Below are 57,671 nucleotides of genomic sequence, written 5' to 3'. Positions count from 1 at the left end.
GACAGAGGCTGCCCGATTCGACCTGGGCGTGCAGCATAAAGCGCGCCGCACGGGCAACGAAAGCCGTCTCCGGGGCGTTATCCAGCCAGGGAAGGTTATGCACGCGATTGGCCGTCAACCCCTGCATCAGCAGATGCCAGGCCGGGTGGAAGCGCACATCATCCAGCCGTTCGCCGCAGGGATCGTAACGCAGCAGTTCGGGCGGAGAGCTGTTGGCTAGCCGGCCCAGTTCCAGTGATTCGGCACTGCCCAACTGCTGCCCGACCGACGCCAGAAGATCGCCATCCCAACCCGCACCTTCACGAAGCACGGCATCACGCAGAGGGGAGTCAGAAAGAAACAGGTTGCTGTTCGCCAGAGGGAGAGGTTGATTAAAAACGGTATGCGTTTTCCAGTTCATCGCGGCATCCTTATCATTAGCACTCATTCAGTATGAGAGACAGACAGGAACTGGGGGGATAAAGAAGGGAAATTCGGGGCGCAGGTCACGCCCCGGAGAGATTACTTACTGCTGCGCTGACGCACCGCTTCGAACAGGCAGACGCCGGTTGCCACAGAAACGTTCAGCGACGACACGCTGCCAGACATCGGAATGCTGATCAGCTCATCGCAGTGCTCGCGGGTCAGGCGACGCATGCCCTCACCTTCTGCACCCATCACCAGCGCCATCGGGCCGGTCATTTTGCTCTGGTACAGATTGTGATCGGCTTCACCGGCGGTACCGACAATCCACACGTTAGCATCCTGCAGAACGCGCATGGTGCGGGCCAGGTTCGTCACGGTGATCAGCGGAACATGCTCTGCCGCGCCGCTTGCCACTTTTTTGACGGTGGCATTCAGCTGGGCAGAACGATCGCGCGGAACAATCACCGCGTGAACGCCCGCCGCATCGGCGCTGCGCAGGCAGGCACCGAGGTTATGCGGATCGGTAATGCCATCAAGGATCAGCAGGAACGGCGAGTCCAGGCTTTCCAGCAGATCGGGCAGGTCGCTTTCCTGATACTGACGGCCAGGCTTCACCCGCGCCACGATCCCCTGATGCACGCCGCCTTCGACCTGGCTGTCCAGCCACTGACGGTTAGCGATCTGCACCACAATGCCCTGGGCTTCCAGCTCTTTGATCAGCGGTTGCAGGCGCTTGTCATCACGCCCTTTGAGGATAAACACTTCCTGAAAGCGCTGAGGACTGCTGTCGAGCAGCGCCTTTACGGCGTGAATACCAAATACAATTTCACTCATTAATCTGTTACTCAATTAATCTTGTTAGGCCATGACTGCGATGCCGGATAATCGCTTATGCCGGATTGTCAGTCTTTTTCTTCGCCGCACGACGTGACCGGGTTCCGGACGCGATTTTACGCGTTTTGTCTGACGGTTTTCTCGGCTTTTTGTCTTTTTTGGCACCCGCATCGGCTGTAGCCGCGGTTTCCTGGCTCTTCGGCGCACGGAAAGAAGTGTCCGGCTCAAAGGTGCCTTTTTTGCCCTGGTCGCGACGGCGCTTGCCGCTATTCTGCGAGGCAGGTTTCTTGGCGCGATCGCGCTCGGTTTTGCCTTCGCCACGCGGTTTACGGCTGCTGGAAATCATCGCGAAATCAATTTTCCGCTCATCCATGTGTACCGCTTCAACCCGCACTTCTACGGTATCGCCAAGGCGATAGGCTTTGCCGCCGGATTCGCCGATCAGACGCTGACCCACCGCATCGAAACGGTAGTAATCGTTGTCGAGGGTGGAGACATGCACCAGGCCATCGATAAACAGATCGGTCAGGCGGACAAAGAAGCCAAAGCCGGTGACGCTGGAGATCACACCGGTAAAGGTTTCACCCACCTGATCCTGCATAAAGTCGCATTTCAGCCAGTCGGCAACATCACGCGTGGCTTCATCGGCACGACGTTCCGTCATTGAGCAGTGCTGGCCCAGTTGCAGCATCTGCGGCATTTCGTAGTGGTAGCCGCCGGTTGGCGTAGTGATACTGCCTTCCGCCAGCGTGCCGTTCTCTTTCGCCAGCAGGTACTTAATCGCACGGTGCAGCAGCAGATCCGGGTAACGACGGATAGGCGACGTGAAGTGCGCATACGACGCCAGAGCCAGACCAAAGTGGCCACGGTTTTCCGGGTCGTAAACCGCCTGCTTCATCGAGCGCAGCAGCATGGTTTGCAGCATTTCTGCATCCGGACGGCTGGAGAGTTGCTTAAGCAGCTCGGCGTAATCCAGTGGATGCGGTTTGTTGCCGCCACCAAGCGTCAGGCCCAGCTCGTTCAGCACCGAGCGGAAGCTCTTGATGTTCTCTTCACCAGGACGGTCATGGTCACGGAACAGGGCTGGCTCGTTGTTTTTCTCAACGTAGCGGGCAGAGGCGATGTTCGCGAGGATCATGCACTCTTCAATCAGCTTGTGCGCATCGTTGCGGGAAACCTGCTCAACGCGTTCAATGCGGCGATCGGCATTGAAGACAAATTTGGCTTCGTCAGTTTCGAAGGAGATACCGCCACGCTGTTCGCGCGACTTTTCCAGCACCAGATACATGCGGTGCAGCTCTTCCAGGTCTTTGACCAGCGGCTGGTATTGTTCACGCAGCTCCTGGTTGCCCTGCAGAATGCTCCACACTTTGTTATAGGTCAGACGCGCCCACGAGTTCATTACCGCTTCGTAGTGCTTATAGCCCGTCAGCTTACCGGTTGAGGAGATGGTCATCTCACAGACCATACACAGACGGTCTACCTGCGGGTTCAGAGAACACAGGCCGTTAGAGAGCACTTCCGGCAGCATCGGTACAACCTGCGAAGGGAAGTAGACCGATGTCCCGCGGTTAACCGCTTCGTCATCCAGCGGCGTACCAGGGCGAACGTAATAGCTCACATCGGCAATCGCCACCCACAGACGCCAGCCGCCGCCACGTTTTCTTTCACAGAAAACGGCGTCATCGAAGTCACGCGCATCTTCACCATCAATGGTGACCAGCGGCAGATCGCGCAGATCCACACGTCCGGCTTTGGCTTCTTCCGGCACTTCTTCTTTCAGCTTCGAAATCTGCTGTTCCAGCTCCGGTGACCAGGAGTGAGGAATGTCATGAGTACGCAGCGCCATTTCCACGGCCATGCCGGTGCCCATGTTATCGCCCAGCACTTCGACCACTTTACCCACGGCTTTGCTGCGGCGGGTTGGACGCTGAACCAGCTCCACGACCACCACAAAGCCCATGCGGGCACCCATCAGATCTTCTGGTGGGATCAGGATATCGAAGCTCAGACGGCTGTCATCAGGCACCACAAAGCCGACGCCGGCTTCGGTGAAGTAGCGACCGACGATCTGGTTGTTACGTGGCTCAAGCACCCGGACGACACGGGCTTCGCGGCGACCTTTACGGTCTGCGCCCATCGCCTGCGCCAGGATGATGTCGCCGTGCATGCACATTTTCATCTGATCGGCAGACAGGTACAGGTCGTCTTTGCTGCCTTCAATACGCAGGAAGCCGAAGCCATCGCGGTGGCCGATCACCTTTCCGCGCAGCAGGTCCAGGCGTTCTGGCAGGGCATAGCACTGGCGACGGGTGAAGACCAGCTGGCCATCACGTTCCATCGCCCGCAGACGGCGGCGCAGCGCTTCGGTCTGCTCTTCGTCTGAAATTGACAGTTCGGCTGCCAGCTCTTCACGGCTGGCCGGTTTTTCGCGTTTATCCAGATGGGCTAAAATAAACTCGCGACTTGGAATGGGATTGTCATATTTTTCTGCTTCCCGTTCCTTAAATGGATCTTTTGACATAGCGGTTCCTCCGTTGTCATCAACTGCTGAGTGAAGGTTGTTCAACCAGCAATAATTTGTAGAGCGGATGGTTGTCTTCCAGCAGATCTGCCAGGGTATAGCCATCCAAAACGGCCAGAAAACTCTGGACCGCATCATAGAGCGCCTTCTTAAGGCGACAGGCCGGACTAATGAGACAGGGTTGGCAATTCACCAACTGTAGCGGCTCCATTTCCCGAACGACCTGGCCAATCACAATCTCTGACGCTGGCTTGCCTAAACGGATCCCGCCGTTCTTTCCGCGCACCGCGGCGACGTAACCTGCCCGACTAAGTTGATTGATGATTTTGACCATATGATTACGCGAGACACCGTAAGCCTCTGTTACTTCGGTAATGCTGGCCATCTGGCCTGCCGGTAAGGCGGCCAGGTAGATCAGCGCACGTAAACCATAATCGGTGAAACTTGTTAGCTGCACAGTAACCTCGAAAGCTCGACCGACTGCCAGAAGCGCTGCCGTAATCCGCTCATAAATGAGTGTGTTATCAATGATGATAAACCAGCCTGCGTATTCGAGGCCATTTTATTTAAGCAAGCGTTGATAAAGAGAAAACAAGGTGGGAAGCGCAGGCGGATAGAGTAAGGCCGGGCATTGCCCGGCCTCAGATAACTTATGCGTCAAACGGGTCGCGCAGGATCATTGTCTCGCTACGATCCGGGCCGGTAGAGATGATATCTATCGGTACGCCAGTTACTTCTTCTACACGCTTGATGTAGTCAAGCGCGGCCTGTGGCAGGCCATCCAGCGTTTTCACGCCGAAAGTGGTCTCAGACCAGCCAGGCATGCTTTCGTAGATTGGCTCGATGCCTTCCCAGCCTTCTGCTGCCAGCGGCGTGGTGGTCACTTCGCGGCCATCCGGCATACGGTAAGCGACACAGATTTTCACTTCTTTCAGGCCATCCAGCACGTCCAGTTTGGTCATGCAGAAGCCAGAAAGGGAGTTAATCTGTACGGCACGACGCACGGCAACCGCATCCAGCCAACCGGTACGGCGACGACGGCCCGTTGTGGCACCGAATTCGTTACCCTGCTTGCACAGGAACTCGCCGGTTTCGTCGAACAGCTCAGTCGGGAATGGACCTGCGCCAACGCGGGTTGAGTAGGCTTTTACAATGCCCAGCACGTAATCCACATAACGTGGACCGATGCCGGAACCTGTTGCCACGCCACCTGCGGTGGTGTTGGACGAAGTCACGTACGGATAGGTGCCGTGGTCGATGTCCAGCAACGTACCCTGCGCACCTTCAAACATGATCAGGTCGCCACGCTTACGCGCACCGTCCAGCAGTTCAGAAACGTCCACAACCATGCCGGTCAGGATGTCGGCAATCGCCAGCGTATCGCTCAACACTTTGTCGTAGTCGACGGCGTCTTCTTTGTAGTAGTTCACCAGCTGGAAGTTGTGATATTCCATCACGTCTTTCAGCTTAGCGGCGAAGGTTTCCTTGTTGAACAGGTCACCCACACGCAGACCACGACGGGCCACTTTATCTTCGTAAGCCGGGCCAATACCGCGACCGGTGGTGCCGATGGCTTTCGCACCGCGCGCTTTCTCACGTGCCACGTCCAGTGCAACGTGGTATTCCAGGATCAGCGGGCAGGCTTCAGAAATAAACAGACGTTCACGTACCGGGAAGCCGCGATCTTCCAGACCTTTCATCTCTTTCATCAGCGCAGCCGGAGACAGCACAACACCGTTGCCGATGATGCTGGTCACGTTTTCACGCAGAATACCTGATGGAATTAAATGGAGGACGGTTTTCTCACCGTTGATGACTAGCGTATGGCCAGCGTTATGGCCGCCCTGATAACGAACAACGTATTTTGCACGTTCAGTCAGGAGGTCAACAATCTTACCTTTACCTTCGTCACCCCATTGGGTGCCCAGTACGACGACGTTCTTACCCATTTCTCAAAATCACCGATTGCTTAAAAATGGATTCTACCACCGTAAAACCCGTCTTTCAGCTCTTTTAGCATACGATTGCGGACTTTTTTCCCAGATTTCACCCGCCGCTATGCGAACTGATCATGTAGTAGATCACCGCACCGGCCACCACAAGGCCACCACCAAAACGCCGTAACAGCGTGTCAGGCAATTGCGCCATCGATAAAATCATCCGCCGCCACATGCGCGGCAGCAGTACCGGGCCCAGGCCTTCCAAAACCAGCACTAACGCCAGCGCCATCCAAATGGTTGGGTTCATTATGTTTTCCGCTACAGACAATAAAAAAGGGGCCGGATAATCCGGCCCCTCGTTTTATAGCAGATTCTTAACGGGTGGCGTTAGAAGGCGATTTCATAAAGCGGAAGAAATCACTGTCCGGGCTCAGCACCATCACATCCTGATTGCTCTTGAAGCTATTATCGTAAGCACGCAGGCTACGGATAAAGGCGTAGAAGTCAGGATCCTGGCTAAACGCATCAGCAAACAGTTTCGCTGCTTCTGCATCCCCTTCACCGCGGGTCATCAGGCCGGTACGCTGCGCTTCTGCCAGCGTACGCGTCACTTCGTAATCCGCCGTTGCACGCAGTTTCTCAGCTTCTTCCTGACCCTGTGAACGCTGGCTACGGGCGACAGACTCACGCTCTGCACGCATACGTGCGTAGATTGCGTCTGACACTTCGGTAGGCAGGTTGATCTGCTTGATACGCACATCAACAACCTGAATACCTAACGCCGCCATACTGTTCGGGTTGATAGCCGGTTCGTTGCTGGTCGTTTCACGCTCCACACGGGCGGCTGCTGAGGCAATCGCATCATCTGCTGCTGGCGTGGCGATTTCATCGTCCTGGCCTGCACTACCGGTATTCAGTGCATCACGCACATCGGTGGTCAGACGGCCACGAGAATCGGTAACGATGTCCTTCACGTCCAGACGACCGATTTCAGAACGCAAACGGTCACTGAATTTACGTTTCAACAGCACTTCTGCCTGGGAGACGTCGCCGCCGCCGGTGGCCAGATAGTAACGGCTGAAGTCGCTGATGCGCCATTTGATATAGGAATCAACGATCAGGTCTTTCTTCTCTTTGGTGACGAAACGGTCGGCCTGGTTATCCATGGTCTGGATACGGGCGTCCAGCGACTTCACGGATTCCAGGAATGGGATCTTGAAGTGCAGACCTGGTGCGTACACCAGCGGTTTGTTTTCGCTATCACGCAGGACTTTACCAAAGCGCATGACGATGCCGCGCTGGCCTTCCTGTACCACAAACAGTGACGCGTACAGCACCACCAGCACAACAATCAATACGACGATTAATGGCTTACGCATCGCTTACTCTCTCCCTTCGCGCTGGGTATCGTTGCGCTGAGCATTCGCCCGGCGCTGATCCATGATGGTGTCCGGATTATACGTCGAACCGTTACTGGCGCGGTCATTGCTGCCGCTGGCCGGTGGCAGGCGCAACAGGCTGTTGCTGCTGCTGTCCTGGGTTGCGTTCGACGATGCTCCGCCCTGTCCGCGCATAATCTGATCCAACGGCAACACCATCAGGTTGTTACCCTTGTCATTCACCAACACCTTACGGGTATGGCTCAGCACGCGTTCCATGGTTTCAATGTACAGACGCTCGCGGGTGATCTCTGGAGCCGCTTTGTATTCAGGCAGAAGTTTCGCAAAGCGTTCCACTTCACCCTGTGCTTCCAGTACGGTACGGGTTTTGTAAGCACGCGCTTCTTCCAGAATACGCTGTGCCTGACCGTTGGCGCGTGGCTGCACTTCATTCGCATAGGCTTCCGCTTCACGAACGTACTGCTCACGGTTTTCACGTGCCGCGATGGCATCATCAAATGAGGCCTTCACTTCTTCCGGCGGACGCGCAGCCTGGAAGTTCACGTCCAGCAGGGTAATACCCATATCGTATGGACGAATGGTCTCTTCAAGCTCACGCTGCGTATCGCTACGCACCACGGTACGCCCTTCAGTCAGAATACGGTCCATGGTTGAGCGGCCGATAACGCCACGCAAAGCACTGTCCGTTGCCTGACGCAGGCTGTCATCCGCACTGGTGACCGCAAACAGGTAACGTTCCGGGTTAGTGACCCGATACTGCACGTTCATTTCGACGCGCACGACGTTTTCGTCAGAGGTCAGCATGGTGCCGGAGGCTGCCAGCTCACGGACGGCTTCAACGTTCACCGCACGAACCTGATCGATAAAGGTCGGTTTCCAGTTCAGGCCTGGCTCAACCAGATGACTGAATTTGCCGAAGCGTGTCACCACACCGCGTTCCGCTTCTTTGATGGTGTAGAAGCCGCTACCGGCCCAAATCACTACCGCCGCAACCACGACAATACCGACCAGACGACCACCGCGACCCGGCGTACGCTGCCCGCCGCTGTTATCGTTTTTGTTACCACCGCCAAATCCGCCAAGCTTTTTGCTCAGCTTGCGAAAAATATCATCTAAATCAGGAGGCCCCTTATCGCGCCCTCCTTTGTTTCCCCCAGAGTTGCCGCCTTGATTATTGCTGCTTCCCCACGGGTCGCGGTCCTGTCCGTTATTCCCGGGCTGATTCCACGCCATGTTTATACTCCATATAATTGTGTGTGCGGTGGTATCCCAAGGCCGGGATACGCGTGTCAGGCAAAATCAGTCAAACAATGTAATCCACCAGCGCCGGCTCCTGTTTGCACAGACGGCGCCAGTCAACGATCGGCATACGTACCTGTAAACCTACGCTACCATCGTCTTCGTTCCACTCTTTTTCTATCGCCTGAAGCTGATAAAAACGGCTACGTAACCGCCCGGCTTCAGGCGGCAGACGCAAGTCATACTGCGCAATTTCACCGGCCAGCCGCTCGGTCAGCGCCTGGAATAGCAGTGGGATCCCTTCCCCTGTCTGGGCAGAAACCCACACCCGCACCGGCTTATTCTCTTCATCACGATCGATACGCGGAACGAAACCGTCGAGCATATCGATCTTGTTCATGACCTGAAGCGTGGGAATTTCGTCTGACTCAATTTCTTCCAGCACCACTTCAACGGCTTTAATATTTTCATCGACGCGTAAATCTGCGGCATCAATAACATGCACCAGCAACGTTGCTTCACGCGTTTCTTGTAATGTGGCCTTAAATGCGGCGACTAAATCGTGCGGCAAATGACGAATAAAGCCGACGGTATCCGCCAGCACCACTTCACCCACATCGGCAACATCGATACGACGTAATGTCGGATCGAGCGTGGCGAACAGCTGGTCAGCAACATAAACCTCAGCCGCCGTCACGCGGTTAAATAAGGTGGATTTACCGGCGTTGGTATATCCCACTAACGACAGGGTCGGTACATCGGCTTTATTTCGCGCCTGACGACCTTGCTCACGTTGTTTAGCTACCCGCTCGAGACGCGAGAGGATCAGCGTAATACGGTTACGCAGTAAACGACGGTCCGTTTCCAGCTGCGTTTCACCCGGGCCGCGCAGACCTATCCCGCCTTTCTGGCGCTCAAGGTGCGTCCAGCCACGAACGAGGCGCGTGGCAAGATGGCGAAGCTGTGCCAACTCCACCTGCAATTTACCTTCATGGGTACGGGCGCGCTGGGCAAAAATATCAAGGATAAGGCCGGTTCGGTCGATGACGCGGCATTCACAAAGGGCTTCCAGGTTTCGTTCCTGGGCCGGGCTGAGGGCGTGATCAAATAACACCACCGTCGCACCGCTGGCTTTCACCGCCTCTGCAATTTCAACTGCCTTACCTTCACCGACGAAATATTTTGGATGGGGAGATTTTCGGCTGCCGGTGACAACACTCAGCGCTTCAACACCCGCAGAAGAGACCAGGGTTTCGAATTCCTGCAAATCTTCCGTATTCCGCTCTTGGGAAAAATAGATATGTACCAGAACGGCCTGCTCACCGGCTTCATAACGGTCAAACAAACTTAAAACCTCTCAGAGCCTTATTAAACCTGCAACACGTTTGGCCATACTGCGTGAATATCAGATTCTCAATGCGCACCGGGATCAACAGATCCTCAGGTGGCGAGTTTGCGCAATCGACTCTCGCCATTCGGCGAAGAGTGGGTCGGGCGAATTGCCAGGACGGGGAACCCGAGTGAACAGGTAACCCCGTCTTGGAAGAGCAGTGATTACTCTGTGTCGTCACTCTCTTGCTGAGGCTGAGTAGACGCCCCCTGGTTACTGCCATGATGATAGTTGCTGCTTCCGCCACCCGCATTGTTGCTGTGGTGGGAGACCGGACGGGACGGAACAACAGTCGAGATAGCGTGCTTGTACACCATCTGGCTAACTGTGTTTTTCAATAGAATTACAAATTGATCAAACGACTCGATCTGACCCTGCAGTTTGATACCATTCACCAAATAAATCGAAACCGGAACACGTTCACGACGCAGCGCGTTCAAGAACGGATCTTGCAATGATTGCCCCTTAGCCATTCTATCTTTTCCTTATATGCTTGTTGTTTACTACTTAAGAGCATGAACGCTCTGAAATACTGCGTAAAAATTTGCGCAAGATACTGCACTAATTGTACACAATCACCCAGGCTTCGCACTAAGAACCTGTAACAGGGTATCGCGCGCGGCGTCAGGTTGTTCGCTATCCAGCCAGTGAACATCCTTCCAACCGCGTAACCACGTTATTTGCCGCTTAGCCAGCTGCCGGGTTGCGCAAATTCCCCGATAAACCATGTCATCGTAATCGATCTCACCCGCCAGATATGACCACATCTGGCGGTAACCGACACAACGAATGGAAGGCAAGTCCGTATGCAAATCTTCTCGTGCGTATAACGCCCGAGCCTCCGCTTCAAACCCTGAGGCTAACATCTGTTGAAAGCGCAGTTCTATCCGTTGATGGATCACTTCGCGGTGCTGAGGTGCAATCGCGAACTGGGTCACATCGTATGGCAGCGCTTCGCCAGAAGTTTTAGTCAGTTCCGTTAAAGTTTTACCCGAAATAAAAAAAACTTCCAGTGCTCGCGAGAGTCTCTGGGGATCATTCGGATGAATACGATTTCCTGCAACGGGATCTATCTCACATAATTGACGGTGAAGGGCATCCCAACCCTGTTCACTCGCCTGTTGCTCAATACGCTGACGCACTTCCGGATCCGCCGGGGGCAACGGCGACAATCCTTCCAGCAAAGCCTTGTAATAGAGCATGGTGCCACCAACAAGCAACGGGATACGACCGCTTTCGGTTATCTCCGCCATTTCAGCCAGCGCATCCCGACGGAACTCTGCAGCAGAATACGCTTCAGAGGGGTCGCGAATGTCCAGTAAACGATGGGGCGCCAATGCCAGCTCATCTGCGGAAGGTTTGGCTGTGCCAATATCCATACCGCGATATATGAGGGCGGAATCTACGCTAATCAACTCAACCGGCAGTTCCTGACGTAATGCAATCGCCAGTGCTGTCTTACCGGAAGCCGTTGGCCCCATCAAAAAAATTGCCTTAGGCCGGCCAGCCTTGGATGTCTCACTCATGCTTCAGGGCGTTCATCGCCTGTTCAATATCGATGTGCTGTAAAAATCCAGAAGGTGGCGATTTCAGTAACTGCGGGCAAAGCCGTTCGACTTCAGCCAGCAACGTAATCGCCTGCGAGTGATTCCAGTGCGGATGTTCAACTACCGAATGACGCGCTAACCATTGCGCCACCTGCGTTGCGGACACATCCTGCTGCCGGGCGAGATAGCCTAACAGTTCTGGAATCAAGTTTTGTAAATTTTGTTGGCGTAATGGTAAAGGTACCGCGCGCAACGTCACATGGTGTGAATCCGCCTGCAGCTCAATTCCCATCTGGATCAATAAGCTGGCGTGATGCGTAATCGCTTCCCGCTCTGGCTTGTCCATCTTTACCCTAACCGGGATCAACAACGGCTGAGGTTTCAGCCCTTCTTCCCCAGGTTCAAGCTGCGCCTGCTTCAGCCAATGCGCCGCTACCGGCAAATTAATCAATGCCAGCCGCTCCTGCGCTTCAACCAAGGCAAAATTGTCCCGTATCACGCTCAGTACCCGGCCAAAGCTCTGGCTGTGCCCGCTGAGCGGCAGCTCAGTGCTGCGTTCACCCTGTTTTGAAGGTTCCCTGGCGACAGGGACCTCCGGGGTGCGCATCAGCTGCTGATAGGCCTTGCCTTCCTGCGGCTGATAGATCGGTTCCTGTCGCTGCCAGTGGCTTGAACCTGCACCGACTCCCCCACCGGCGGGTGAACGCTCTCCCCCGCCTGAGGTCGAAACCGCGGGCGAATGGCCTGCCGTGTGTGACTTCCCGGACGGGATTTTAGACGGTGCGGGCGTGGAAAAATGGTTGCCACCCGCAGCCTGGCGGTTCTCTGTCTGCCAGCGTTCGGCGGGCGCCGCCGGTTCCACATCGGGCAGGGTTTCGGCACCGGCCTCCTGCAAAACGCTGACCACACCCTGATAGATAAAATCGTGTACCAAGCGCGACTGATGAAAGCGCACTTCATGCTTGGCGGGATGGACATTGACGTCGACCTGATGGGGATCGATTTCCAGGTACAAGACGTAGGCCGGCTGATGGCTGTCTCCCAGCTTGTCCTGATAGGCCTGGCGAATGGCATGATTAATCAGCCGGTCGCGCATCATGCGGCCATTGACGTAGCAGTATTGCAGGTCGGTAATCGCTCTGGAGCCCACCGGATCGGCAACCCAGCCCTTCAGGCTCAGATCGCCGTGCTGCCACTCAATCGCCAGCGCATGGCTTAAGAACGCGGTGCCGCAAATTGCGCCAAGCCGACGTTCACGCTGGCTGTGATCCGCCACGCCACGATACTGCCGCATCAGTTTGCCGTTATGGGTCAGCGAAAAAGCCACGTCAAAACGCGCCAGCGCGATACGGCGGATGATTTCGTCTATATGGGTGAATTCGGTTTTCTCGGTGCGCATAAATTTGCGGCGTGCCGGGGTGTTGTAAAACAGATCCAGCACTTCCAGCGTGGTGCCTACCGGATGGGCCGCCGGTTTTAGCGTTACCGCCATATCCCGCCCTTCGGCATAGGCCTGCCAGGCTTCCGCCTGTGCTTCCGTACGCGATGTTAACGTCAGTCGCGATACCGAGCTGATACTGGCCAGCGCTTCGCCACGGAAGCCCAGGCTGACGATCGCTTCAAGGTCATCCAGCGTGGTGATTTTGCTGGTCGCATGACGGGCAAGCGCCATCGACAGTTCGTCTTTCCCAATGCCGCTGCCGTTATCGCGGATGCGGATCAGTTTGGCGCCGCCTTTATCAATTTCGATATCGATCCGGGTGGCGCCCGCGTCCAGGCTATTCTCGACCAGTTCTTTGACAACCGACGCTGGCCGCTCCACCACTTCACCAGCAGCTATCTGGTTAGCGAGCTGAGGAGGCAACACCTGAATCGGCATATCAATTCCTTATCTGGTTACGAAGTCGGGATAGTTAAGGTCTGGCCCAGCATCACGTTTTGCGATTTCATCTTATTGGCCTGCTGAATGGCCTTTGGACTGACGCCGTAATGGGCGGCAATCGCGGTAAGAGAATCGCCGCGAACCACTTTGTGGCGCACCGGCGTTTTGGCTTTAGTCACGGCGGCGGGCTGGCTGCCCGCCGGCACCTTCAGTCGTTGTCCAACCCAGACCACATCTTTCTTCAGGGTGTTCATTGACCGCAGGGTTGCCATGCTGATGCCATAACGGGCGGCAATACCGGATGCTGTCTCGCCCCGTTTTACCACATGACGCTGGATCGCCCCAGTGTATTGGGTGGTGTCTGGTGCCGGGTTGGGTTCAACATTAACCGTCGCTGCGGACTGCAAGGGACGGTTTTCCTCCTTTGGGATGGATTGCAGCGGATGCGCCAGGAAGTAGTTGCGAAGTCCTTTATAAATCGACTCGGCAATCTTCTGCTGGTATGCGCTACTGCCAAGCAGTCGCTCCTCCGAAGGATTACTGATGAAGCCGGTTTCCACCAGCAGGGAAGGAATATCCGGCGAGCGCAGAACGCCCAGGCTGGCATGTTCCGGCCGACGTTTGTGCAGCGAACCCACACGCTGAAGCTGCGCAATCACTTTTACTGCCACATCATAACCCACGCGTTGCGAGTGACCGAATTGCAAGTCTAGCACCGCCTGGCTGAGGTAAGGATCGGCCTGACTGTTGGCCAGCAGATCCCCTGCGCCGCCCAGCAGCTCGGACTGTTTCTCGTGCTGCTCCAGCCAGCCCGCCATTTCACTGTTAGCGCGGCGGTTTGACAGGACCCAAACGGAAGCGCCAGACGCACTGCGGTTAGGTGCCGCATCGGCGTGGATGGAAACCAGCACGTTGGCGTTTTGCTTACGCGCTACATCGGACCGGCCCATCACGGAGATAAAGTAATCCCCGTCGCGGGTCATCACCCCTTTGAACATCGGATCGGCATTCAGCAGCGCCTTCAGCTTACGGGCGATGGCGATGGTCACGTTCTTCTCTTTCAGACCGCCCGCGCCAATCGCGCCGGGATCCTGTCCGCCGTGACCGGCATCAATCGCCACAATCACCGCTTCGTTGGCCGACACCGGCGTTCTGCCCGGTCTGACAACGTCATTGCCGCTGCTGACAGCGGTCACCGCATTGCCTTTAAAAGGATTCTCAACGGGCGTTGATGGCGCGCTGCTGGAGGCAGAGCTTACCTCAGCCGGACGGCGGGAAGCCGTGGCGGCCGGACGGGTGCCGGCGATAGTGAAGACCACATTGTAATTGTTACCTTCGCGCTGGGTGACCGCCCGCGTTTTGCTCGCCTGGGTCAACTCAAACACCAGACGAATGCTTTGCTTGTCTTTCGGCGTGCTGGAGCGAATGCGCTTAACGATATTTTCACCGCTAAACGTTAACGGCAGGCCTTTGATAACGCCGCTCTGGCGAATATCCAGCACCACGCGATCGGGATTGTGCAACGGGAAAAAGCCATACACCGGCTGGCCGTTAAAGCTGAGGGTGACGGTAGCTTTATCATCACCATTGGAGACTTTAATGTCGGATAAATTGGCTGCAAGCGAACTAAACGTCGTCAGTAAAAGTGCCAGTACCAAACCAAACTTCATGCGCAACCTCATGAACAACCCTTTTCCATAGCGACCTGCTGAATCATCATTTCTCCCGCCGCTGAGCAGGCTTTCAACTCCGCCTGACGCGCCGTTCCCTGATAGCTCAGGTGCAGTTCAATGTCCGGAACGGGCAGGAAGCCCGCGCCTTGTTGTGGCCACTCAACCAGGCACACGCTGTCACCGCCAAAATAGTCGCGGATCCCCATGAATTCGAGTTCCTCGGGGTCGGCAAGGCGGTAAAGATCGAAATGATAGACCTGGCGATCGGGCAGACTGTAAGGTTCTACCAGAGTATAGGTCGGGCTTTTAACGTTCCCCTGATGCCCCAACGCCTGCAGGAAACCGCGGCTGAAGGTGGTTTTTCCCGCGCCGAGATCGCCAAACAGGTAGATCATGGCCGCGCCATGACAGGCGCGTGCCAGGCTGGCACCTAAAGTGAGGGTTGCTGCCTCGTCGGACAGTGCAATTACACAGGTCTTCATTCTTTTTTATTCAGGATCTCTGGATTAACAAACAGATAAAGTTCGGAAAATAGATCGGTAGCCAGCATGCCGCGCGTACCGACGCGCGCTGAAACGGCTTCAGCCGCTGCGCCATGCGCGACGCATCCTGCACAGGCGGCATCATACAGTGAGAGCTTTTGCCCTAACAGACTGCCGATGATCCCTGAAAGCACATCGCCCATCCCGCCCGACGCCATGCCTGCGTTGCCGACATCGGCAAACGCCATTTCGCCTGCCTCGCTGGCGATAATTGTGCCGGCGCCTTTCAGCACCACCACGCCGCCGTAGCGTTTCACCAACTCTCTGGCTGAATGTAAGCGGTCACTCTCAATTTCGCTGGTCTTACAGTTCAGCAAACGCGCCGCTTCGCCAGGGTGAGGCGTAAGGATCCGATTTTGACGTTTATCGGGACTGATTGCCAGCAGGTTAAGCGCATCTGCGTCCCAAAGCATCGGTTTCTGAGAGTTTTCCACCTTTTGTAACGCTTTTTTACCCCATTCGCCCTGGCCGAGACCCGGACCGATGACAATCACATCCGCCCATTCCAGCGCCTGATCCACGGCCTTGTCGCTCAGCTCCTGCACCATCAGTTCGGGTCTGGCGGTCAGCAACGGCGTAATGTTGTCTTTGTGAGTAAGCACTCGCACTAACCCAGCACCGGCGCGCAGTGCGGCCTCCCCGGTCATACGAATCGCCCCGGCGGTGCCGTGATCGCCGCCAATAATCGCCAGCGAGCCATGATCGCCTTTGTGCGAGGTGGGTTTACGCGGTTTCAGCCAGCCAGAAAGTGAAGAAGCATCAAAGCGGGCCATCGGTGCCTGCTGTTGTGACAGCCAGGCATCCAGGCTCAGGGCATGAAAATGCAGCTGGCCGGTGTAATCGCGGGCTTTACCGGTCAGTAAGCCGGGTTTCAAGGCAATAAACGTCAGCGTGTGGCTGGCGGCGATAACGGCGCCTGGCGCTGTACCGTTAGCGGCCACTAACCCAGACGGGATATCGACCGCAAAAACCGGCGCCGCATGGCCGTTTGCCTGCTCAATCAGATCGGCATAAGGCGCGTTCGGGGCCCGGTTCAGGCCGGTGCCCAACAGGGCATCAACAATCAGCTCGACACCGTCAGGCCAGACATAAGACGGATCGTGGATCACCCCACCCGCCGCCAGCCAGGCATCACGCGCCTGATCGGCTTCTTCGGGCAACGGCTTGCTGCCTTCGCAGGCAATAACCGTCACCGTTAGCCCGGCCGACTGCGCCAGCCGCGCGACGATAAACCCATCGCCGCCGTTATTGCCGTGTCCGCAGAGTATCAGCCAGTGCTGCGCGTCAGGCCAGAGCGCGCGGAGTTGGGCAAATGCCGCTTCACCCGCGCGCTGCATCAGTTCAAACAGCGTGATGCCCGACGCATCCGCCGCTTCACGCTCCAGACGCGCCATCGCCTCTACAGGCCAGACAGAATAGGGTAAACTGGTGGGGTTACTTTGTTTATTCAGGTTTGTCATGTCGCTTCCTCTCGATCTCCATCAACTTGCCCTCGATATCAAACGCTGGGGGCAGGAACTCGGCTTCCAACAGGTCGGTATCTGCGATACCGATTTAAGCGCGGAAGAACCGCGCCTGCAGGCCTGGCTGGACAAGCAATACCATGGCGAGATGGAATGGATGGCACGTCATGGCATGATGCGCGCACGTCCCCATGAATTGTTGCCCGGCACGCTCAGGGTGATCAGCGTGCGGATGAACTATCTTCCAGCCAAAGCGGCTTTCGCCAGCACCTTAAAAAATCCCCAACTGGGTTATGTCAGTCGCTATGCCCTCGGGCGGGATTACCACAAAGTATTGCGCAATCGCCTGAAAAAGCTCGGAGACTTGATCCGTGCGCGCTGTGAAGAAGTGCAGTTTCGCCCGTTTGTCGACTCTGCGCCGATCCTCGAAAGACCCATTGCCGTCAAAGCGGGGCTGGGCTGGACGGGCAAGCATTCGCTGGTCCTCAACCGCGAGGCCGGTTCGTGGTTTTTCCTGGGCGAACTGCTGATTGATCTGCCGCTGCCCGTCGACCAACCGCAGGAAGAACAATGCGGCCGCTGCGTAGCCTGCATGACCATCTGCCCTACCGGGGCCATTGTCGAGCCCTACACGGTCGACGCCAGGCGCTGCATTTCTTATCTGACCATCGAGTTGGAGGGCGCGATCCCGGAAGAGTTCAGGCCGCTGATCGGTAACAGGATTTACGGTTGTGATGACTGTCAGCTGATTTGCCCGTGGAACCGCTATGGACAGCTGACTGACGAAGATGATTTTAGTCCCCGCGCGGTGCTGCATGCCCCGCCGCTCAACGAGCTATTTGCCTGGGATGAGGCCAAATTTTTACGGGTAACCGAGGGTTCCGCCATCCGCCGTATTGGTCATCTTCGCTGGTTGCGCAATGTGGCGGTGGCCCTCGGCAATGCGCCGTGGTCGGCCGACAATGTGGCGGCACTGGAAGCCCGTCAGGGAGAGAACGCGATGCTGGATGAACATATCAACTGGGCGCTGGCCCGCCAACTGGCGAATCGCAGCGAACATGCGGTCGAAATTCAGGGACAGCAGAAACGGCTGGTGAGAGCGGTAGAAAAAGGGTTACCACGCGATGCATAAGTGAACAATGCGCGATTATTTTCTGCCGTAGAAGGTTTTCCACACGCTGTGCATAAAAATAAAAAGTTGTTGTCATTCAAGAGTCACAGAAAGCACAAGCGATCCAGATAACAATTTGAAATATTATTATAAAGCGTAAAAACAGTAAGTTACACGAATTCTCAACAACCGTGCGCAAAGATGACCAACTGATGACAGATACGTCGCCTGTGGATAACTCTGTTAAAGAACTTTTTGTGATGAGCAAATGCAACGAAGCGCAGCTGGGTTATCGCTGTGGATAACATCATCTGGATATAATGAGAAGAATGAAGATTTGGAGCGGGAAACGAGACTCGAACTCGCGACCCCGACCTTGGCAAGGTCGTGCTCTACCAACTGAGCTATTCCCGCATAAGATACTTGGTATATGACTGCAAAACGTTTGGAGCGGGAAACGAGACTCGAACTCGCGACCCCGACCTTGGCAAGGTCGTGCTCTACCAACTGAGCTATTCCCGCTTAAGATACCTGGTACATCACTGCAAAAAACTTTGGAGCGGGAAACGAGACTCGAACTCGCGACCCCGACCTTGGCAAGGTCGTGCTCTACCAACTGAGCTATTCCCGCTCTGCGTAACGAGTAAAAAACTCTCTCGGTACGGGGTGCGCATTATACGAGAAAACAGACCTGCTGCAAGACTGAAAATACAAAAATTTTCTGCTTTCGGTCTGATTGCTGATTAAATCGGCAAAGTGGCAATTTAATCAGCAGCAACAGGTTGCAGGGTTTACAACTGGATAAAATGCTCGCGGTAATACGCCAGTTCCGCCACCGATTCACGGATATCATCCATTGCCTGATGCGTGCCCTGCTTCTTAAAGCCCGGCAGAATGCCTGGTTTCCAGCGGCGCGCCAGCTCTTTCAGCGTGCTGACGTCCAGGTAGCGATAGTGGAAGTAGGCTTCCAGTTCAGGCATGTACTTGAACAGGAATCGACGATCCTGGCCGATGCTGTTGCCACAAATTGGCGAACTGTTTTCCGGCACCCACTTTTTCAGAAACTCAATTGTCGCCTGTTCTGCCGCACGATCGTCATACTGACTGGCCTTCACGCGTTCGACCAGGCCGCTGTTGGTGTGCGTATTCACGTTCCACTCATCCATCAGTGCCAGCTGCGCATCGGACTGATGCACCGCGAAGACTGGCCCTTCCGCCAGAATATTCAGATCGGCGTCGGTCACCAGGGTCGCAATCTCAATAATGCGGTCCTGTTCCGGGTCCAGCCCGGTCATTTCTAAGTCAATCCAAATCAGGTTACTGGCATTTGCGGTCATAGGGATCCTCACCGTGGCTTATATCATCAAACATTAGGGTGTATCATAAACGTTTTGCCCTGTCAGGGCGAAGCCTGCCAAGCCGTGTGAGGAAGAGTGAGTAAAAACAAACTGTCCAAAGGTCAGCAACGTCGCGTCAGCGCTAACCACGACCGCCGTCTTAAACGCGCGGATAAACCCGAGCCCGATGACAGCCTGTTTGGCGACGCGCGGGACGGTGTGGTCATTAGCCGTTTTGGTATGCACGCCGATGTGGAAGATGCGGATGGTTCAGTGCACCGCTGTAACATCCGTCGCACCATTCGCTCGCTGGTCACCGGTGACCGCGTGCTGTGGCGTCCAGGTGTCGAAGGCAGTGCCACCGTTAAAGGGATTGTCGAGGCCGTTCATGAACGCACCTCGGTCCTGACTCGCCCCGATTTTTACGATGGCGTGAAGCCGATTGCGGCCAACCTCAACCAGATCGTGATTGTTTCTGCGATCCTGCCCGAATTATCACTGAATATTATCGACCGTTATTTGATCGCCAGCGAGACGCTGGATGTCGAGCCCTTACTGGTGCTGAACAAAACCGACCTGCTGGATGATGCTGGCCGCAAGTTTGTTGATAAGCAAATGGATATTTACCGCCGCATTGGTTATCGCGTGCTGATGGTCTCCAGCCATCAAAAGAACGGTCTGGAAGAGCTGCAGGCCGCACTGATTGGGCGTATCAGCATCTTTGCGGGCCAGTCGGGCGTCGGCAAGTCCAGCTTGCTGAACACCCTGCTGGGGCTGGAATTGGGTGCCAATGAGATCCTGACTAACGATGTCTCTGACGTCTCCGGTCTCGGCCAGCACACCACCACCGCTTCCCGTTTGTACCACTTCCCGCAAGGCGGCGATGTGATTGACTCCCCTGGCGTCAGGGAATTCGGTTTATGGCATCTTGAGCCGGAACAAATCACCCGTGGATTTGTCGAATTCCGTGAGTTTCTGGGCCACTGCAAATTCCGCGACTGTAAGCATGACAACGATCCGGGATGTGCGCTGCGTGAAGCAGTCGAAAACGGCAAGATCGATGCTGCCCGCTTTGAAAGCTACCACCGGATTCTGGACAGCATGGAGGATATGCAGTTGAAAACCGGGCGATCTTTCTCAGAAAACAGTAACTAATACTGGCCTGCCTGCATACCGCAGGCAGGCGCCATAGCCTAATCACCAGGGCGCTGCTACAATCCGCCCCGTTTCTCTATTTGTCTGATCAAGCCAGGAGGCTACTGTGTTGGATCGTTTTAAACTCGGCCTGAATAACATTTTGCCTAAAAAAGGCCTGACTGAACTGGCTGGCTGGGGCGCAGGTAAGCGCGCGGGCTGGCTCACTAAAGCGGTTATCGATGCGTTTGTCTGGTTCTATAAAGTCGATATGAAAGAGGCGCAGAAATCAGATACGGCGAGCTATCGCACCTTCAACGACTTCTTCGTGCGCCCATTGCGTGACGAAGCGCGTCCGATTGAGACCGATCCTAACCTGTTGGTACTGCCTGCCGATGGCGCGGTGAGCCAGTTAGGTCATATCGAAGGCGATCAGATTTTCCAGGCGAAAGGTCACACTTACTCACTGGAAGCGCTGCTGGCCGGAAATACCGCCATGGCCGACCTGTTCCGGGATGGTGAATTCATCACCACGTACCTGGCACCACGGGATTATCACCGCGTGCATATGCCGTGTAATGGCATCCTGCGCGAGATGATTTATGTGCCTGGCGATCTCTATTCCGTTAACCCGCTGACGGCACAGAACATCCCTAACCTGTTCGCCCGTAACGAGCGCGTGATCTGCCTGTTTGATACCGAATTTGGCGCGATGGCGCAGATTCTTGTCGGTGCCACTATCGTTGGCAGCATCGAAACCGTCTGGGCTGGCACGGTCACCCCACCGCGTGAAGGCGTGATCAAGCGCTGGAGCTGGCCGGGTGCCGACGCTGAAGGATCGGTGGTGCTGTTGAAGGGCCAGGAAATGGGCCGCTTTAAGCTGGGTTCAACGGTGATTAACCTGTTTGCGAAAGACAGAGTAAAACTGGCCGAAAGCCTGACGCCAGAGACCAAAACGCGCCTGGGTCAGACGCTCGCCATCGCACTGCAGAAAACCAGTGCGGAAGAAGTTTTACACCACCCATAGCAGACACCTATGTTACGCCTGATCCTCCCAATTTTGTTCGGCTGGATGCTCCTCCAGCCCGCCTGGGGCGCCAGCGCCCCGGATAATGCTCAAATCAAGCAGCAGCTTGAGGACGTTAAGTCGGACAAGACCACGCCGAATCAGGCGGAAACGATAGACGCGCTGCAGGCGACGCTGAACTGGCTTGATGAGATGCAAAAATCTCAGGCCAATTCAGATGCCTATCAGCAGGTTATCGATGGTTTTCCGAAACTTTCACGCGATCTGCGCCAGCAGATCGCCGCGCTGACGGATAACCCGAAAACCATCAGCAATACCATGACGGCCCCTGAACTCGACCAGGAGATCCTGCAGGTCAGCAGCCAGCTGATTGAAGAAGGGCGCCAGGCCCAGCAGGAACAGGATCGCGCCCGGGAGATCAGCGATTCACTGGCGCAACTTCCGCAACAACAAACCGAAGCCCGCCGGGCGCTAAACGACATTGAACGCCGTCTGCAAGGACAGCCTTCCGCCACCACGCCGTTAGCCCAGGCGCAGCTGGCTTCCCGTCAGGCGGAATCGGCAGCGCAGAAAGCCAAAGTCGATGAGCTTGAACTGGCTCAGCTGTCGGCCAACAATCGTCAGGAGCTGGCAAGAATGCGCGGTGAACTTCACCAGCGTAAAGCCGCACAGCTCGATACCTATCTGCAGGACTTACGTAACCAGCTCAACAGCCGTCGTCAGCGCGAAGCCGAAATCGCCCTTGAGCGCACCGAGCAACTGGCGGAGAACAGCGGCGATCTGCCGAAGAATCTCGATAAACAGTTCCGGGTTAACCGCGAACTGTCCAATGACCTCAATCAGCAGGCCCAGCGCATGGACCTGGTGGCCTCGCAGCAACGCACCGCCAATAACCAGACCATTCAGGTGCGTCAGGCGCTGAGCACCATCCGCGAGCAGTCGCAGTGGCTGGGCGTCTCTAACGTGCTGGGCGAGGCACTGCGCGCGCAGGTTGCACGCCTTCCTGATATGCCGAAACCGCAGCAGCTTGATAATGAGATGGGCGAACTGCGGGTGCAACGGCTGCGCTATGAAGACCTTCTCGAACGTCAGCAGCAGCTGTTGCAGATTAAACAGGATGACGGCACGCCGCTCACCGCGGAACAGAAACGCATTCTGGATGCGCAAATCAAAACCCAGCGCGAGCTGATCAGTTCGCTGCTGTCAGGCTGTGACAACCTGATCCTCGAAGTGACCAAGCTGAAGGTGGCAAATGGTCAGCTGGAAGATGCGCTGAATGAAGTGAAAGAGGCGACCCACCGCTACCTGTTCTGGACCGCGGATGTTAATGCCTTAAGCCTGAATTTCCCGATGGATCTGGCGCGGGATCTGAAAAGCCTGCTGTCGCTGGATACGCTCGGTCAGCTTGGCGGCGCGATGGTGATGATGTTTACCAGCCGCGAAACCGTTATCCCGATTATTGGAGCCGTGCTGCTGGTTGGCTTTAGCCTCAGCTCGCGCCGCCATTACCGTGATTTTATGACCCGCTCGGCCAGCAAGGTCGGCAAAGTCACGCAGGATCGTTTCGGCCTGACCATGCGGACGGTGTTCTGGTCGATTCTGGTGGCCGTGCCCTTGCCGGTGCTGGGGATGGCGCTGGGTTATGGCCTGCAACACGCCTGGCCGTACCCTATCGCGGTAGCGATTGGCGATGGCATAACGGCCACCGTGCCGCTGCTGTGGGTGTTTATGATCAGCGCGGCGTTTGCCCGTCCGCAGGGATTGTTCATTATCCACTTCCGTTGGCCTCAGGCCCGCGTGGCCCGCGCGATGCGCTTCTACTCGTTGTGCATCGGTCTGGTGGTTCCCCTGATTATGCTGCTGATAAGCTTCGATAATCTGGAAGACCGGCAGTTCTCCGCCACGCTGGGAAGGCTCTGTTTTATCCTGATTTGTGGCGCGATAAGCCTGGTGACCATCAGCCTGAAGCGTGCCGGGATCCCGCTGCATCTGGACAAAGAAGGCAGCGGTGACAACCTGATCAACAAGCTGCTGTGGAATCTGATGATCTGCATTCCATTGTTTGCTGCGCTGGCGTCATGCATTGGTTATCTGGCGACGTCGCAGGCGCTGCTGGCCAGGCTGGAAACCTCCGTCGCCATCTGGTTCCTGCTGCTGGTGATTTACCACATTATCCGCCGCTGGATGCTGATTCAGCGGCGCCGTATTGCCTTTGACCGTGCGCGAAATCGCCGTGCTGAGATCCTCGCCCAACGTGCGAAAGGCGAAGAGGAAGCGGTCGCACATCAGAGCAACTCCGATACGCTTGAAGTGGAAGAGCCGGTGATCGATCTGGATGCCATCAGCGCGCAGTCTCTGCGACTGGTACGTTCAATTCTGACGCTGGTTGCGCTGATTTCGGTGATTGTGCTGTGGTCCGAGATCCATTCGGCATTCGGCTTCCTCGAAAACATCCATCTGTGGGATGCCAGCACCACCGTGCAGGGCGTTGAAAGCCTGCAGCCGATCACGCTGGGATCGGTGCTGATTGCCATTCTGGTGCTGATTATCACCACCCAGCTGGTGCGCAATATGCCGGCGCTGCTGGAACTGGCGCTGTTGCAGCACCTGAGCCTGACGCCAGGCACCGGCTATGCAATCACCACGCTGACCAAATACGTGCTGATTTTTGTCGGCGGGCTGGCCGGGTTCTCAATGATTGGCGTCGACTGGTCGAAGTTGCAGTGGCTGGTCGCGGCATTGGGTGTCGGATTAGGGTTTGGCTTGCAGGAAATTTTCGCCAACTTTATCTCCGGTCTGATTATTTTGTTCGAGAAGCCGATCCGTATTGGCGATACCGTCACCATCCGCGATTTGACCGGCAGCATCACCAAAATCAACACCCGAGCCACCACCATTACCGACTGGGACCGCAAGGAGATTATCGTGCCGAATAAGGCCTTTATCACCGAGCAATTTATTAACTGGTCGCTGTCAGATTCGGTGACGCGCGTGGTGCTGACCATCCCGGCCTCTGCCGAAGCCAACAGTGAAGAAGTGACCGACGTGCTGCTCACCGCGGCAAAACGCTGTCAGTACGTGCTGGAAACCCCACCGCCGGAAGCCTATCTGGTCGATCTGCAGCAGGGGATCCAGCTGTTTGAGCTGCGTATTCACGCCGCAGAAATGGGTCACCGTATGCCGCTGCGCCATGAACTGCACCAGCTGATCCTGCGGGGATATCAGGAACACGGGCTGGAAATGCCGTTCCCACCTTTCCAGGTGCGCATGGAAACCATTGGACGCAAGACGCCCGCGCAGAATGGCGCACCGGCGGCAAGAGCCTATAAATCAGGCGGATTGTAAGGCAGCAGAGGCGGCAGACCGCCGCCTCTGGGAAGGGTTTAGCAGCGATCGACCGGGAAGGCGATCACCTCACTCAGGGAGTCGGCTTTCAGCGCCAGCATCACGATACGATCGACGCCTAACGCCACGCCGGAACAATCAGGCATGCCGTGCGCAAGCGCATCCAGCAGGTTGGTATCGATCGGCTGCTGAGGCAGACCGCGCGCCGCTCGCTTGCGGTTATCCTGGTCAAAGCGTTGCTTCTGCTCACGGCTGTCGGTCAGCTCGCGGAAACCATTCGCTAACTCAATCCCCTTGAAGTAGACCTCAAAGCGCTCCGCCACGCGGTGATCTTCGGTGCTGATCTCCGCCAGAGACGCCTGGCTGGCCGGGAAGTGATATACAAACGCCGGCTTATCTTTCCCGATTTGCGGCTCCACACCCATCATAAACAGCAGCTGCAATAAGGTGTCGCGGTCTTCTTCGCGGTTAGCCAAATCGCCCACGCCCAGTTTTTCCGCCACTTCACGCATCTGCGTTTTATCCGCCGACAGCGGATCCATTTCAAGATGGCGGATAAACGCCTGCTGATACGAGAGCGTTTCGGCCGGTGCGCATTCCAGCACCTGCTGTAACAGGTCATCGACCTCGTTCATCAGCCGGTACATATCGTAATGCGGGCGATACCACTCCAGCATGGTGAATTCAGGATTATGGTGACGTCCGGCTTCCTCATTACGGAAGCTGCGGCAGAGCTGGAAGATCGGTCCACTTCCCGCCGCCAGCAGGCGCTTCATATGGTACTCAGGGCTGGTCATCAGATAGAGGTCAAGCCCCTGCGCGGCACCCGGGCCGACAAAACGCGTCTGAAAAGGAACCAGATGAACATCGGTCACCGTGGCCTGGCTCATCGCCGGGGTTTCCACTTCCAATACCCCACGATCGGCAAAAAATCGCCGAATTTCCGCCATAATCGCCGCACGCTTCAGTAAATTGCTTATCGAAGCGCCAGGCAGCCAACTGGCCGTATCGCTCATTGTTTCTACTCCTCATCAGACAGGGTGAAGCAGTCTACCCGTACGGAGATAAACACACAAATTTGCCGCGGGAAATTCCTCTCTTTGCCGGATTTCACCGCCCATATGCCGATCTGAATGGCGAAAAACGTTGCTCAGATCCCGCTTTTTCTGTTTATTTCTCATACTAATACCCGAGCACATCAAGTTTAGCGCTGATGGCCAGTTTTATACTGTTCTCCCTGGAAAAAGTGAGGATTTCCCTCTCTTTTCCCCTCTTCTGACATTTTGACAGGGAGAACACCGTGCAAACCTGTACTGCCGATCTGGTCATCGTCGGCGCTGGCGGAGCTGGACTCCGCGCTGCCATTGCCGCCGCTGAAGCAAATCCCACCCTGACTATTGCGCTGGTCTCTAAAGTTTATCCGATGCGCAGCCACACCGTTGCCGCCGAAGGCGGTTCCGCCGCGGTGACGCAGTCCCACGACAGTTTCGATCTCCATTTCCAGGACACCGTTTCAGGCGGAGACTGGCTGTGCGAGCAGGATGTGGTCGACTATTTTGTTGAGCATTGCCCACGGGAAATGACCCAGCTGGAGTTGTGGGGCTGCCCGTGGAGCCGCCGCGACGATGGCACCATCAACGTGCGTCGCTTCGGCGGCATGAAGATTGAGCGCACCTGGTTTGCCGCAGATAAAACCGGCTTCCATATGCTGCACACGCTGTTTCAAACCTCGCTGAAATACCCGCAAATCCAGCGCTTTGACGAGCACTTCGTGTTGGATCTGCTGGTTGATGAAGGCGAAGCGCGCGGCGTGGTGGCGATGAATATGATGGAAGGGACGCTGGTCCATATACATGCCGGTGCGGTGGTGCTGGCAACCGGCGGCGCCGCCAGGGTTTATCGCTACAACACTAATGGCGGCATCGTGACCGGGGATGGCATGGGCATGGCGCTGCGCCATGGCGTGCCGCTGAGGGATATGGAGTTTGTGCAATACCATCCCACCGGCCTGCCCGGCTCGGGGATCCTGATGACCGAAGGCTGTCGGGGTGAAGGCGGCATCATGGTCAATAAGGACGGCTATCGCTACCTGCAGGACTACGGCATGGGGCCGGAAACGCCGCTGGGCCAGCCGAAGAATAAATATATGGAGCTTGGCCCACGCGACAAGGTTTCGCAGGCCTTTTGGCATGAGTGGCGGAAAGGCCGCACCATCGCCACGCCCCGCGGTGATGTGGTGCATCTGGATTTACGCCACCTGGGTCAGAAGAAGCTGCTTGAACGCCTGCCGTTTATCTGTGAGCTGAGTAAGGCCTATATCGGCGTCGATCCGGCTCAGGCGCCAATCCCGGTGCGGCCCACCGCGCACTACACCATGGGCGGGATTGAAACCAATGCGCAGTGTGAGACGCGCATCGCCGGTCTGTTCGCCGTCGGGGAATGCTCGTCGGTCGGCCTGCATGGTGCCAATCGCCTCGGGTCTAACTCGCTGGCTGAACTGGCGGTATTCGGCAGGCTTGCCGGAGAAAGTGCTGCAAGACATGCGGTACAGGTTCACAAAAAACCCGCCAGCACCTTGCAGGCCCAGGCTCGGGACTGTGAAAAACGCCTGCATGGGCTGGTCAATCAACAGGGCAAAGAGACCTGGTCTGAACTGCGCGATGAGATGGGGCTGGCGATGGAAGAAGGCTGCGGGATTTACCGCACGCCAGAGCTGATGCAGAAAACCATCGACAAACTGGCCGAGCTGCAAGAACGCTGCAAGCATCTGCACATCAGCGATACCTCCAGCGTCTTCAATACCCAACTGCTGTACAGCATCGAGCTGGCGCACGGCCTGAACGTCGCCGAATGTATGGCGCACGCTGCTATCCAGCGCAAAGAGTCTCGCGGTGCGCATCAGCGGCTGGATGAAGGCTGTACCACCCGCAATGACGCGCAGTATCTGAAACACTCCCTGAGTTTTTATCGCCCTGACGGCGCACCTGAAATCAGCTGGGATGACGTTAAGATTACCCGGCTGCCGCCGGCGAAACGCGTCTACGGTGCCGAGTCTGAAGGTAAGGAGGCCGTCCATGAGTGAACTCGCTCGCTGTAAAATCACCGTTCAGCGTTATAACCCGGAGTCCGACAGGGTCCCGCGTCATGAGATCTTCGACGTGCCCTGGGATGACCAGACCTCTCTGCTCGATGCGCTGGGGTTTATCAAAGATAACCTGGCGTTTGACCTGTCCTACCGCTGGTCCTGCCGCATGGCAATATGTGGCTCCTGCGGCATGATGGTCAATGGCATCCCGAAACTGGCCTGCAAAACCTTTCTGCGTCATTACCCCGACGGCCTGCTGGTCGAACCGCTGGCCCACTTCCCGGTTGAGCGGGATTTGGTTGTGGATATGAGCCGCTTTATCGAAAGCCTGGAGGCGGTAAAACCGTGGATCATCGGTAATGCACGGAATACCGATCGCGGCCCTCAGCGGCAAACGCCGGCTCAGATGGCCAAATATCATCAGTTCTCCGGCTGCATCAACTGCGGCCTGTGTTACGCCGCCTGCCCGCAGTTTGGCCTTAACCCGGAATTTATTGGGCCGGCGGCCATCACCCTGGCACATCGCTACAACCTGGACAGCCGCGATCAAGGCAAGGCGCAGCGAATGCCGACGCTCAACGGCGATAACGGCGTCTGGCCCTGCACCTTTGTCGGTTTCTGCTCGGAGGTCTGCCCGAAACATGTCGATCCTGCGGCGGCGATCCAGCAAAGCAAAGTGGCAAGCGCCCAGGATTACCTTATCACCACCCTCAGACCGCAGTAGGGAGCCCAGAAATGACAACCAAACGGAAACCCTTCCATCGCCCGATGACCGCTAACTGGTGGCAGAAGTCTGGCTATTACCGTTTTTACATGCTGCGCGAAGCCACGGCATTGCCGGCGCTGTGGTTCAGCCTGGAGATGATTTTCGGGCTGTTTGCGTTGAAGAATGGCGAGCAGAGCTGGCAGGCGTTCGTCGCAGTCTTACAACATCCTATCATGCTGCTGATCAATATCGTCGCGCTGGCCGCCGCCTTGCTGCACAGCAAAACCTGGTTTGAGCTGGCACCCAAAGCCCAGGTCATCGTGTTGGGGGGCAAAAAAATGTCTCCCGCCCCGGTGATTAAAGGACTGTGGCTGGCGATGGTGGTGGTCAGCCTGATCCTTCTGACATGGGCACTGCTTATTAAGGAGTCGCTGTGAAAAATAAGGCCATGCGTTCAGATGAACCGGTGTTCTGGGGGCTGTTTGGTGCCGGAGGGATGTGGGCGGCGATCGTCTCACCGGTGGTGGTGCTGCTGGCTGGCATCCTCCTTCCGCTGGGCATCGGCACGGAGCGGGGGCTCAGCTATACGCACCTGCTGCAGGCTGCGCAAACCCTGCCCGGCCATCTGTTCCTGTTTCTGACTATCGTGATGCCGATCTGGTGCGCGCTTCACCGTCTTCATCACGGCATGCACGACATTCGCCTGCACGTTCCCGCCGCGAAATGGCTGTTCTATGGGCTGGCGGCGATCCTCACCGTAGTAACGGCAATTGGGGTGATCACCCTGTAATCCACAGGCGGCAACCCTGCCGCCTAAACTTCCTCTATACTCAAGCTATTCAATCGTAAAGGAATAGCCTATGTCTCTGTGGAAAAATCTGGTTGCCGGCACCGTCGCCCTCCTCTCCGTTGCCTGTAGCACCACGCCGCCCAAGGGCGTGACGCCAGTCGAAGGCTTTAATGCCGATCTTTATCTGGGCGACTGGTATGAAATCGCCAGGCTGGATCACTCGTTTGAACGTGGGCTCGATCATGTCACCGCCAGCTACAGCAAGCGTGATGATGGCGGCCTGAAGGTCATTAATCGCGGTTATAACGTCGAGAAGCAGCGCTGGCAGCAGAGTGAAGGTAAAGCCTACTTTACCGGACCACAGAGCCGCGCGGCCCTGAAGGTCTCCTTCTTTGGCCCGTTCTATGGCGGATACAACGTGATTGCGCTGGATAACGACTATCAGTATTCGCTGGTGAGCGGCCCGAACCGGGACTATCTGTGGATCCTTTCCCGCACGCCGCAGATTTCGGATCAGGTCAAAGCGTCGTTGTTAGCGAAGGCCCGTGATAATGGCTTTGATGTCAGTAAGCTGATTTGGGTGAACCAGGGGAAGTAAACAATGAGGCCGGTGCGGGAGCACCGGCACCGTAATTACTGAGCGCTTTTTTGAATCGCCTGGCCACCGGCTGACACGTCTTCACCCACGCCACGCGTGGTATTACAAGCTGTGAGCACCGAAGAGAGCACCAGTACAGAAAGAATTGAAATAATACTTTTCTTTAACATGAGAATGTCCTTTTAGCGTGAAGTAAAGTACAGCGAATTAAGCATAGCCGTAATTTAACCACATGCTATTGAGGCAGGTAGCAAAAGGACATTTTTTGCGAAGAGAGACTAGTTGGCTGCGTGTGAGATAGCACCGCCGAGGTGTTGAACATCCTCACCAAAACCGTGGAAGGTATTGCAGGCGCTGAGCGCACTGGTCATAAACACTGCGACAGCAATGAGTTTTAACCACTTCATCATCTGATTCAGCTCACATCGTTAAAGAAAAGGGCCTGACAGTCAGGCCCACTTCATCGGGCTTATTTCACGCGAGAAACGTATTCGCCTGAACGGGTATCCACACGGATCACTTCGCCAATCTGCACGAACAGAGGCACTTTCACCACGGCACCGGTAGACAGCGTGGCTGGCTTGCCGCCAGTACCCGCAGTGTCGCCTTTCAGGCCTGGGTCGGTATCAGTGATTTCCAGTTCAACGAAGTTTGGTGGCAACACCTGGATCGGCTTACCGTTCCACAGGGTTACGATACATTCTGCGTTATCCAGCAGCCATTTAGCGGCATCGCCCACGGTCTTCTCTTCAACAGGGTGCTGTTCGAAGGTTTCCGGGTGCATGAAGTGGTAAAACTCACCGTCGTTGTACAGGTAGTTGAGGTTAGTATCTACAACGTCTGCGCCTTCAGCGGAGTCGGTAGATTTGAACGTTTTCTCAACGCGGGTACCGGTCAGCAGGCGACGCATTTTAACGCGTGCAAAAGCCTGACCTTTACCTGGTTTAACGAACTCGCTCGATTCGATAGCGTAAGGTTCGCCTTCGAACATGATTTTAAGACCGGGACGGAAATCGTTGCTAGAATAAGTCGCCATAAAGGCCCTCTACAATTTAATACTGGTACTAAGCCAAAAAAATGGCACACATTGTAACCCTAAAAACCCCTTCGCGAGAAGAATGGTTGCATCAACTTGCGGATGTAATCACCGACCCAAATGAATTACTGCAACTTTTAGGCCTCGATTCGCACCCGGAGCTGACGGCCGGCAGTGATGCCCGACGTCTGTTTGCCCTGCGCGTCCCACGGGCCTTCGCGTCCAGAATGCAAAAAGGCGATCCACAAGATCCGCTCCTGCTGCAGGTAATCACCGCCAGCCAGGAGTTTGTTGATGCTCCGGGTTACAGTACTGACCCGCTCGATGAGCAGAGCAGCGTGGTGCCGGGTCTGTTACATAAATATCGCAATCGTGCGCTGTTGCTGGTCAAAGGCGGCTGTGCGGTTAACTGCCGCTACTGTTTCCGCCGCCATTTCCCCTACCAGGATAACCAGGGAAACAAGCGCAACTGGCAGCAAGCCCTGGAGTATATCCGAGAGCAGCCAGAACTGGATGAGATTATTTTCTCCGGTGGCGATCCGTTGATGGCAAAAGACAGCGAACTGGACTGGCTGATCGGCGAACTGGAGCAGATCCCCCACCTGAAACGCCTGCGCATCCACAGCCGTTTACCAGTGGTAATCCCCAGCCGCATCACCCGCACGCTCTGCCAGCGCCTGGCGCAGTCGCGGTTGCAGGTGCTGATGGTGACGCACATTAATCACGCCCAGGAGATTGATGACGCGCTGCGGGACGCGTTGCAACTGCTGAAGAGCGCGGGCGTGACACTGCTTAACCAGAGCGTTTTGCTGCGCAATATCAACGACGATGCGACCACGCTGGCGACGCTCAGCAACGCGCTGTTTGATGCCGGCGTGCTGCCTTATTACCTGCATGTGCTGGATAAAGTACAGGGTGCGGCGCATTTCTACGTATCGGATGACGATGCCAGGGCGATTATGCGGGAACTGTTGGCCAACGTTTCCGGCTATATGGTGCCGAAACTGGCCCGTGAAATTGGCGGAGAACCGAGTAAAACGCCGCTCGATTTACAGCTAAGACAGGTTTAAGCCCATCCTGAAAACAACAGCGGGGAGGATCATCGATCCTCCCCGCTTTCTTATCTGCTTTAAACACTCTACCGGCAGCGATAACGCGGCCCAGACGACAGAGGCTTTCCACAAACGGTTAAGGGCACTTATACACCTGGCCGCTCATTTTGCTGTCCAGCGGGGCAAAGCTTGACCAGATATTCTGTGTTGGGCTGGTTGCACCGTAAATGGTGTTGCCGCCCATTTCTGCCGCACGGTTGCGCAGATCGTTGGCCGCGCCACGCAGCGAGCTGCTTTCGCCGCCGCCTGCACCGCTCAACCAGTTGCTCTGTTCGCCGGTCAGGTTGCCCAGCAGCTGGCACTCTTTGGCTGGTTGCTGGTCGGTGAAGCTGACGCGCTCACCCGCAGCACTCAGGGTGTTAGAACTGCTGCTACAGCCTGCCAGCAGCGCAGTCGCTACTGAAAGTCCCAGCAAGACCTTAATCCGCATTTTAAATCCCCATTATTATCATCATCAGAATCAGTTCTGAGCGTACCGGAAATCGACAACCTTGGTGAAGCTTCCGTTGCCCAACACAGATAAATCCTTGTTCGGGCTACTGCTTGCGCCATAACTTTACTATCTTCCCCCCAAAAAGAAAAACCCCCGTTATAAAACGGGGGTTTTCAGGAGGCTGCCCTTCCCGTCAAAGACGAAGAAGAGCGTTATAGCCAGCCGGCAGGCATTACATCATGCCGCCCATGCCGCCCATACCACCCATACCGCCACCGCCTAAGTCAGGGGTGTCGCCTTTCGGCAGGTCGGTGATCATGCACTCGGTGGTGATCATCAGACCGGCAACAGAGGCCGCGTACTGCAGCGCAGAACGGGTCACTTTAGTTGGGTCGAGGATACCGAAGTCGATCATGTCGCCGTATTCTTCAGTCTGCGCGTTGTAACCGTAGTTACCTTCGCCCGCTTTCACTTTGTTGGTGACAACTGAAGGCTCTTCACCGGCGTTAGAAACGATCTGACGCAGTGGAGATTCCATTGCGCGCAGCGCAACTTTGATACCCACGTTCTGGTCTTCGTTCTGGCCACGCAGATCGCCCAGTTTAGAAGCCACGCGAACCAGCGCAACACCACCACCTGCAACCACGCCTTCTTCAACCGCAGCACGGGTCGCGTGCAGGGCATCTTCAACGCGCGCTTTCTTCTCTTTCATTTCAACTTCAGTGGCTGCGCCCACTTTCAGAACGGCAACGCCGCCTGCCAGTTTCGCTACGCGCTCCTGCAGTTTTTCACGATCGTAATCAGAGGTCGCTTCTTCAATCTGCTGACGGATCTGAGAAACACGGCCAGAGATAGTTGCTTCTTCGCCAACGCCATCAATGATGATGGTGGTGTCTTTGCTGATCACAACGCGTTTTGCCTGACCCAGATCTTCCAGCGTGGCTTTTTCCAGCTCCATACCGATCTCTTCAGAGATGACGGTACCGCCAGTCAGCACAGCGATGTCCTGCAGCATAGCTTTACGACGGTCGCCGAAACCAGGTGCTTTAACCGCAGCCACTTTCACGATACCGCGCATGGTGTTAACCACCAGCGTAGCCAGCGCTTCGCCTTCAACATCTTCAGCAACGATCAGCAGTGGTTTGCCGGCTTTCGCCACGGCTTCCAGAACTGGCAGCATTTCGCGGATGTTGGAGATTTTTTTGTCAGCCAGCAGAATGAATGGGGTTTCCAGTTCTACTGCGCCAGTTTCTGGCTTGTTGATGAAGTACGGGGACAGGTAGCCACGGTCAAACTGCATACCTTCAACCACGTCCAGCTCGTCCTGCAGGCCGGTGCCTTCTTCAACGGTGATCACGCCTTCTTTGCCGACTTTTTCCATCGCCTGAGCAATCAGTTCGCCCACGGTTTCATCGGAGTTAGCAGAGATGGTACCCACCTGAGCAATCGCTTTAGAATCAGAGCAAGGCACAGACAGTTTTTTCAGTTCTTCAACAGCGTGGATGACCGCTTTGTCGATTCCGCGCTTCAGATCCATTGGGTTCATACCCGCAGCAACGGCTTTCAGACCTTCGTTAACGATAGACTGAGCCAGAACGGTTGCGGTGGTGGTACCGTCGCCTGCAGCGTCGTTCGCTTTAGAGGCCACTTCTTTCACCATCTGAGCACCCATGTTTTCGAACTTGTCTTCCAGTTCGATTTCACGTGCGACAGATACACCATCTTTAGTGATGGTCGGTGCACCAAAAGATTTATCCAGAACCACGTTACGGCCTTTCGGGCCCAGGGTAACTTTTACTGCATCTGCCAGTACGTTAACGCCACGCAGCATTTTTACGCGTGCGTCATTACCGAATTTTACGTCTTTAGCTGCCATCTTAAAATATCCCTTAAATTCGTTTGTTCAGTGAGTTACGCGTAATTACGCTTCAACAATTGCCAGAATGTCGCTTTCAGAAATGATCAGCACTTCCTGGTTGTCGATTTTCTCAGTTTTAGCACCGTAACCTTCGCTGAAGATGACGACGTCGCCAACCTTCACGTCCAGCGGTTTCACATCGCCGCTTTCCAGGATACGGCCATTGCCAACAGCCAGTACTTCGCCACGGGTAGATTTACCGGCTGCGGAGCCAGTCAGCACGATGCCGCCAGCTGATTTAGATTCCACTTCTTTACGCTTGACGATAACACGGTCGTGCAATGGACGAATTTTCATTGATAACTCTCCTTTGAGAAGTCCAATCAGGTTTTTGGGATGAACGCCGGGCTTCACTGGCACCGACCTCGTGACGAAAGAGATAGGGCCTGGCGGAGGGGCTTTCAAGGGGAAAAAAATAAAAATTTCGCTTCTGCGAACCAACTGCGCAAATAACAGGCAATCGTTTCCCCTGAAAAGCAAAAAGGCGGGAAATCCCGCCTTCGGCTCAGTTATCGGCGATCCTCTGGATCGTCGTGTTCAAGCAGTTTGCTGTCTTTTCGCTCGAATTCACCGTCAACGGTGAAGCCACTGTCCGGGCCAGCGCCGGCACCACGCCAGACTTTCAGATGCGGCATCAGCTTCAGCGTCAGATGCTTTTGCACCGGCGGCAGCAACAGCAGCAACCCGAGGAAATCGGTGAAGAAACCCGGCAGCAGCAGCAGGAAGCCGGCGATGATCAACGAAACGCTCTTGATCATTTCCGCGGCAGGGCTGTCGCCCACCGCCAGCTTCTGCTGCATCAGCATAAAGTTTTTCATCCCCTGGTTTTTGACCAGAGAGATACCGATCAACGAGCTGAACACCACCAGCAGCAGCGTCAGCAGCACGCCCATCACGTGGGCCACCTGAATGAAAATGGTGATCTCAATCCAGGCGAGAATAAATAGCACTAAAAACGGTAACCAGCGCACCGCAGTCTCCTGTCTGTCCGGGCCATCTCGCTCACAGCGGGACGGCAAAAAGAGGGATCGTCACGATCGTAGAGTAATGAAATGGGCTCTTACAGAGCATTTTTCAACTACCTTATACGAAATTCATGTTGGTCAGCGGTATGTGACCCGCATCACACTGTGTCGAAGATGGCTGAAAATGAACGCAATTTAAGTGATCTGGATTCAGGCTTTTCGCCCTTAACAGAATATGATCGTGCTCAGTCTACCGCAAATGGATAAAATGTCGGCCGAGGCTGTTCATGACCAAAGATTCACTTTGATTGTGATGATCTACACCGAATGATTGGGTGTATCCGGTAGCAAAAACAAGAAGGTTCTCATGACAAATAGCATTCGTATCGAAGAAGACCTGTTAGGTATGCGTGAAGTTCCGGCAGATGCTTACTACGGTGTTCACACTCTGCGTGCGATTGAAAATTTCTACATCAGTAACAGTAAAATCAGCGATATCCCTGAGTTTGTCCGCGGCATGGTGATGGTGAAAAAAGCCGCCGCGATGGCCAACAAAGAGTTGCAGACCATTCCCCGCCATATCGCTAACACCATTATTCAGGCCTGTGATGAAGTGCTGAATAACGGCAAATGCATGGACCAGTTCCCGATTGATGTCTATCAGGGCGGTGCCGGCACCTCGGTCAACATGAACACCAATGAAGTGCTGGCCAATATTGGTCTGGAGCTGATGGGCCATCAGAAAGGGGATTATCAGTTCCTCAATCCTAATGACCACGTCAACAAGTGCCAGTCCACCAATGACGCCTACCCAACCGGTTTTCGTATCGCGGTGTACACCTCTATTTTGAAGCTGTTGGATGCTATCGGCCAGTTGAGCGAAGGCTTCCAGCGCAAAGCCGTTGAGTTTGAAACCATCCTGAAAATGGGCCGTACCCAGCTGCAGGATGCGGTGCCAATGACCCTCGGTCAGGAATTCCACGCCTACAGCGTGCTGCTGAATGAAGAGATCAAGAACCTGCTGCGCACCGGCGAACTGCTGCTGGAAGTGAATCTGGGCGCGACGGCGATCGGCACACGCCTCAACACCCCGGACGGCTATCAGGCGCTGGCGGTACAGAAGTTAGCGGAAGTCAGTAACCTGCCCTGCGTTCCTGCAGAAGATCTGATTGAAGCGACCTCAGACTGCGGTGCCTACGTGATGGTACACAGCGCGCTGAAGCGCCTGGCGGTCAAGCTCTCCAAAATCTGTAATGACCTGCGTCTGCTCTCTTCCGGGCCGCGTGCCGGGCTGAATGAAATCAACCTGCCAGAATTGCAGGCCGGTTCTTCTATCATGCCGGCCAAAGTGAACCCGGTGGTGCCCGAAGTCGTCAACCAGGTGTGCTTCAAGGTGATCGGCAATGACGTCACCGTGACCATGGCGTCTGAAGCTGGCCAGCTGCAGTTGAACGTGATGGAGCCGGTTATCGGCCAGGCCCTGTTTGAGTCGGTGCATATTCTGACCAACGCCTGTTCGAATCTGCTGGAAAAATGCGTTAACGGCATTACTGCCAACAAAGCGGTGTGTGAGGCCTATGTCTTCAACTCGATCGGCATCGTGACCTACCTCAACCCGTACATCGGCCACCATAACGGCGATATTGTCGGCAAAATTTGTGCCGAGACCGGCAAAAGCGTACGGGAAGTGGTGCTGGAGCGCGGGTTGCTGACCGAAGCCGAACTCGATGATATTTTCTCAACGCAGAACCTGATGTTCCCGGTATATAAAGCCAAACGTTATACCGATGAAAATGAACAATAACAGCTTAACCTGACAGACCTTTAAGGCACGCGCGTTCGCAGAACGACGTGCCTTTTTTTATGGCACAGCCTACAAATTATTAACGGTTAGTTATCAAAAAAACCCAAGGAGCAGATCATGATTGTGCCGGAGTTACTTGTCGTCCTGTTGGCGATTTATCTGGGAGCGCGGCTGGGCGGCATTGGCATCGGTTTTGCCGGCGGTGTGGGCATGTTAATTTTAACGCTCGGCTTCCAAATCAAGCCGGGCGTCATTCCCTTCGACGTCATCGAAATCATTATGGGAGTGATTGCCGCGATTGCCGCCATGCAGGTCGCCGGAGGGATGGATTACCTGGTGAGCCTGGCGGAACGTCTGTTAAGGAAGCAGCCCCGCTATATCACCTTCCTCGCGCCGCTGGTGACCTACTTTATGACGCTGCTGGCGGGAACCGGCCACACGGCATTTTCCACCTTACCGGTGATAGCGGAAGTGGCAAAAGAGCAAGGCGTTCGCCCTTCCCGTCCGTTATCAATCGCGGTGGTCGCTTCGCAGATTGCCATTACCGCCTCGCCAATTTCAGCGGCGGTGGTTTTTCTGGCGGGGATTCTGGAGCCAAAAGGCATCAGCTATCTGGCGCTGCTTGCCGTCTCCATCCCCTCAACCATGATCGCCATTTTCCTCGCGGCGCTGATCACCAACTTCCTCGGCAAAGAGCTGAAGGAAGATGCCATTTACCAACAGCGGCTGGCGAAAGGAGAAACGGTGCTGCGTGGCGCAGGCGTTTTTGAAGCGAAACCCGGCGCAAAACTGTCGGTGCTGCTGTTCCTGCTGGGCATTGTTGCGGTGGTGCTGTATGCCACCGCCATCAGCGATACGGTTGGCCTGATTACCCATCCGGTGCTGCCGCGTAATGAAGCGATTGTTGTCTTTATGCTGACCGTGGCGGCGATTATCTGCTTCACCTGCAAAGTGGATACCGCCAAAATCCTTTCTGCCAGCACCTTCAAATCCGGCATGAGCGCCTGTATTTGCGTGATGGGCGTGGCCTGGCTCGGCGATACCTTTGTCAAAGCGCACATTAGCGAGATCCAGCAGGTGGCAGGCGATCTGCTGACCGATTATCCGTGGATGCTGGCAGTGATCCTGTTCTTTGCTTCCACCCTTCTCTACTCACAGGCCGCGACCACCAAAGCCCTGATGCCTGCCGCGCTGATGCTCGGCGTTTCGCCCATCACCGCCGTGGCATCATTCGCTGCCGTCTCCGCGCTGTTTGTCTTGCCAACCTACCCTACGCTGCTGGCAGCGGTAGAAATGGACGATACCGGTTCAACGCGCATTGGCAAGTTTGTCTTTAACCACTCGTTTATTGTGCCAGGCACGCTGGCCATTGCACTGTCCGTGCTGTTTGGCTTTATCTTTGGGCATCTGATTCTATAGCCACAGACGGCCCCGGCACGCGCTGAACAAGGGCGGAGTGAATTCCGCCCTGCTTTCGCCGGTTACATCCTGAAAAACTCCCTGCCGTAACGCCATGTTATAGTCTGCCCGCCCCGAGGATACCCCTCTGAGCTCCGTCAGAGCGCTGCCGGACGTGCTTGCGTCCTCTGCCCGACTCAGCCCAACATGGAGAATGTGGTTACCGTTATGTCTAAGCGCATTACAACACTGATTTTTATCCTGTTCACAACGCTGTTCAGCCTGAATGCGGCGGCTTCGCTGTTCGGACAGAACGGCAACCATTTCGGCACGGTTGACCAGGCCTTCGCTTTTGACTTCAATCAGCAAGCCAACACGCTGACCCTGAGCTGGCAGGTTAAACCCGGTTATTACCTCTATCGCCAGCAGATCAAAATCTCGGCTAACGGCGCAAAACTCGCCGACTTTACCCTCCCTGAGGGCACACCTCATGAAGATGAGTTCTACGGTAAAACCGAAATTTACCCCGAAAGCCTGACGCTGCCCTTAATCCTGCAGCAGGCGGATAAAGGGGCGACGGTAAGCGTCACCTATCAGGGCTGTGCCGCCGCGGGATTCTGCTATCCGCCGGAAACACGCAGCGTGCCGCTGGATGAAGTGAAGGCCGGTGATGCCACCCCGGCTTCTCAGGCAGCGGCTTCGACACCTGCACCGGTCAGCGTCCAGACCGCACCGACTGAAAACCTGCCGTTTTCGCCGCTGTGGGCGCTGCTGATCGGTATTGGTGTCGCTTTCACCCCTTGCGTGCTGCCAATGTACCCGCTGATTTCCGGCATTATTCTCGGTGGCAATCGCCAATATTCGGCGGGCCGTTTGTTCGCCCTGGCGATGGTCTACGTGCAGGGAATGGCGCTGACTTACACGGTGATGGGCGTGATCGTGGCCGCCGCTGGCCTGCGTTTTCAGGCGGCACTGCAGGCCCCGGCGATTCTGATTGGCTTGTCGCTGCTGTTTATTCTGCTGGCATTGTCGATGTTTGGCCTGTTCACGTTGCAGCTCCCTTCCTCGCTACAAACCCGTCTGGCGCTGTGGAGCAACCGTCAACAAGGCGGATCGCTGACCGGGGTGTTTTTAATGGGGGCACTGGCCGGACTGATTTGCTCTCCGTGCACCACGGCGCCGCTTAGCGCGATCCTGCTGTACATCGCCCAAAGCGGCAATATGCTGGCGGGTGCAGGTACGCTCTATCTTTACGCGCTGGGAATGGGGCTGCCGCTGATTGCCGTGACGGTGTTTGGCAACCGTCTGCTGCCGAAAAGCGGTGCCTGGATGCAAACCATTAAAGAAGGGTTTGGTTTTGTGATCCTTGCCCTGCCGGTATTTCTGCTGGAGCGCGTGATTGGCGATCAGTGGGGATTGCGGTTATGGAGCCTGCTGGGTGTCGCCTTCTTTGGCTGGGCCTTTATCAGTCTGAAGTCGAACAATGGCTGGCTGCGCCTGGGACAAATCGTGATGCTGGCAGCAGCGCTGGTTGCAGCACGTCCGCTGCAGGACTGGGCATTTGCTTCGCCCGGTCAAAATGCGGCTATCGCGCACCTGAACTTCACCCGGATTAGCGATACCGAGCAGCTCTCCCACGCGCTGCAAAACGCGCAGGGGCGTATCACGATGGTCGACCTTTACGCTGACTGGTGTGTGGCCTGCAAAGAGTTCGAAAAATACACCTTCAGTCCGCCTGAAGTCCAAAATGCCTTGGGCCATACCCAACTGCTGCAGGCCGATGTCACGGCCAACAATGCCCAGGATAGCGCGCTGCTGAAACAGCTGCAGGTGCTGGGTTTGCCGACCATTTTGTTCTTCGATGCCAACGGCCATGAGATCCCCCATTCTCGCGTCACCGGCTTTATGGATGCCGCCGCGTTTCAGCAGCATTTGCAGAAACTGGCGCAGTAAACGACACTAAGGCGTGATTTCCCGGTTAAGAACCGCGAAACGGGCATTCAAGAGGAGAGTCACTTGCAACGTGAACAGGTACTCGAGCATGCGCTGAACGTACTCGAGCAAAAAGGCCTGGCGGCCACCACCTCTTTCGCCGATATGGCGCAGGCGGTGGACTGCCAGTTAGAGGATCTGCAACGCTTCTGGCCAGACCGCGAAGCGCTGCTGTATGACGCCCTGCGTTATCACAGCCAACAGATAGATATCTGGCGACGTAAGCTGTTGCTGGATGAGACGCTGAATGCAGAACAAAAGCTGATGGCGCGCTATCAGGTGCTGGAAGATGCGGTAAATAATCACCGTTACCCTGGCTGTTTGTTTATTGCCGCCTGCAGTTTTTATCCGCAGCCGGATCATCCCATCCATCAGGTGGCTGACTTCCAGAAACGCGCCTCCTGGCAGTACACGCACGATTTGTTATCCGCGCTGGAAACCGACAATCCCACGCTGGTTGCCCATCAGATGGAGTTAATCCTTGAAGGCTGCCTCAGCCGTCTGTTGGTGACGCGGAACGTACAGGAAGTGGTGACGGCCCGCACGCTGGCGGAGGATGTGCTGAGCATTGCGTTGTGTCGTAAGAATGGTGCGCTGGCCTGAGCAAAAACCGCGCCGACTGATTGAAAAGCAATCACTCAGTCGCGCTTTACGGGATTTTTGTGACAAAGCCGTTGACGCCAGACGGCCTTTACGGTTTAATGCGCCCCGTTGCCCGGATAGCTCAGTCGGTAGAGCAGGGGATTGAAAATCCCCGTGTCCTTGGTTCGATTCCGAGTCCGGGCACCATATTTATAAGGCCTTGCTGAAAAGCGAGGCTTTTTTCGTTTCTGGCGCCCGGTAATCTTTTGCACGTATGCCCCACCCCTTTCCCTTGTCAGACGCCTTCCTGTTTTGAAGCACGCTGTTTTAATTCTGCATAACTCGCCGTTAGCTGCTTCAGATGCATCTCCAGCTGCGCTATAGCTGCAGCTGGCAAAGGCTGTCCCGTGGGCGTTTGTGACAATGCTCGCAGCTGCTCCTCAGCCGGAATCGATTGATTAAATGACTGCAGGGTGGCAAACACGGCGGATTTCAGTTCGCTGACCGTCATGTATTTCCCCTTCTGTTCATCCAGCCTGCTCAGCCGCTCACTCAGTTGCGTCAGCTTCGTCATCCCCTGATGCCAGCCAGACAGGCTTTCGGCTGACAATGCATTGGCCTTCTGCTGTTGCTGCCACGCCTGCACCAGCGGTTTGGCCTGCTCCGGCCACAGTATCTGCGCCTGTTCAACCAGCTGACGACCGTAATCGATATTCCAGCCCGGCGGTAACTGCGCCAGGCTGGAAAGCTGCCGCTGGGTTTGTGCAATTTGGGGCGGTAACGACGCTTGCTGGCGCAGGCTATCCCGCTGGGCGGGAGAAAGAATCACGGGCAGCGGGGCCAGCGATGCCGCCAGCTGCGCCTGCAGCGGGTCAGGCCGGTGGAAAGCATGCCATCCCCACAGCGCGGCGCTTCCTGCCGCCAGCATGGTAATCACCCCCAACGCAAACGGCTTCCAGGATTTTGCCGGTGCCGGCAGCGTCGTCAACACGGCCACATTCGGCTGAGGTTCCGGCTGCGCCACATACACCCACTTAACCGCGTTAATGCGCTCATATTTCTCTGCCGCCGGACGACCGGACGGGGCACTAACCCAGCTTGCCTGGCCGTCAGTTGCCGGTGCGGGCAGCACAACGCCGGGTTGAATCGCAGTGCACGTGCCAGCGGCGCCGTCACTGTTTTCCAGCCGGACAGCGCTGTTATGCATCTGGCTACGCAATGCATCAAGCTGGCTAAGATGCTTAAGCTCCAGCCGCTGGAGAATGTCCCCCAGACGGGTGAGCTGCTGTTCGGCACGATACAGCTGACTAAGGTCGCTGTAGCTCAACGGTAAGGTGCGCATCAGCTGCTGGATACGCTGGCTCAGACCGCTGAGGATCTCCATACGGGCGTGCACAGGCTGCGGCCAGAGCGCGCCCCACTGATGGCTTATCAATGCCTCCAGAATAGACAATCCTTCATTCAGGCCAAACAGTCCGGCCAGCTGCGTGCGGGCGAGCGTGTACCAGGCCGCCGTCTGTAGCTCCACGCCATTTTGCTCAAACAGCGAAAGACACAGTTTTTCGGCATAGCGCCAGTTCACATCGGGCCGCGCAGGATGGGACAGCTTGCTCAGCTCATCACGCAGGGCGGCATAATCCGCCAGCGTACGCGGGTCGTTACCGGTTTTAAGGTAACGTTCAGAGACGTGTGTCATGGTGGTAACTCAGGTAAGAGGGAAAATAAAGGCAGCCGCGAATCAGGACGCTGACGTCCGGGGAACGAGGAATTGCTGTTGTCTCATATGCCGGATGAGCACCCGTCCTTCAGGCATAAATTCGGTACCGTAGCGCACAAGGCCGAAGCCCTTCAGCTCTGCATCGATGGCGTAACGCAGTTCGCCGGGGAGGGTCTGTTCCAGCATAGTCACCTTAATACTCTTCAGGCGGGGTTCATATTTCAGCAATACCCCGGAAAGTGCAGCCATTAACTGGTGGGCGGTCCCGGGAAGCCCTTGCAGGATTTGGGTCATGTCGGGCAGGCCGTAATCGGGCAGGTGGGCCAGCGTGCCTGCACGGCTGTTGAGAATGCGTTGCATATTGTCGAGTACCGACAGGATGACCTGGTTCTCTTCACTGACCTGATGCAGATCAAGACCTCCGGTGAAGTTGCCAAACAGCATTTCGTACAAAGAGGGACGCGGCATGTCAGTCATCCTTCATCGGTTTGAGCGTCAGGCTGTTGTTACCGGCTTCAATAATTCTGGCCTTATCCGGGCTGAGGTCATCACGGGAGAGGATCACACGCCAGGTGTTGTTCACCTGATCCGGTGATATAAACATCCCGGCGACTGCCACATACTGCGCATTTTCCTCCATCGGCATATCCACTATCATCGCCCCGCCGGGTTGCAGACGGATATCCTTCTCAGCCACAAGGTCAGCCTTCAGGGCCTGGCTGTCAGCGGCAAACAGTGACGGGTAATCGGTGGAGTCGAAAGCCTTCCGGTCTTTCAACTGATAAATACGCACCACCGTGGACAGCGCCATGCCGCCAGCGTTGTTGTTCATGGCTTCACGTGCGCGAATATCAAGATGCAGGATTTTTACCTGCTTATAAAAAATAGATTTGGTCACAGCCACGGTGCCGTCCGTGACTTTCTGGGTCAGGCCGCAGCCGGCCAGCAGCATCGCGATGCCCGATGCCAGTACAACCAGGGTGGTTTTACCAGAGGTAATCGCCATCTTCATCAGTCTCCCTGCGGTGAATGTTTTCCTGAACCCGCTCATAGCAGCCCAGATTTATGGTGAGTGTTTTGGGGTGCTGTGTCGCACCCACATTGAGGGGGCGCAGTATGGCGGTGCGGCCCAGCTGAACGGCACAGGCGCGTGGCTGGCTGCTCATCGTTGCATCTGGCAGCAGACGCCTCGCGACACAAAGCTGCAGGCGGACATCCAGACGGGCGCCGAGATAAACGTGCAGCAGTGCCATTAAATCGGTGTGGAGGTCGCCTCCGGGGAGCCAGCCCTGAACTTCCTCCGGACAGGTAGTCGTCAGTTGCATCAGCACCTGACAATTCACATCGGTGGCGTAGTGACCCATCACCGGGCGATGTTTCAGCGTAACCGGCTGGCTGACACTCATTGTCAGCGGCTTTTTCAGCGGCACGCGACGTTTATCGTGGTGCCAGATTTTTGCCTGGGTATTCGGTGCCAGCAGGCGTACCAGTGAGGCCATACCTTCCGCGGTGCGGCTCGGTAACAACATCACCGGCAGCAGCGCCAGAAAGCGGGATGCCGGCGTGGCGATATTTTCCACACACCCGCCAATACCGAGTCCCGCCAGCCCAAACAGATACTGTGACGTTCTGTCCTTCCCTCCCTCCTCAAAGGTCGCCGGGTAAGAGTATTTGCGCCAGATACGGTAGTACTGAGCAATCAGGCCGTGGTTGAAGATATCGAGGAAGTCCGCCGTGGCTTCATAGCCTTCCCGCCGCTGGGTGACATCGTCGATATAGTGCGTCGGCAGCGGCGATTCCACGCCATAGAGTCCCATAAAGGTGACCCTGACGGTCGGCGGCAGATGCGGCTGCTCTGAAGGCTCCAGGTCTTTGATTTCCGAGGCCGGAAAGCCCATCCCCGAATGAGGCCGAAAGCGCACCGGTTCGTGACGGACCTGCCAGGTGCTACCGATGACCGGTTTATCAGGCTGGCTCTGCTCCAGCAATTGGCAGAAGCGGTAAAAATTGATATAGGGTAGCCGGTCGCCCAGTGTTTCCATCAGCCGGGCAGGCGCGGACTGTGATTCTCTTTCCACCGGATGCATTTTCCTTCTGGCTGAACAATCATGGTGAGCTGGTTAAACTGGTTCATGTCGGCGTAAAGCGCAAAGAAGCGGTTGAGCAGTTCACCGAACAAATGAACGTCACCTTCCCCGGTAAAACCGTTGCTATCGAGGGTGACTTCAATATCCAGCCCGCGCAGCAGATATCCCTCCTCGAAACGCTGGATGCGGTGATGCTCGACACGTTGTATCGCCTCCAGGCGTCGGTTATTCAGCTCATCTTCCTGCCAGTTGTACAGTGCCAGCGTCCCGCGCAGGACTTCCGCACTGCTCATCATATTGAGAAAACTTGAACCCAGATGGCTCAACACCCGCCAGTGAAAGCGGTCCTCTGCGGGTGGGTAGACCGGCAGCGTGGGTTTACAGAGGTTTTTGACGGACATTGTCGTCTGCATCACCTGCTCACACCGGTCGAGCAATGTGCTCTGCAGGGCGCGACGCGGCAGCTGGCCGTTGGTACCGGTGATTTGCAGCGATACGGTTTCCCGCTCAACCGCCTTATCCTCTTCCCATTGCATCCCGCCCAAAATCAGCCAGGTGTCATGCAACCCGGTAACACCGCGCTTCACGCGGGTGTGGTAATAACGCGGTGGTGCATGACGGCGCATCATGCCCCCTTTGTGGCGGAAACTGCTGAACGGCACATACTCGGCATCATCCGTGCGCTTTGACCCTGTCACCGAATCCACCGCGTAAATTTCGGTATGCCCGTCCTGCAGGCGTTTTGGCCGTAACAGGTATTCACTTTCGAGTCCCGAAATCGTCAGGGGATCGGCTTCCAGGCCATTGAGATGAACAAACATAAACTTGTCGCGGAAGGTAAAGTATTCCAGCAGCAGCTGGTAACCGCTGAAGCCCGCGTCACCTTTCGGCCACAGACCTTCCTCCTCACCGAATCCGCCCGGTGAAAACCAGCCATCCAGCCGAATGCGATCCGCTTGTCCGGGAAGGCGCATGTAGAGTGAGGCCAGCCGACGGGTCAGCATCATATGCAGCTGGCTGCTGACCGGGGCATCTGCGGCCAGATACAGGCTCAGGCGACCGAGGTCTGCCTGCGACCAGTCAGCCTGTCCGCTGCAGGCAAAACGCATCGCGAGCCGCGACCGCCCATCAGGCTCGGTGGCCATGGTGACGCCGGATATGCTGAGCGGATTGAGCATCATGTCGCGGGTAGTACGGTACCGGCAGACGGTATTCTTTGGACCTATTGGTCGGGAGGTGATCTCCAACCCGGCCGGCACCGGTTCGGCCATTTTCATGGCCTTCAGGTCGGGGGTAAATGCGACCACAGATAAAGAGGGGATGGTGCGCAGGTAGTGTGGCCAGAGCATACTGACCAGCCCTTCGGTCAGTTCCGGCAGGTCGTCATCAATCTTTTCACGCAGACGCCCCATTGAGAAGGCAAACCCTTCAAACAACCGCTCGACATAAGGGTCCGGGGTTCCGGCTTTATCCAGGTCGAGCATCGCCGCCCTATCAGGGTGGGTTTGGGCAAACTCTTTCGCCGCTTCTCGAAGGTAGCGCATTTCCGCGTCATAATAGCGCAGGGTTAAGTCGTCCATAAAAGTCCAGGCTTTAATGTATAGGAGGGTTACTGATGAGCCCTAATAAACGGAGAGATATCGGGAAAAAAATAATATCAGCAACGGCAGTGAATGGTGTTAAAACAACGTTTGTCGCCAAATTCATGGGATGGAAGTTTGTTGAGTTATCTTCTGAATAAAATTGAACTTTGTGTTTCTTATCCAAAAAATCCCCTTTACTAAATATATTGTTATTTTTCCCTCTGGGAATAATAACGCCTTCTATATGTACTTGTTTAACATACCTCCCACCATTGTTCCAAAAACCTGCCAGCTTAATAGTATTTAGATCGTACTCAGAAATACTGCCGTAACTTTTATCAACCCAAACCGCAAGGGTGTCAGAAAAATGCATTACAGCATCATCTTTTCCGAAACGTGTGAGCTTTAGCCTTACACCATCATATTTTTCAAAACCTGAAACTAGAGGTACGAGGGTGGAGATCTTATCTAAGGACATTAGTTCTATTGCTCCTCGGGTCAGAATGTAAATATTTTTTTCTCCCAAAAAAGCGATCCCCTCCGGGGGTATATCCAGTGTGACTTTGGATTCTCCCTGTAAAACTGATGCTGCAAGGTTTTTGTACTGAAATACCCCATCGACATTATCCTGAACCTGAACATGTTTTTCCGTACGTTTGTCAGCAACTTTGTTCTCACCCCACAATGCTACAGTGCAACCCGAAAGCAATAGCAGAGCACCTAAACAGGCAACCATTTTTACGATTTTCATTTATTTTAACTTCCATTAAACAACTGCATATTCAACAAAAATGGTAACCGTTAGCCACACAACACAGCCGCCCGCGCGGGATCAAGTGCTATCAGTCCGGCAAGCAGTTGTTCCATTTTCGGCTGCAGATGGGTTTTGTCGCTTTCACTGCGCCCGGCTTTCATACGCAGCAGTTTCAGATGACGCGCACGCACTTCAAACAGCAGCCCGGGTTCCCACTGCGCAAGTGTCACCCCCTCCGCCTGTGAACCCAGCTCAGAGAACAGATGTGTTGCCAGCTCGTTTTTACCGTACTGTTCCGCAACACGCGCCATCAGCAGGCGCACCAGCCATTTCTGGCGGGCGGTGGTGATGCCAGGGCGATCCTGCAGCCAGTTCAGGGCGGCTTCAGCGCCCGTGTTGTCGGCCAGCGCCACGGCTTCCGGCTCAAGGGCTAGGATGTCTTCATCGGCACTGCGGGTTTGTGAGGTATGTACGTCATCGTTCCAGCCCCCGACGGAGTCCATCACGCTCTGCTGTATCCAGTTCAGCGTTACCTCATCGGCAAAGGGGGTGCCGTCATTAAACGCCAGTGTCTCCAGCCCGGTCAGGCGAGAGAGTAACCCCTTCAGGTCGGCAGCAATGATGTCCGCCAGCGTATCTTTCCCTTGTTTTTGCAGCGCCTGGTGGATATACCACTGCAAATCCAGCCACAGGTGGTTTGCACCGCGCGAGAAGACGCTGTCAGCCTGCTCCGTTATTTCGCTCCAGCTCTGTTGCAGATAAAGACGTTTGAGCAGGGCGCGCTGGTCCGCTCTGGGCGGTTCGATGCGGGTTCTGCCTGATGCATCCGGTGCAGGGATAGCATGCAACGTATCGTGACGCAGGCTTTTCATCAGATGGTGTGCTGGGAGCCAGCCGTCCGGCTGGTCACGCAGGTAGTCGGTCAGGGTGCGGGCCTGTGCCAGCAAATCCTGTCCGGAGGTAATCCGACTCAGCTGTGGTGCACCATTGTGTGCTAGGGAGGCTGTGGGCGTGTTGTCACTGGCATTCTGCGGGACCACCGCATCCACGCCGCCGGCTTTCTGCAGGCGGGCCTCAAGGGCACTGTACAGACCATCGAGTTGCGGACGGGTTTCATCGGGCTCAGCGTCCGTCAGTTGCGCGATCAGCAGCAACGCCCCGGCGGTACGCAACACATCTTCGCTCACCACTTCCGGGTACAGAGAGAGGCTGTCTGTCATACGCGAACCGGCCAGCCATTCGAGAGCAGCTTTACGGCTACGGTCACGCTGTGGATGCAGTTGCCCGCCAAAGCGTTCAAGCAGGCCCGCCAGTAATTCCAGTCCGTCAGCCAGGCCGCGTTCGCCTTCCCGGTGCAGTTTCGCCCAGCAGTAATAAGTGGCCACGCGAATATCTTTGCCGGTGTGGGTCAGCAGCCCTTCGGCCAGTTGGCAGATCCGTTCAGTGTCCGCGCCAGAGAGCTTATTCACCTCTTCACGCATCTGCTGGAAATCGTCATCGTAACCGGGGTCTTCTCCTGCCCCAGACACACCGGGAACGGGCAGCAGCCAGTTATCCCACAACGCAACGCGCTCAAGGGTCTGCGCTAACAACGTGTCCTGCCGTGCCTGGCAGGCATCCAGCAAGGAATTCAGCGATGACATCAGTAATTACCTTCAGTATCAGCGGTACGATTGGCGGAGGCCTGTGCCGGTGCGTCACTGACGCTGAAGATATTCTCCGGCAGGCGGAAATTACGCAGTTTAAGCAGAACAAGCGGACCCTCTCCGGCTTCGGTACGCAGCGTGTAATTGAGGTTGCGTCCGTCCGGTGCTTTCCAGCGCAGGCGGTAGCTGCTGTCCACGCCCGAATTGTCGCTGACAGAGGCTTTATCCAGCAGGCGTATCAGTCCCCAGGTTCCCGGCATATCCGCAAACTGACGGGTGCCTGCCTGAACACTTATCCAGCTCAGATTTGCGCCCGGCGCTTCGGTATCCGCCGGCCAGGTGACGCGTTTCCACTGTGGCATCTGGTTTACGTAGGTCAGCTTCTGACCGTCAATGATCATGTCCGTCTGCATCACGCCATCCGCCGTCCCCGGGCGCAGTTCAAAGCTCATCCTGGCATTGCCTTCAGTGAACGCCACATCCGAGATGTGACTCAGGGTATTCATGGCGTTAAGGAAGGCGGGGTTAAAGGTCAATCCCTGTGAATTGATGCTGTCCGCTACCCAGTGGCTGCCTTCACGGTGCAGCACGCCTTTGAGACGTGTTTGCAGGAACTGTGTGATACGCCCGGAGTCCGCATTGAGGTATTTCGCAAGCAGCGGTAGCGAGACCTCACTGCCTGAATTACTGAACGGGTAACGGTCGCCAAAGGCGCTGTTCCACTCACTGACCACAGCCTGTTGCCACTGGGCATTCAGGCTGTCTGCCGCCGGGGTCAATACCTGCTGCCAGGCCTGTTCCATCGGGTTCACAAACACCGAACGGCCAAAGCCGCTCCACTCCTGGCCGAGTCCGGCGGCAATCAGGCTACCGTAGTCACGGGTGTCGGTCAGGTCCACCGCTTTGCCCTGAAACACGGTCTGAGCCAGCGTCTGAGTCATCGCCTGCGGGTCGGCCGCGTTGGTCACCTGCTGCAGGCGCAGACGCACCTGAGTAACACGGGTCAGATAAGACTGCAGACTCTGGGCCTGTGCGCCGGTGCGGTTTTTGTCAATCAGTGCCAGTACCGGACCGAAGGTGGCATCCAGTGGGCCATGAACGCCGGCGCTCTGATCGATGGCATCCTTGTTGTCACCGCCCAGCAGATTTTTCGCTGATTTCACCAGCGAGTCAGAAATAGCTTCACCCGTCTGCCCGGTTCTGCCCTGCACGTTCAGAGTATTCATCAGCGCCACCAGCGGTGACTGACGCAGGTCGGCCATCAACGTCAGCTGGTCAATGGAATCAGATAGCGTGCCGGCATTGTTCCAGCGCAGGCTGTTGAGAAATGCCAGCCAGGCGCCGCTAAAGTCAGCAAAATAGCGCTCCGTCAGGCGTTTTTCCAGCGTTTCCGGTGACCCTTCCTGCTGCGGTTTCTGTTTACTGTCGGTCAGCACCCAGTCCAGTTCATCCCTGCGCTCTTTCACGACCTTTTCGATGGCAGGCTGCACGGCCTGCTCCCAGGCCTGACGGGTGAACATTCCTGGCACCACCTCACGGGTCGTGAACAGGCGGCCGGCGTCGGTATCGCCGGTCATGTCTTCCAGACGCATATCGGCATACTGATTTACCACCTCAGCGAGCATTTTCTGATACTGGCTGGATTCGCTGTTACGCATCCCCATCAGGCGGACCAGCAGGGAGCGTGCCTGGCTGACCATGCTCTCATCGGCGGGCAGGTGCCACTGTGGATGCGTTATCAGACTTGCTGCATAAAAAGAGAGCAGCGACGGAGCCAGGCCCTGCCACTCGCTGTCTTTCACATCCTGACGCGTTGGCCAGTCCTGCAATAATCCGCTGCTGAACCAGGCCGCATCCATGTGGTCCGGTCGCGCCAGCATCAGATAGAGTTTGAGCTGGTTATAGGTCGTTTTAGCCATCTGTTCGCGCAGGGGGCTGCCCGGTGGCAGTGCGTTGAACGCATTGAGTTGCGTCTGCAGGTGCCCGGCCGCGGCGTCACGCAACAAGGGTTGTGCGCTGTCCCTGTAACGTGGCCAGAGTGCCTTTAAAAGTGCGTCATTCTGGCTGAGCCCGGCACGTTCATACCAAGGGATGCCGTGTGCTGCACGGTACTGGAGACGACCGAGGGTTTTCTGCAGTTCAGACAGCGCATGCAGGCGCTCACCCAGCGGCATTCGCTGTTCAGCCGCCAGTGCCGCCTGCTCCTGTGCGCCCTGAATTTGACTGCGGTTGCTGATAAAGGAGACCGGCATCCAGGCTCCCCAGGCCACCATCAGCAGTGCGGCAACGGATGCCATCACCTTTTGCCACGGGATACCCGGTTTATGTGGGCGCAGAGCTGCGGGCAGCGAACGGGCAGTGGCCGGAATGATATTCCAGCGCTTGTCCATCCCCCAGTGATGCTGAACGCTACGCTCTGCACCCACGGAGGGATGGCTGAAGACCACCCCCGCCAGCGGCAGCGGCCTGTACGGATTGAGTATCACAGAGAGCGGCTCAGCCACGCTCTGTGGTTCACAAACCAACTGGTCGGCCAGCGTCAGCAGGAAGTTGTGCTGCACCGCATCGCAGGTCTGCTGCAGCCCCCGGGCGATCAGTTCCGTTGTCAGGGTAGCAAGCTGTTCTGTCAACCCTTCCGGGCGACACCCGGCAGGGAGAAGACAACCGATCGCCTGAACAGTACGCTCTTCTGGTTTGCCGGCCCGGAGATGCAGTGACCAGACATAGAGCGGCAACTGCCAGCCCAGCGTCTGATTACGGGCGCTGATGGCATGGGAAAAGGTATCCATCATGCTGGCGGAAGGTGCCGGTTGCGGCTGGGTCAGGTCCGGTGAGGACAGGCGGTCAAATAGCGAGGTTACCCACACCATGCCATCAGCCGGGCGGCGACGCAGTTTACGCAGCGCGGTCAGCCATTGACTGTCAACGGGGCTGTTCAAGTCGCCGCCCCAGAGAAGCAACGTACCCTGATCTTCCTGCCAGTATTGCGAGGTCAACCCGGGAGTTAACTGCTCCACCTCACCAGGTGTGCCCGTGATAAGCAGGATACGGACTTTGCGTGGCCAGCCACGGCCATAGAGATGGCGCATAGCTTCACGGATTTCAGCGACGGTGACGTTGCGGGGTGGCGTTTGTGCTACACGGGATTCGTCATCCGGCAATTGATCCTTACGTTTTGCCTGGAAGCGATGCCAGCGTTGCTGAACAACCAATCCGATGATTTTCCCATGTCGAAGTAACATCAGGAGGATCATGCCCCCGGCAAAGCCAAGGCATTTCATTCCTATGGTATTTAGGCCAATTCTGTCTCCATAATGCCAGATGCCCCAGGCTATCGCTGCGGCAATCACCGCCGTTAGACCGTAACCACTCCAGCCTCCACGCCACACTGAACTACCCGTTGTCATTATTTTGACTCCCTGTTGTCACGGTAGTAATAAAACTCTGTTCTTCGTCAGCAGAAAGCATCAGGCAGTCAGCCTGCTTTAAACGCACTATGTCGCTGCTCACTGCGGCCATCACCCAGGGGGAGAAGGGCCCGCTGATACCGGTAAAGGTTTCCAGCCACTGCACCTGTTCTGCTTTCCAGTATCCGCCTGAGGTTTCACTGGCCTTCAGTAGTTCAAAAAAATCATCTGCCCAGCGCAGTTGATCACCAGCGATAAACTGCGCGCTGTTCGCCAGGGTCTGCGTGGAAAAATACAATGCCAGTTCTTCTGATAGTTGGAATGGATCAAGGTCCATAGGGCGCAGCAGCCGAACATCATGTTTAATCTGATATTTGGTCGCGACATCATCAGATACCAGTAGTAGTACAATAAGCGCATCACTGTATTTCTCCCCACCCTGCAGCTGCTGCACCAGAACCAACTCAGCAGATATTTCAGGTGACTTGAGACGCTCATCGAGTATCAGAAGAGAATGGGATTGCAGAATATTAAGTTTCGGAGCCGGACGCTCTGCCGGGATCTGTTCCTTCCAACAGTCATCAAACAGAGCCTGTAGCGAAGAGATATCCAGTGAAGAGTCAGTCAAATATGTGACATTCAGAGGTAAGGCCGCCGGAAGCTGCAGCAGCGCGTCGCTGGCGTCGCCAAGCAATATTGTCAGCCCTTCAGCTTCTCCCCAGGGTATACGCCTGGTTTGTTGGCCACACCGCTCAAGTCCTGGTGGTGGCTGTATAAGCTGTGCTGCTGTTAATGAACCGGGCAAGAATGCCACGCTGTGCAACACTGCCAGATAACGCCCGGCCCAGGCAGCCCACTGTTGCTGAGCATATCCTGCTTCGTCAGTTTCAAATTTATAGCGATCAAACGCCAGGTTATACAACCAGCCCCGCAGACAGATAAGGGTGAACCAAATAACCAGCGGTGTGGCTGATAATACCGAGATGCTGAACGACTGAAATGACCCCAGTAGCTGGTTTGCATGAAGCACAAACAACAAAACGCTCGCGATAAGTGCCACTATGGCCCCACTTAACCATAAAACAAGTGACGGTTCCTCAGGACGTTTTGAAATTATTGGTATCTTTCGTTCCCAGCCCATGGCTCATCCTATGGCACAATCCGGTGCGCTCGAGATGACCTGACAACCACATTCACAGCGGCAACCGTCCACCACGACTGCTTTACCGTCAGAGATCCATTCAGACGAACCTTCAATAATGCTGTTAATACCGTGCCCGTCTATGGGGCAACTGATTTTGTCGCCTATTAAGGCTACTTTTTTTGCATTAACGATCATGGTTGATGATGCAGAAATAACTTCTCCGCCATGCGTGGTGTTATCACCAAGCAATACAAATCCTTTAGACATATGAACCTTACAAATAAAAAGTATTTATAATGATAAAAATAACCCCATGCAACAAATCGCATGCAAATATTCTATACTGGTAGGAATAACCGTTATTTATAGAGCATCATTCCATTTCATGACGCTATCAACTTCAGACATATCGTTAAATAACGGCTCATTTTTCACTTTATCAAAAGCTTTGTTGATACTCTCTGGGATTTTGTCAGAGTCTTTCTGTAGGCAATAGAATTTTAATCGATTTGCATTTTCAAAAAAAACATAGTTGCAGCCATATTTGTCCCTATCCTTAGTGTAACTCAGTGTTTCTCTTTCAAAAACAATCGAGCACTGAGGGTTTTCTCTAACCATAGGCTGTGATGAATATTTAAAATCCGTGTAATCAACAATGCCATAGAAGCCATTATTTGTCCCATCAATACGTTTAAGGTAAACGGAAATACCCCTACTATCTTTTAGTGCAAAAGGAGAATCAATACGCTGATATTTCCCCTCCATATTAGCACATATGGATTTATCAGACTCGGCAGTGCACCCAGACAGAATAATCACAATGGAGAGAACAATCGCCTTACTATTAATACCCACTATTTTTCTCCTTTTTATTATGCTAAGCATCACCAACTGCCATAGGGATAGGTTTTACCTTCGATAAAAGCTTTTGTCTCCTTGGTATATCCATAACCATTAGGGAAATTAGTCACGCCCTTGCACATCTCCATTTTCTCACCCGACACGGTGGTGATTTTGGCATCCAACTGGGGAACCACTGGATCACCTAAATTATCTAACCAGACACTCACCTTACCTCCGGGAGCCAGACCAATTACCATCGTGTCACGGTAATACGTCTCGTCTGGGCGATAACTGTCGGTATACAACGTGGTCATCTGTTCCCAGGTACCTTTTTTAAATATCACCAGGGTTTCATAACTCTTTTTGTCTATCACCGAGTCCCAGCAGAACCGCAGCATCAGAGGAAGCGCCTTGCCCTTGTTGTAGTAAGACTGTGTAACGCCCAGATGGTCATTCCAGCGCCCTACGCTGACCTTACTCGGCTCGGTGTTATCAACATACTGGTAGGTGGTCTTATAACCGGACCCGTCCACCATCAGCGCCTGAGTGGCCAGTGCAGGAAGCGCTTGGGGGTAAATGAATAAAAACTTCCATTCATCGTAAGGCAGTTTTTTATAGCCAAATTCCGTCTGGGTTGCGGTATCGCCTTGCGCAACAGACTGCGTTTTTCCTGTGGAACACCCTGTCACTGACAACAACAGACAAATAGTGAAAATGCCTTTAGTTAAACTCATATTGCTATTCCTTAGCGTTTAATGCTCAGAGGTGGTGAGGTCACCATTTTTCACCGCGCTATCATGCAGACGCTGCTGATCATCCATATACCAAACCGAACGTATCCAGTGGTCATTAGGCTTATTGGGGAATACAAACGCCTTATCTTCTTTCGGGCCAAAACGATGGATAAATATCTCTCCCGTTTTAGGATCCACCCACAGATTACGATCGGACTCAATGTTCCATTTGGCGGAGCAGTGGGTATATTTCCCTATAAGAAGTCGCTCTTCTTCGGTAAACGGCTGTGGAGCTTGCGCAAGTCGCACTGCTTTTCCTTGGGCGATGGCTTTATCACAAAGAACTTTCAACTCTGCCGGCAATGAATATTTTTCATCGTTTTCTTGAATTGGCTCAAACAATACTCCAGCATCCTGAGCCGCATCCAGCATCACGCGCAGACTGACTTTGGCCCAATCATTAGGAATGGCCGTTCGCTCAAAAAAAACTGCGGCGCCGACCTGCTTCTGAATCCCCCCAGCCCGATGTTGATTGCTATTCATCACACCTACGGAGCGGGTTTTGGTGGTTATTTTTCCATGGGGCAACAAGTATTTCAGTGCAGGCAAAGACACCAACATTTCTCTGGCTTTCTCCGCATTACGATATACCCGGGTGTCGATTTCTCTGGTATCGTCGCTGACAATTTCAAATTCGGGGCAGCTCAGAAAAAGACTTTCATTTTCCTGCAGAGGCGAACCCACCGGGTTATAACCCCCACCGATATCTGAATGCGATCCCGGTAAAGCAAGCTCGGGCCACATGCCTTTAATACTGTTCAGGCTGAAATTATAACGATATTCATTCATGGCGGTGATCTGAAATACTTTCTTCGCTACCGAAGGACGTAACTCCAGCTTCACTCTCGGGTTGCTGCGGCCGTTAATGTCGAAGAAATTGCTAATCCCGCCAATGGCCGCCACGGTATCGAAAATGCCTAAGAAGCGGACTTCGCCGGAAGGTTTGCCGTCGTAATAATCCCCCCTGAGACCTTTCGCAATCGCACTGGCTATCGCAGGATCCTGTTCCATAACCCGATTGGCAAAGTGCCGCGCCGCCGCTGCCCCACGGCTAAAACCAAATACATCAAACTGAATTTTTTCAACACAGAAATCCTGTTTGACGTTTCGCTTCATAAATGCCAACAGTTCCTCGGTGATCCCCTTTATCGCCTCGTCAGTTTTCGTCACCACACCTTCAAACACATCCAGAATACTGGTGCCCAGCCCCATTCCTAAGACCGAGTCTGATTTACCTGCTGCTGTACCTATCCCGGAAATGTACGTTTTAATTTGAGCTGACGTCTGGTCTTCTGTAAGAGCCTGATTTGGCAGGTAGAGTGTGTTTAGCCAGCGAATATTTGAATAATATCCGCGATAGCTACCATTTGAGAAACTGTCTTTATTGATTGCATTGAGAAAGTCTTCGCAGCTTTGCGCATCTTTTTGATTCACACCCTGCTGAGGGGCATTGCATTCATTGAATTGCATCAAGCGAGAGGCTGTGTTTTCTCTATTATTACCTGTGCCGTCGAAAAAAACGCCGATGGTTAAAGTCACGCCTCGTACTGGCTTTTTCTGCGCAACAACCGTTTTCCATTCATTATGAATACTGGTTTTATGGGTGCCGTCGGTTACCTCATAACCCTGATATTTTGTCATTCCGCCGCCCCATTAGTTTTTACCTTACCGAATTCAGCTTTTACCGATGACGGTATTAATGTATTTACCGGCGCTGTTTTGCCTTTTTCATCAGTAACACCCTGTAGGATATCTCCATCTGCTGTTGTTATCCGATAAGGCGTTGATGGCTGAGGCGTCCCTTCATGATCGGTAAGAATAAAGCCTCCGCCAAACCCTCCCGGCATTTCAACTGGCGCAATATTAAGACTTGCAGCGCCCATTTTCTGGACGTTAGTACATTTAAGCAGGATATTTCCCGGACAGCCCAGCTCGATATTTCCGCCGCTCAGTTTGATATAAGCCCCGCCACAGGTAAGAATGAGCTCCTGTTCAGCAGAGATTGTCACTTTTCCTTCTGAACTTTGAATATCAAGATCTTTTTGAGCGTTAACAGATAAAGTGTCACTCTGAGCCTGGATATTCACCTGGCCTTTTGCCGCCAATAGCTGCATGCCCCGGCCATTCGCCAGCAGACTGACGGTTTCCTCCGCCACAACAGTGAACGACTGACCGGCACTGATATCGGTATTATCTCCCGACATGATCCCAACACTTTCACTTCCAGAGGCGATTCGAAGCGCCCTGGCGCTGACAATGCCGATACCCTGTGGAGCATGCAATAACATTCCCGATGCTGTGAGATTGCTTAACGAGTTGTTCAATTGTTGCTGACTGCGAACATCCCCTTCGGTCGCCTTCGCAGAGGTTGCCGCCTTCGCCATGCTGCGTGCCAAAGTTAACGCCTGCTCCAGTTGCCGGATAGCCTCATCCATCTCCAGCATCTGTTCTTGTGCCTGGGGTTGGCTATCCGCAGTGATGAAA

At 55.2% G+C, this 57,671-nt stretch carries 52 protein-coding genes and 4 tRNA genes (2 of these 56 only partly in view); 15 read left to right on the top strand and 41 right to left on the bottom strand.

The features are described from left to right. The 15 genes from E2F51_RS09580 to nnr all read right to left on the bottom strand — a co-directional run. A protein-coding gene (locus E2F51_RS09580; RefSeq protein ID WP_106381849.1) for an isovaleryl-CoA dehydrogenase crosses the window boundary here: on the bottom strand, positions 1–400 show its 5' end (the start). It extends 1,229 nt beyond the left edge of the window; the window shows 400 of its 1,629 coding nt (coding positions 1–400); its start codon is at positions 398–400; its stop codon lies off the left edge, out of view. A 101-nt stretch (positions 401–501) separates the two neighbouring features. Beyond that, on the bottom strand, positions 502–1,239 hold the full coding sequence (gene rlmB, locus E2F51_RS09575; RefSeq protein ID WP_134823313.1) for a 23S rRNA (guanosine(2251)-2'-O)-methyltransferase RlmB: 738 nt from the start codon (positions 1,237–1,239) through the stop codon (positions 502–504). 55 nt (positions 1,240–1,294) lie between these two features. Further along, complete coding sequence (gene rnr / locus E2F51_RS09570; RefSeq protein ID WP_134823312.1) at positions 1,295–3,763, bottom strand: ribonuclease R; 2,469 nt, start codon at positions 3,761–3,763, stop codon at positions 1,295–1,297. Between the two features lie 19 nt (positions 3,764–3,782). Next, positions 3,783–4,220, bottom strand: a complete 438-nt coding sequence (nsrR, locus tag E2F51_RS09565) for a nitric oxide-sensing transcriptional repressor NsrR (protein WP_013200495.1) — start codon at positions 4,218–4,220, stop codon at positions 3,783–3,785. Positions 4,221–4,413: 193 nt separating this feature from the next. Next, a complete protein-coding gene (locus tag E2F51_RS09560) occupies positions 4,414–5,712 on the bottom strand; it encodes an adenylosuccinate synthase (protein ID WP_013200494.1) in 1,299 nt (432 codons plus the stop codon). A gap of 97 nt (positions 5,713–5,809) precedes the next feature. Then, positions 5,810–6,010: a DUF2065 domain-containing protein gene (locus E2F51_RS09555; RefSeq protein ID WP_013200493.1), complete on the bottom strand. Its 201-nt coding sequence runs from the start codon at positions 6,008–6,010 to the stop codon at positions 5,810–5,812. 67 nt (positions 6,011–6,077) lie between these two features. Further along, positions 6,078–7,082 carry a protease modulator HflC gene (gene hflC, locus E2F51_RS09550; protein ID WP_013200492.1) on the bottom strand — a complete coding sequence of 335 codons (1,005 nt, stop codon included), beginning with the start codon at positions 7,080–7,082 and terminating at the stop codon, positions 6,078–6,080. Positions 7,083–7,085: 3 nt separating this feature from the next. Next, complete coding sequence (gene hflK, locus E2F51_RS09545; RefSeq protein WP_134823311.1) at positions 7,086–8,336, bottom strand: FtsH protease activity modulator HflK; 1,251 nt, start codon at positions 8,334–8,336, stop codon at positions 7,086–7,088. Positions 8,337–8,406: 70 nt separating this feature from the next. Beyond that, complete coding sequence (gene hflX / locus E2F51_RS09540) at positions 8,407–9,687, bottom strand: ribosome rescue GTPase HflX (protein WP_013200490.1); 1,281 nt, start codon at positions 9,685–9,687, stop codon at positions 8,407–8,409. A gap of 209 nt (positions 9,688–9,896) precedes the next feature. Further along, positions 9,897–10,205, bottom strand: a complete 309-nt coding sequence (gene hfq / locus E2F51_RS09535) for an RNA chaperone Hfq (protein WP_013200489.1) — start codon at positions 10,203–10,205, stop codon at positions 9,897–9,899. A 102-nt stretch (positions 10,206–10,307) separates the two neighbouring features. After that, complete coding sequence (gene miaA / locus E2F51_RS09530) at positions 10,308–11,258, bottom strand: tRNA (adenosine(37)-N6)-dimethylallyltransferase MiaA (RefSeq protein WP_013200488.1); 951 nt, start codon at positions 11,256–11,258, stop codon at positions 10,308–10,310. Next, positions 11,251–13,158 (bottom strand): DNA mismatch repair endonuclease MutL, encoded by a 1,908-nt coding sequence (gene mutL, locus E2F51_RS09525; protein ID WP_134823310.1) that lies wholly within the window; start codon positions 13,156–13,158, stop codon positions 11,251–11,253. Before mutL ends, miaA begins: the two co-directional genes overlap by 8 nt. Positions 13,159–13,175: 17 nt before the next feature. Next, a complete protein-coding gene (gene amiB, locus E2F51_RS09520; RefSeq protein WP_134823309.1) occupies positions 13,176–14,831 on the bottom strand; it encodes an N-acetylmuramoyl-L-alanine amidase AmiB in 1,656 nt (551 codons plus the stop codon). An 8-nt stretch (positions 14,832–14,839) separates the two neighbouring features. Beyond that, positions 14,840–15,316, bottom strand: a complete 477-nt coding sequence (tsaE, locus tag E2F51_RS09515) for a tRNA (adenosine(37)-N6)-threonylcarbamoyltransferase complex ATPase subunit type 1 TsaE (protein WP_013200485.1) — start codon at positions 15,314–15,316, stop codon at positions 14,840–14,842. Next, on the bottom strand, positions 15,313–16,836 hold the full coding sequence (gene nnr, locus E2F51_RS09510) for a bifunctional ADP-dependent NAD(P)H-hydrate dehydratase/NAD(P)H-hydrate epimerase (RefSeq protein ID WP_134823308.1): 1,524 nt from the start codon (positions 16,834–16,836) through the stop codon (positions 15,313–15,315). The genes tsaE and nnr overlap by 4 nt, the downstream gene beginning before the upstream one ends. On the opposite strand from nnr, the gene queG reads away from it, so the two are divergent. Then, positions 16,835–17,971: a tRNA epoxyqueuosine(34) reductase QueG gene (gene queG / locus E2F51_RS09505; protein ID WP_013200483.1), complete on the top strand. Its 1,137-nt coding sequence runs from the start codon at positions 16,835–16,837 to the stop codon at positions 17,969–17,971. The genes nnr and queG overlap by 2 nt on opposite strands. Positions 17,972–18,288: 317 nt before the next feature. On the opposite strand, the gene E2F51_RS09500 is transcribed toward queG, so the two are convergent. The 4 genes from E2F51_RS09500 to orn form a co-directional block, all read right to left on the bottom strand. Next, positions 18,289–18,364: transfer RNA gene (locus tag E2F51_RS09500), tRNA-Gly, on the bottom strand. A gap of 32 nt (positions 18,365–18,396) precedes the next feature. Further along, positions 18,397–18,472: transfer RNA gene (locus E2F51_RS09495), tRNA-Gly, on the bottom strand. Between the two features lie 33 nt (positions 18,473–18,505). Next, positions 18,506–18,581, bottom strand: a tRNA-Gly gene (locus E2F51_RS09490). 160 nt (positions 18,582–18,741) lie between these two features. Continuing rightward, complete coding sequence (gene orn, locus E2F51_RS09485) at positions 18,742–19,287, bottom strand: oligoribonuclease (RefSeq protein WP_013200482.1); 546 nt, start codon at positions 19,285–19,287, stop codon at positions 18,742–18,744. 96 nt (positions 19,288–19,383) lie between these two features. Here orn and rsgA point away from each other — a divergent pair, with 96 nt between their 5' ends. The 3 genes from rsgA (at position 19,384) to mscM (ending at position 24,793) form a co-directional block, all read left to right on the top strand. Then, positions 19,384–20,442, top strand: a complete 1,059-nt coding sequence (rsgA, locus tag E2F51_RS09480) for a small ribosomal subunit biogenesis GTPase RsgA (RefSeq protein ID WP_134823307.1) — start codon at positions 19,384–19,386, stop codon at positions 20,440–20,442. Positions 20,443–20,548: 106 nt separating this feature from the next. Beyond that, positions 20,549–21,448: an archaetidylserine decarboxylase gene (gene asd / locus E2F51_RS09475; RefSeq protein ID WP_013200480.1), complete on the top strand. Its 900-nt coding sequence runs from the start codon at positions 20,549–20,551 to the stop codon at positions 21,446–21,448. Positions 21,449–21,457: 9 nt separating this feature from the next. Then, the gene (mscM, locus tag E2F51_RS09470) at positions 21,458–24,793 is read left to right on the top strand and encodes a miniconductance mechanosensitive channel MscM (protein WP_134823306.1); all 3,336 of its coding nucleotides are present in this window, start codon (positions 21,458–21,460) and stop codon (positions 24,791–24,793) included. 38 nt (positions 24,794–24,831) lie between these two features. Here the strand turns inward: mscM and epmA are convergent, their stop codons facing one another. Beyond that, positions 24,832–25,809, bottom strand: a complete 978-nt coding sequence (gene epmA, locus E2F51_RS09465; RefSeq protein ID WP_106382199.1) for an elongation factor P--(R)-beta-lysine ligase — start codon at positions 25,807–25,809, stop codon at positions 24,832–24,834. 284 nt (positions 25,810–26,093) lie between these two features. On the opposite strand from epmA, the gene frdA reads away from it, so the two are divergent. The 5 genes from frdA to E2F51_RS09440 all read left to right on the top strand — a co-directional run bounded on the left by frdA (position 26,094) and on the right by E2F51_RS09440 (position 29,972). After that, entirely contained in the window at positions 26,094–27,875 is a 1,782-nt protein-coding gene (gene frdA / locus E2F51_RS09460; RefSeq protein ID WP_134823305.1) for a fumarate reductase (quinol) flavoprotein subunit, read from the top strand. Beyond that, on the top strand, positions 27,868–28,602 hold the full coding sequence (locus E2F51_RS09455) for a succinate dehydrogenase/fumarate reductase iron-sulfur subunit (protein ID WP_134823304.1): 735 nt from the start codon (positions 27,868–27,870) through the stop codon (positions 28,600–28,602). Before frdA ends, E2F51_RS09455 begins: the two co-directional genes overlap by 8 nt. An 11-nt stretch (positions 28,603–28,613) precedes the next feature. Next, complete coding sequence (gene frdC, locus E2F51_RS09450; RefSeq protein WP_013200475.1) at positions 28,614–29,021, top strand: fumarate reductase subunit FrdC; 408 nt, start codon at positions 28,614–28,616, stop codon at positions 29,019–29,021. An 11-nt stretch (positions 29,022–29,032) separates the two neighbouring features. Next, entirely contained in the window at positions 29,033–29,374 is a 342-nt protein-coding gene (frdD, locus tag E2F51_RS09445) for a fumarate reductase subunit FrdD (protein WP_134824851.1), read from the top strand. 70 nt (positions 29,375–29,444) lie between these two features. Further along, on the top strand, positions 29,445–29,972 hold the full coding sequence (locus tag E2F51_RS09440) for a lipocalin family protein (RefSeq protein ID WP_134823303.1): 528 nt from the start codon (positions 29,445–29,447) through the stop codon (positions 29,970–29,972). A gap of 35 nt (positions 29,973–30,007) precedes the next feature. On the opposite strand, the gene E2F51_RS09435 is transcribed toward E2F51_RS09440, so the two are convergent. The 3 genes from E2F51_RS09435 to efp form a co-directional block, all read right to left on the bottom strand. Then, positions 30,008–30,142 carry an entericidin A/B family lipoprotein gene (locus tag E2F51_RS09435; RefSeq protein WP_013200472.1) on the bottom strand — a complete coding sequence of 45 codons (135 nt, stop codon included), beginning with the start codon at positions 30,140–30,142 and terminating at the stop codon, positions 30,008–30,010. A 108-nt stretch (positions 30,143–30,250) separates the two neighbouring features. Next, positions 30,251–30,382 (bottom strand): entericidin A/B family lipoprotein, encoded by a 132-nt coding sequence (locus tag E2F51_RS09430; RefSeq protein WP_134823302.1) that lies wholly within the window; start codon positions 30,380–30,382, stop codon positions 30,251–30,253. Between the two features lie 59 nt (positions 30,383–30,441). Next, positions 30,442–31,008, bottom strand: coding sequence for an elongation factor P (efp, locus tag E2F51_RS09425; RefSeq protein ID WP_013200470.1), 567 nt, complete (start codon positions 31,006–31,008; stop codon positions 30,442–30,444). A gap of 41 nt (positions 31,009–31,049) precedes the next feature. On the opposite strand from efp, the gene epmB reads away from it, so the two are divergent. Continuing rightward, complete coding sequence (gene epmB / locus E2F51_RS09420; RefSeq protein WP_013200469.1) at positions 31,050–32,078, top strand: EF-P beta-lysylation protein EpmB; 1,029 nt, start codon at positions 31,050–31,052, stop codon at positions 32,076–32,078. Positions 32,079–32,196: 118 nt separating this feature from the next. On the opposite strand, the gene E2F51_RS09415 is transcribed toward epmB, so the two are convergent. From E2F51_RS09415 to E2F51_RS09400, 4 genes are all read right to left on the bottom strand, one after another. Then, on the bottom strand, positions 32,197–32,550 hold the full coding sequence (locus E2F51_RS09415) for a DUF4156 domain-containing protein (RefSeq protein WP_013200468.1): 354 nt from the start codon (positions 32,548–32,550) through the stop codon (positions 32,197–32,199). Positions 32,551–32,785: 235 nt separating this feature from the next. Beyond that, positions 32,786–34,429 carry a chaperonin GroEL gene (gene groL, locus E2F51_RS09410; protein ID WP_013200467.1) on the bottom strand — a complete coding sequence of 548 codons (1,644 nt, stop codon included), beginning with the start codon at positions 34,427–34,429 and terminating at the stop codon, positions 32,786–32,788. A gap of 45 nt (positions 34,430–34,474) precedes the next feature. Further along, the gene (locus tag E2F51_RS09405; protein WP_012442682.1) at positions 34,475–34,768 is read right to left on the bottom strand and encodes a co-chaperone GroES; all 294 of its coding nucleotides are present in this window, start codon (positions 34,766–34,768) and stop codon (positions 34,475–34,477) included. Between the two features lie 212 nt (positions 34,769–34,980). Beyond that, a complete protein-coding gene (locus E2F51_RS09400) occupies positions 34,981–35,442 on the bottom strand; it encodes an FxsA family protein (RefSeq protein ID WP_013200466.1) in 462 nt (153 codons plus the stop codon). Between the two features lie 361 nt (positions 35,443–35,803). Here E2F51_RS09400 and aspA point away from each other — a divergent pair, with 361 nt between their 5' ends. The 5 genes from aspA to E2F51_RS09375 all read left to right on the top strand — a co-directional run bounded on the left by aspA (position 35,804) and on the right by E2F51_RS09375 (position 41,419). Further along, on the top strand, positions 35,804–37,240 hold the full coding sequence (gene aspA / locus E2F51_RS09395; RefSeq protein WP_013200465.1) for an aspartate ammonia-lyase: 1,437 nt from the start codon (positions 35,804–35,806) through the stop codon (positions 37,238–37,240). Positions 37,241–37,357: 117 nt separating this feature from the next. Next, positions 37,358–38,659 (top strand): anaerobic C4-dicarboxylate transporter, encoded by a 1,302-nt coding sequence (locus E2F51_RS09390; RefSeq protein WP_013200464.1) that lies wholly within the window; start codon positions 37,358–37,360, stop codon positions 38,657–38,659. A 207-nt stretch (positions 38,660–38,866) separates the two neighbouring features. Further along, a complete protein-coding gene (locus tag E2F51_RS09385; protein WP_134823301.1) occupies positions 38,867–40,591 on the top strand; it encodes a protein-disulfide reductase DsbD in 1,725 nt (574 codons plus the stop codon). A 63-nt stretch (positions 40,592–40,654) separates the two neighbouring features. Continuing rightward, a complete protein-coding gene (locus E2F51_RS09380) occupies positions 40,655–41,233 on the top strand; it encodes a transcriptional regulator (protein WP_013200462.1) in 579 nt (192 codons plus the stop codon). 110 nt (positions 41,234–41,343) lie between these two features. Then, positions 41,344–41,419, top strand: a tRNA-Phe gene (locus E2F51_RS09375). Between the two features lie 88 nt (positions 41,420–41,507). Here E2F51_RS09375 and E2F51_RS09370 read toward each other — a convergent pair. The 14 genes from E2F51_RS09370 to E2F51_RS09305 form a co-directional block, all read right to left on the bottom strand. Beyond that, entirely contained in the window at positions 41,508–42,908 is a 1,401-nt protein-coding gene (locus E2F51_RS09370; protein ID WP_134823300.1) for a VasL domain-containing protein, read from the bottom strand. A 42-nt stretch (positions 42,909–42,950) separates the two neighbouring features. After that, complete coding sequence (gene tssE / locus E2F51_RS09365; RefSeq protein WP_134823299.1) at positions 42,951–43,397, bottom strand: type VI secretion system baseplate subunit TssE; 447 nt, start codon at positions 43,395–43,397, stop codon at positions 42,951–42,953. Between the two features lies 1 nt (position 43,398). After that, on the bottom strand, positions 43,399–43,935 hold the full coding sequence (gene tssJ / locus E2F51_RS09360; RefSeq protein WP_209215540.1) for a type VI secretion system lipoprotein TssJ: 537 nt from the start codon (positions 43,933–43,935) through the stop codon (positions 43,399–43,401). After that, positions 43,916–45,016 carry a type VI secretion system baseplate subunit TssG gene (gene tssG / locus E2F51_RS09355; RefSeq protein WP_134823297.1) on the bottom strand — a complete coding sequence of 367 codons (1,101 nt, stop codon included), beginning with the start codon at positions 45,014–45,016 and terminating at the stop codon, positions 43,916–43,918. The genes tssJ and tssG overlap by 20 nt, the downstream gene beginning before the upstream one ends. Continuing rightward, entirely contained in the window at positions 44,971–46,596 is a 1,626-nt protein-coding gene (gene tssF, locus E2F51_RS09350) for a type VI secretion system baseplate subunit TssF (RefSeq protein ID WP_134823296.1), read from the bottom strand. Before tssF ends, tssG begins: the two co-directional genes overlap by 46 nt. Before the next feature lie 13 nt (positions 46,597–46,609). Next, positions 46,610–47,350, bottom strand: a complete 741-nt coding sequence (locus E2F51_RS09345) for a hypothetical protein (RefSeq protein ID WP_134823295.1) — start codon at positions 47,348–47,350, stop codon at positions 46,610–46,612. A gap of 50 nt (positions 47,351–47,400) precedes the next feature. Further along, positions 47,401–48,996: a type VI secretion system protein TssA gene (gene tssA / locus E2F51_RS09340; protein WP_134823294.1), complete on the bottom strand. Its 1,596-nt coding sequence runs from the start codon at positions 48,994–48,996 to the stop codon at positions 47,401–47,403. Continuing rightward, complete coding sequence (locus E2F51_RS09335; protein ID WP_134823293.1) at positions 48,996–52,406, bottom strand: ImcF-related family protein; 3,411 nt, start codon at positions 52,404–52,406, stop codon at positions 48,996–48,998. Before E2F51_RS09335 ends, tssA begins: the two co-directional genes overlap by 1 nt. Then, on the bottom strand, positions 52,393–53,547 hold the full coding sequence (locus E2F51_RS09330) for a hypothetical protein (RefSeq protein WP_134823292.1): 1,155 nt from the start codon (positions 53,545–53,547) through the stop codon (positions 52,393–52,395). Before E2F51_RS09330 ends, E2F51_RS09335 begins: the two co-directional genes overlap by 14 nt. A gap of 3 nt (positions 53,548–53,550) precedes the next feature. Then, a complete protein-coding gene (locus E2F51_RS09325) occupies positions 53,551–53,817 on the bottom strand; it encodes a PAAR domain-containing protein (RefSeq protein WP_134823291.1) in 267 nt (88 codons plus the stop codon). Positions 53,818–53,913: 96 nt separating this feature from the next. Then, positions 53,914–54,405: a hypothetical protein gene (locus tag E2F51_RS09320; RefSeq protein ID WP_134823290.1), complete on the bottom strand. Its 492-nt coding sequence runs from the start codon at positions 54,403–54,405 to the stop codon at positions 53,914–53,916. Positions 54,406–54,434: 29 nt separating this feature from the next. Further along, positions 54,435–55,127, bottom strand: coding sequence for a DUF2931 family protein (locus E2F51_RS09315; protein ID WP_134823289.1), 693 nt, complete (start codon positions 55,125–55,127; stop codon positions 54,435–54,437). 18 nt (positions 55,128–55,145) lie between these two features. Continuing rightward, on the bottom strand, positions 55,146–56,828 hold the full coding sequence (locus E2F51_RS09310; RefSeq protein WP_134823288.1) for a DUF2235 domain-containing protein: 1,683 nt from the start codon (positions 56,826–56,828) through the stop codon (positions 55,146–55,148). Next, positions 56,825–57,671, bottom strand: partial view of a type VI secretion system Vgr family protein gene (locus E2F51_RS09305; RefSeq protein WP_134823287.1) — the end only. The gene runs 1,676 nt beyond the window's last position; 847 of the gene's 2,523 nt are visible here — the last part of the coding sequence; its start codon lies off the right edge, out of view — the gene reads right to left on this strand; it ends in the stop codon at positions 56,825–56,827. The genes E2F51_RS09310 and E2F51_RS09305 overlap by 4 nt, the downstream gene beginning before the upstream one ends.

This window comes from Erwinia sp. QL-Z3 (assembly GCF_004551645.1).
Taxonomy (GTDB): Bacteria; Pseudomonadota; Gammaproteobacteria; order Enterobacterales; family Enterobacteriaceae; genus Erwinia; species Erwinia billingiae.
The sequence above is the reverse complement of the archived record's forward strand: the minus strand, read 5'-3'. Positions and strand labels throughout refer to the sequence as shown.

What these genes read in the sequence shown, in the direction of transcription:
- rlmB (WP_134823313.1), bottom strand. Translation starts at nt 1,239, where the DNA reads ATGAGTGAAATTGTATTTGGTATTCACGCCGTAAAGGCGCTGCTCGAC.
- rnr (WP_134823312.1), bottom strand. Translation starts at nt 3,763, where the DNA reads ATGTCAAAAGATCCATTTAAGGAACGGGAAGCAGAAAAATATGACAAT.
- E2F51_RS09560 (WP_013200494.1), bottom strand. Translation starts at nt 5,712, where the DNA reads ATGGGTAAGAACGTCGTCGTACTGGGCACCCAATGGGGTGACGAAGGT.
- E2F51_RS09555 (WP_013200493.1), bottom strand. Translation starts at nt 6,010, where the DNA reads ATGAACCCAACCATTTGGATGGCGCTGGCGTTAGTGCTGGTTTTGGAA.
- hflC (WP_013200492.1), bottom strand. Translation starts at nt 7,082, where the DNA reads ATGCGTAAGCCATTAATCGTCGTATTGATTGTTGTGCTGGTGGTGCTG.
- hflK (WP_134823311.1), bottom strand. Translation starts at nt 8,336, where the DNA reads ATGGCGTGGAATCAGCCCGGGAATAACGGACAGGACCGCGACCCGTGG.
- hfq (WP_013200489.1), bottom strand. Translation starts at nt 10,205, where the DNA reads ATGGCTAAGGGGCAATCATTGCAAGATCCGTTCTTGAACGCGCTGCGT.
- miaA (WP_013200488.1), bottom strand. Translation starts at nt 11,258, where the DNA reads ATGAGTGAGACATCCAAGGCTGGCCGGCCTAAGGCAATTTTTTTGATG.
- mutL (WP_134823310.1), bottom strand. Translation starts at nt 13,158, where the DNA reads ATGCCGATTCAGGTGTTGCCTCCTCAGCTCGCTAACCAGATAGCTGCT.
- amiB (WP_134823309.1), bottom strand. Translation starts at nt 14,831, where the DNA reads ATGAAGTTTGGTTTGGTACTGGCACTTTTACTGACGACGTTTAGTTCG.
- tsaE (WP_013200485.1), bottom strand. Translation starts at nt 15,316, where the DNA reads ATGAAGACCTGTGTAATTGCACTGTCCGACGAGGCAGCAACCCTCACT.
- queG (WP_013200483.1), top strand. Translation starts at nt 16,835, where the DNA reads ATGTCGCTTCCTCTCGATCTCCATCAACTTGCCCTCGATATCAAACGC.
- nnr (WP_134823308.1), bottom strand. Translation starts at nt 16,836, where the DNA reads ATGACAAACCTGAATAAACAAAGTAACCCCACCAGTTTACCCTATTCT.
- orn (WP_013200482.1), bottom strand. Translation starts at nt 19,287, where the DNA reads ATGACCGCAAATGCCAGTAACCTGATTTGGATTGACTTAGAAATGACC.
- mscM (WP_134823306.1), top strand. Translation starts at nt 21,458, where the DNA reads ATGTTACGCCTGATCCTCCCAATTTTGTTCGGCTGGATGCTCCTCCAG.
- epmA (WP_106382199.1), bottom strand. Translation starts at nt 25,809, where the DNA reads ATGAGCGATACGGCCAGTTGGCTGCCTGGCGCTTCGATAAGCAATTTA.
- E2F51_RS09455 (WP_134823304.1), top strand. Translation starts at nt 27,868, where the DNA reads ATGAGTGAACTCGCTCGCTGTAAAATCACCGTTCAGCGTTATAACCCG.
- frdC (WP_013200475.1), top strand. Translation starts at nt 28,614, where the DNA reads ATGACAACCAAACGGAAACCCTTCCATCGCCCGATGACCGCTAACTGG.
- frdD (WP_134824851.1), top strand. Translation starts at nt 29,033, where the DNA reads ATGCGTTCAGATGAACCGGTGTTCTGGGGGCTGTTTGGTGCCGGAGGG.
- E2F51_RS09440 (WP_134823303.1), top strand. Translation starts at nt 29,445, where the DNA reads ATGTCTCTGTGGAAAAATCTGGTTGCCGGCACCGTCGCCCTCCTCTCC.
- E2F51_RS09435 (WP_013200472.1), bottom strand. Translation starts at nt 30,142, where the DNA reads ATGTTAAAGAAAAGTATTATTTCAATTCTTTCTGTACTGGTGCTCTCT.
- E2F51_RS09430 (WP_134823302.1), bottom strand. Translation starts at nt 30,382, where the DNA reads ATGATGAAGTGGTTAAAACTCATTGCTGTCGCAGTGTTTATGACCAGT.
- efp (WP_013200470.1), bottom strand. Translation starts at nt 31,008, where the DNA reads ATGGCGACTTATTCTAGCAACGATTTCCGTCCCGGTCTTAAAATCATG.
- epmB (WP_013200469.1), top strand. Translation starts at nt 31,050, where the DNA reads ATGGCACACATTGTAACCCTAAAAACCCCTTCGCGAGAAGAATGGTTG.
- E2F51_RS09415 (WP_013200468.1), bottom strand. Translation starts at nt 32,550, where the DNA reads ATGCGGATTAAGGTCTTGCTGGGACTTTCAGTAGCGACTGCGCTGCTG.
- groL (WP_013200467.1), bottom strand. Translation starts at nt 34,429, where the DNA reads ATGGCAGCTAAAGACGTAAAATTCGGTAATGACGCACGCGTAAAAATG.
- E2F51_RS09405 (WP_012442682.1), bottom strand. Translation starts at nt 34,768, where the DNA reads ATGAAAATTCGTCCATTGCACGACCGTGTTATCGTCAAGCGTAAAGAA.
- aspA (WP_013200465.1), top strand. Translation starts at nt 35,804, where the DNA reads ATGACAAATAGCATTCGTATCGAAGAAGACCTGTTAGGTATGCGTGAA.
- E2F51_RS09390 (WP_013200464.1), top strand. Translation starts at nt 37,358, where the DNA reads ATGATTGTGCCGGAGTTACTTGTCGTCCTGTTGGCGATTTATCTGGGA.
- E2F51_RS09385 (WP_134823301.1), top strand. Translation starts at nt 38,867, where the DNA reads ATGTCTAAGCGCATTACAACACTGATTTTTATCCTGTTCACAACGCTG.
- E2F51_RS09370 (WP_134823300.1), bottom strand. Translation starts at nt 42,908, where the DNA reads ATGACACACGTCTCTGAACGTTACCTTAAAACCGGTAACGACCCGCGT.
- tssE (WP_134823299.1), bottom strand. Translation starts at nt 43,397, where the DNA reads ATGCCGCGTCCCTCTTTGTACGAAATGCTGTTTGGCAACTTCACCGGA.
- tssJ (WP_209215540.1), bottom strand. Translation starts at nt 43,935, where the DNA reads ATGGCGATTACCTCTGGTAAAACCACCCTGGTTGTACTGGCATCGGGC.
- tssG (WP_134823297.1), bottom strand. Translation starts at nt 45,016, where the DNA reads ATGCATCCGGTGGAAAGAGAATCACAGTCCGCGCCTGCCCGGCTGATG.
- tssF (WP_134823296.1), bottom strand. Translation starts at nt 46,596, where the DNA reads ATGGACGACTTAACCCTGCGCTATTATGACGCGGAAATGCGCTACCTT.
- E2F51_RS09345 (WP_134823295.1), bottom strand. Translation starts at nt 47,350, where the DNA reads ATGAAAATCGTAAAAATGGTTGCCTGTTTAGGTGCTCTGCTATTGCTT.
- tssA (WP_134823294.1), bottom strand. Translation starts at nt 48,996, where the DNA reads ATGTCATCGCTGAATTCCTTGCTGGATGCCTGCCAGGCACGGCAGGAC.
- E2F51_RS09335 (WP_134823293.1), bottom strand. Translation starts at nt 52,406, where the DNA reads ATGACAACGGGTAGTTCAGTGTGGCGTGGAGGCTGGAGTGGTTACGGT.
- E2F51_RS09330 (WP_134823292.1), bottom strand. Translation starts at nt 53,547, where the DNA reads ATGGGCTGGGAACGAAAGATACCAATAATTTCAAAACGTCCTGAGGAA.
- E2F51_RS09325 (WP_134823291.1), bottom strand. Translation starts at nt 53,817, where the DNA reads ATGTCTAAAGGATTTGTATTGCTTGGTGATAACACCACGCATGGCGGA.
- E2F51_RS09315 (WP_134823289.1), bottom strand. Translation starts at nt 55,127, where the DNA reads ATGAGTTTAACTAAAGGCATTTTCACTATTTGTCTGTTGTTGTCAGTG.
- E2F51_RS09310 (WP_134823288.1), bottom strand. Translation starts at nt 56,828, where the DNA reads ATGACAAAATATCAGGGTTATGAGGTAACCGACGGCACCCATAAAACC.